The organism is Eggerthella sp. BIOML-A4, assembly GCF_009875575.1.
Lineage (GTDB): Bacteria > Actinomycetota > Coriobacteriia > Coriobacteriales > Eggerthellaceae > Eggerthella > Eggerthella lenta.
In genome coordinates this window covers 1-50590 of sequence record NZ_WWRX01000016.1, presented here as the reverse complement: position 1 = coordinate 50590, position 50590 = coordinate 1, and the positions used below count along the sequence as shown (strand labels likewise).

At 62.7% G+C, this 50590-nt stretch carries 35 protein-coding genes; 13 read left to right on the top strand and 22 right to left on the bottom strand.

The window, feature by feature from the left end; genetic code table 11:
- Positions 1 to 160: 160 nt before the first annotated feature.
- From GT613_RS13515 to GT613_RS13495, 5 genes are all read right to left on the bottom strand, one after another.
- Positions 161 to 2038: an MFS transporter gene (locus GT613_RS13515; RefSeq protein WP_009305769.1), complete on the bottom strand. Its 1878-nt coding sequence runs from the start codon at positions 2036 to 2038 to the stop codon at positions 161 to 163.
- Between the two features lie 219 nt (positions 2039 to 2257).
- On the bottom strand, positions 2258 to 6550 hold the full coding sequence (locus tag GT613_RS13510; protein ID WP_240132896.1) for an EAL domain-containing protein: 4293 nt from the start codon (positions 6548 to 6550) through the stop codon (positions 2258 to 2260).
- A gap of 170 nt (positions 6551 to 6720) precedes the next feature.
- Positions 6721 to 7629: a PfkB family carbohydrate kinase gene (locus tag GT613_RS13505; protein WP_009305766.1), complete on the bottom strand. Its 909-nt coding sequence runs from the start codon at positions 7627 to 7629 to the stop codon at positions 6721 to 6723.
- Positions 7630 to 7791: 162 nt separating this feature from the next.
- Complete coding sequence (locus GT613_RS13500) at positions 7792 to 9192, bottom strand: APC family permease (protein WP_009305765.1); 1401 nt, start codon at positions 9190 to 9192, stop codon at positions 7792 to 7794.
- A 211-nt stretch (positions 9193 to 9403) separates the two neighbouring features.
- The gene (locus tag GT613_RS13495; RefSeq protein WP_035577440.1) at positions 9404 to 10585 is read right to left on the bottom strand and encodes a pyridoxal phosphate-dependent aminotransferase; all 1182 of its coding nucleotides are present in this window, start codon (positions 10583 to 10585) and stop codon (positions 9404 to 9406) included.
- A gap of 200 nt (positions 10586 to 10785) precedes the next feature.
- Between GT613_RS13495 and GT613_RS13490 the strand changes: the two genes are divergently transcribed.
- Entirely contained in the window at positions 10786 to 11214 is a 429-nt protein-coding gene (locus GT613_RS13490) for a DUF2871 domain-containing protein (protein WP_009305763.1), read from the top strand.
- 213 nt (positions 11215 to 11427) lie between these two features.
- Here GT613_RS13490 and GT613_RS13485 read toward each other — a convergent pair whose 3' ends face one another.
- A complete protein-coding gene (locus tag GT613_RS13485; RefSeq protein WP_009305762.1) occupies positions 11428 to 12951 on the bottom strand; it encodes a helix-turn-helix transcriptional regulator in 1524 nt (507 codons plus the stop codon).
- A 241-nt stretch (positions 12952 to 13192) separates the two neighbouring features.
- On the opposite strand from GT613_RS13485, the gene GT613_RS13480 reads away from it, so the two are divergent.
- Positions 13193 to 14971 (top strand): FAD-dependent oxidoreductase, encoded by a 1779-nt coding sequence (locus GT613_RS13480; RefSeq protein WP_009305761.1) that lies wholly within the window; start codon positions 13193 to 13195, stop codon positions 14969 to 14971.
- 945 nt (positions 14972 to 15916) lie between these two features.
- Here the strand turns inward: GT613_RS13480 and GT613_RS13475 are convergent.
- Positions 15917 to 17683 (bottom strand): FAD-dependent oxidoreductase, encoded by a 1767-nt coding sequence (locus tag GT613_RS13475; RefSeq protein ID WP_009305760.1) that lies wholly within the window; start codon positions 17681 to 17683, stop codon positions 15917 to 15919.
- Positions 17684 to 17923: 240 nt separating this feature from the next.
- On the opposite strand from GT613_RS13475, the gene GT613_RS13470 reads away from it, so the two are divergent.
- A complete protein-coding gene (locus GT613_RS13470; protein ID WP_009305759.1) occupies positions 17924 to 19726 on the top strand; it encodes a LuxR C-terminal-related transcriptional regulator in 1803 nt (600 codons plus the stop codon).
- A 159-nt stretch (positions 19727 to 19885) separates the two neighbouring features.
- On the opposite strand, the gene GT613_RS13465 is transcribed toward GT613_RS13470, so the two are convergent.
- Positions 19886 to 20326 carry a universal stress protein gene (locus tag GT613_RS13465; protein ID WP_009305757.1) on the bottom strand — a complete coding sequence of 147 codons (441 nt, stop codon included), beginning with the start codon at positions 20324 to 20326 and terminating at the stop codon, positions 19886 to 19888.
- A gap of 71 nt (positions 20327 to 20397) precedes the next feature.
- Positions 20398 to 21111 carry a sulfite exporter TauE/SafE family protein gene (locus GT613_RS13460; protein ID WP_009305754.1) on the bottom strand — a complete coding sequence of 238 codons (714 nt, stop codon included), beginning with the start codon at positions 21109 to 21111 and terminating at the stop codon, positions 20398 to 20400.
- 92 nt (positions 21112 to 21203) lie between these two features.
- On the opposite strand from GT613_RS13460, the gene pxpB reads away from it, so the two are divergent.
- The 7 genes from pxpB (at position 21204) to GT613_RS13425 (ending at position 28607) form a co-directional block, all read left to right on the top strand.
- Positions 21204 to 21932, top strand: coding sequence for a 5-oxoprolinase subunit PxpB (pxpB, locus tag GT613_RS13455; RefSeq protein WP_009305753.1), 729 nt, complete (start codon positions 21204 to 21206; stop codon positions 21930 to 21932).
- Between the two features lies 1 nt (position 21933).
- Complete coding sequence (locus GT613_RS13450; RefSeq protein WP_009305751.1) at positions 21934 to 23103, top strand: biotin-dependent carboxyltransferase family protein; 1170 nt, start codon at positions 21934 to 21936, stop codon at positions 23101 to 23103.
- Positions 23104 to 23177: 74 nt separating this feature from the next.
- The gene (gene accB, locus GT613_RS13445; protein ID WP_009608973.1) at positions 23178 to 23651 is read left to right on the top strand and encodes an acetyl-CoA carboxylase biotin carboxyl carrier protein; all 474 of its coding nucleotides are present in this window, start codon (positions 23178 to 23180) and stop codon (positions 23649 to 23651) included.
- A 13-nt stretch (positions 23652 to 23664) separates the two neighbouring features.
- Positions 23665 to 25014 carry an acetyl-CoA carboxylase biotin carboxylase subunit gene (gene accC, locus GT613_RS13440; protein ID WP_009608966.1) on the top strand — a complete coding sequence of 450 codons (1350 nt, stop codon included), beginning with the start codon at positions 23665 to 23667 and terminating at the stop codon, positions 25012 to 25014.
- Positions 25015 to 25686: 672 nt separating this feature from the next.
- Positions 25687 to 26526, top strand: a complete 840-nt coding sequence (locus GT613_RS13435) for a putative hydro-lyase (RefSeq protein WP_009305744.1) — start codon at positions 25687 to 25689, stop codon at positions 26524 to 26526.
- Between the two features lie 214 nt (positions 26527 to 26740).
- On the top strand, positions 26741 to 27775 hold the full coding sequence (locus GT613_RS13430) for a YhcG family protein (protein ID WP_009305743.1): 1035 nt from the start codon (positions 26741 to 26743) through the stop codon (positions 27773 to 27775).
- Positions 27776 to 27842: 67 nt separating this feature from the next.
- A complete protein-coding gene (locus tag GT613_RS13425) occupies positions 27843 to 28607 on the top strand; it encodes a LamB/YcsF family protein (protein ID WP_009305741.1) in 765 nt (254 codons plus the stop codon).
- A gap of 96 nt (positions 28608 to 28703) precedes the next feature.
- Here the strand turns inward: GT613_RS13425 and GT613_RS13420 are convergent, their stop codons facing one another.
- From GT613_RS13420 to GT613_RS13405, 4 genes are all read right to left on the bottom strand, one after another.
- Positions 28704 to 29483, bottom strand: a complete 780-nt coding sequence (locus GT613_RS13420; protein ID WP_009305740.1) for a carboxymuconolactone decarboxylase family protein — start codon at positions 29481 to 29483, stop codon at positions 28704 to 28706.
- A 574-nt stretch (positions 29484 to 30057) separates the two neighbouring features.
- The gene (locus GT613_RS13415) at positions 30058 to 31308 is read right to left on the bottom strand and encodes an Nramp family divalent metal transporter (protein WP_009305739.1); all 1251 of its coding nucleotides are present in this window, start codon (positions 31306 to 31308) and stop codon (positions 30058 to 30060) included.
- Positions 31309 to 31480: 172 nt separating this feature from the next.
- Entirely contained in the window at positions 31481 to 33991 is a 2511-nt protein-coding gene (locus GT613_RS13410) for a transporter substrate-binding domain-containing protein (protein ID WP_009305738.1), read from the bottom strand.
- Between the two features lie 117 nt (positions 33992 to 34108).
- On the bottom strand, positions 34109 to 35575 hold the full coding sequence (locus GT613_RS13405; protein WP_009305737.1) for a helix-turn-helix transcriptional regulator: 1467 nt from the start codon (positions 35573 to 35575) through the stop codon (positions 34109 to 34111).
- Between the two features lie 328 nt (positions 35576 to 35903).
- On the opposite strand from GT613_RS13405, the gene GT613_RS13400 reads away from it, so the two are divergent.
- Positions 35904 to 37649: an FAD-dependent oxidoreductase gene (locus GT613_RS13400; protein ID WP_009305736.1), complete on the top strand. Its 1746-nt coding sequence runs from the start codon at positions 35904 to 35906 to the stop codon at positions 37647 to 37649.
- Positions 37650 to 37788: 139 nt separating this feature from the next.
- On the opposite strand, the gene GT613_RS13395 is transcribed toward GT613_RS13400, so the two are convergent.
- A complete protein-coding gene (locus GT613_RS13395; protein ID WP_021409887.1) occupies positions 37789 to 38643 on the bottom strand; it encodes a helix-turn-helix transcriptional regulator in 855 nt (284 codons plus the stop codon).
- A gap of 444 nt (positions 38644 to 39087) precedes the next feature.
- Between GT613_RS13395 and arcA the strand changes: the two genes are divergently transcribed.
- Positions 39088 to 40305 (top strand): arginine deiminase, encoded by a 1218-nt coding sequence (arcA, locus tag GT613_RS13390; protein ID WP_009305734.1) that lies wholly within the window; start codon positions 39088 to 39090, stop codon positions 40303 to 40305.
- A gap of 111 nt (positions 40306 to 40416) precedes the next feature.
- On the opposite strand, the gene GT613_RS13385 is transcribed toward arcA, so the two are convergent.
- Positions 40417 to 41109, bottom strand: a complete 693-nt coding sequence (locus GT613_RS13385) for a type 1 glutamine amidotransferase domain-containing protein (RefSeq protein ID WP_175282522.1) — start codon at positions 41107 to 41109, stop codon at positions 40417 to 40419.
- Between the two features lie 231 nt (positions 41110 to 41340).
- Here GT613_RS13385 and GT613_RS13380 point away from each other — a divergent pair, with 231 nt between their 5' ends.
- Positions 41341 to 41955 carry a helix-turn-helix domain-containing protein gene (locus tag GT613_RS13380; protein WP_226844630.1) on the top strand — a complete coding sequence of 205 codons (615 nt, stop codon included), beginning with the start codon at positions 41341 to 41343 and terminating at the stop codon, positions 41953 to 41955.
- 306 nt (positions 41956 to 42261) lie between these two features.
- Here GT613_RS13380 and GT613_RS13375 read toward each other — a convergent pair whose 3' ends face one another.
- The 7 genes from GT613_RS13375 to GT613_RS15570 form a co-directional block, all read right to left on the bottom strand.
- Entirely contained in the window at positions 42262 to 43749 is a 1488-nt protein-coding gene (locus tag GT613_RS13375; protein WP_009305731.1) for a glutamate decarboxylase, read from the bottom strand.
- 46 nt (positions 43750 to 43795) lie between these two features.
- Positions 43796 to 45958, bottom strand: coding sequence for an amino acid permease (locus tag GT613_RS13370; RefSeq protein WP_161172670.1), 2163 nt, complete (start codon positions 45956 to 45958; stop codon positions 43796 to 43798).
- A gap of 194 nt (positions 45959 to 46152) precedes the next feature.
- Positions 46153 to 46752 carry a TetR/AcrR family transcriptional regulator gene (locus GT613_RS13365; RefSeq protein ID WP_009305729.1) on the bottom strand — a complete coding sequence of 200 codons (600 nt, stop codon included), beginning with the start codon at positions 46750 to 46752 and terminating at the stop codon, positions 46153 to 46155.
- A 119-nt stretch (positions 46753 to 46871) separates the two neighbouring features.
- The gene (locus GT613_RS13360) at positions 46872 to 48167 is read right to left on the bottom strand and encodes an MFS transporter (protein ID WP_009305728.1); all 1296 of its coding nucleotides are present in this window, start codon (positions 48165 to 48167) and stop codon (positions 46872 to 46874) included.
- Between the two features lie 323 nt (positions 48168 to 48490).
- Positions 48491 to 49051, bottom strand: a complete 561-nt coding sequence (locus GT613_RS13355) for a hypothetical protein (protein ID WP_009305727.1) — start codon at positions 49049 to 49051, stop codon at positions 48491 to 48493.
- An 86-nt stretch (positions 49052 to 49137) separates the two neighbouring features.
- Positions 49138 to 49818, bottom strand: a complete 681-nt coding sequence (locus tag GT613_RS15575; RefSeq protein WP_240132895.1) for a hypothetical protein — start codon at positions 49816 to 49818, stop codon at positions 49138 to 49140.
- 83 nt (positions 49819 to 49901) lie between these two features.
- Positions 49902 to 50270: a hypothetical protein gene (locus GT613_RS15570; RefSeq protein WP_240132894.1), complete on the bottom strand. Its 369-nt coding sequence runs from the start codon at positions 50268 to 50270 to the stop codon at positions 49902 to 49904.
- Positions 50271 to 50590 lie beyond the last annotated feature (320 nt).

Sequence of the window (50590 nt, the reverse complement as noted above, 5' to 3'; positions counted from 1 at the left end):
GTGCGCGCGGGCCGACGCGCGCACCTCCGGCTCCCGTTCTACAGCAGATCGTCCTCGGCGTGGCAGAGATCGCACGCTAGGGATCTCAGCCAGCCGGCAGCCTGCAGCACGGCGGAGCCGGCCAGAGCCCTGCAGCACCCCGCGAAGCCGGACGTCTCCCCTACACTCCCTGCAGGCAGGTGTCCATCGCGTAGCGCAGCACGTCGGAGCGGTTGACGGTGCCCACGATCGCGCCGTCGCGCACCACTGGCACCTTCTTCAAACGGCGCGTGGCCAGCAGGTTGCACACCTCTTCCAGCGACGATCCGGCCTCGATTGCCACCAGCTTGTCGGTGGCAATCGCGCTCACCGGAAGCTCGATGAGCTCGCGCAGGCGCTCGTCGAACGTCTGGCTGTTGGCAGCTTCTACCAGCGAATACGATCCCGTGATCAGCGGATGCTTGTCGGCGAGGTAGCGCATCACATCGCCGTCGGACACGAAGCCCGCCGGATGCCCCTGCTCGTCCACCAGCGGCAACCCGCCGACCCTCAAATCCACGAACGCGCGCATCGCCTCGCGCACCGGCGTGGCGGCCGGCAGCGTGTAGGGGTCGGCCTCCATGATGGACGCCAGCACCGACTGCACCGGAGACTGCGCCGCGCGTTCCACGGCCTGCACGGCCGCACGCTTCCGCGCCGCGCGAGCATACGCCAGCGACAAAGCGAACCCAACGACGCCGATGGCCGCGGCCACCACCATCGCAAGCGCGAACCCGTCCGCGGTCGCCTGCGCCGCAGAAGCGCCCCCGGCCGCAGCGCCCGCTTGCCCCGACGACATGATGCCGATATACAACGATGGCCCGATGCATGCAGCGATCTGCACGAACGTGGTCATGAGCGCCACGCCGAACGGGTTCTGCTGAGGCGGCAGCGCCCGCAGGCCTGCCGTCTGCGAGGGCGAGAAGATGAAGCCCACCGCCACGTACATCACCAGCATGGCCGCGAACACCGCCGGCACGGACAGCTGCGGCGCAACCGCCACCAACGCGATGAAGCCGATGGCAATGCCGCCGAAGCCCAGAGGCAGCAAAGGCCATTCGCCTCGTTTGTCCATGATGCGGCCACCCAGCAGCGTGGCGCCCGCGTTCGCCAGCACGGGAACGAGGATCACCAGACCAGCGGCGAAGGCGGTCATGCCCGCCGCGCCTTCGAAGTACAGCGGCAACAGCACGCTCATCGAGAACATGCTCATCATCGCGATGGTCACCAGAATGAGCGCCGGCCAGAACGCGCGATTCTTCATCGGCGCCAAATCGATGAGCGGATGCGCGCATCGCAGCTGGCGCACCACGAACACTGCAACCATGGCCGCCGCCAGCACGAGGGCGGCAGCAGCCAGAACACCGTCGGTGGTCAGCTGCGTCAAACCGAACGACAACACGGTCAGCGCCACGGCGGAAAGGAGCACCGACAGCACGTCGAGATGCGCTTCGTGCGTTTCGAGGTTCTTCATGTAGAAGAAGCCGAGCACGGCCAGCACCGCCATCGCCACGATGGGCACGACGAAAATGCTGTGCCATCCGAACGCCGTCACCAGCGCGCCGCACACCACCGGGGCGAACGCGGGGCCGAACGTGATCATGCAGCCGCCGACGGACAGGTACGTGCCCAGCTTGTTCTTCGGCGTGACCACGAGGATGGTGTTCATCATAAGCGGGATGAAGATGCCCGTGCCCACCGCCTGCACGAGGCGCGCGACCAGCAGCAGCTCGAAGCTGGGAGCGACGAGCCCCATCGCGGAGCCGACGATGCTCAAGCCGGCCGCGCCGAAGAACAGCGTGCGCACATGGAAGCGCCGATAGAGAAACGCCATGCACGTGACCACGACGGTGGCCACGATCATATAGCCGGTGACCAGCCACTGAGCCGTCACGGAGTCGACGCCGTACTCCGCCATGATGGACACGAGCGCCATGTTGACGAGGTTCTCGTTGAACCCCGCAATGAACGCGCTGCCGTACAAGACGGACAGCAGCAGCACAAGAGGTTTCCCTTGCATAAAGGAATCGTCCTTTCGTCTTCGGTTGTCTTGATTGGCCCCATCGAACCTACCAGCGCAGAAGGCGCCTTTCGGGGAAACGAGACACGCCGGGCGCGCTGGAGCGCGCCGTGGCATCTTCGATTCTAGCGAATCTCAAGCATTCTCGTAAGTGTTGTTTTCATGATCGCGCAAGCAAGCGAGCCGAAGCGGCTGCAGACAAAGAGCCGGCAGCACCCGTCACTCGGCCAGCTCGCAGCGAACGCTCTTCATCCCAGACCAGTATCGCGAGCAGGAGCGCTTGCCGCCCATCTTGACCGAGAACAACGCCGAATCCGCTTTCTGATACAGGTCGTCGAACGAGAAGCCCTCCTGCGGAACCAGCACGTAACCGGCCGACGCTGAGAACAGGAACGTTCGACCGTCCTCAACGCGTTCGACCTCCATGGCACGCAGCGCAGAGGCGATCCTATCCTCCAGCGCTCCCTCGTCCACGTCCTCGCACCACACCAGGAACTCGTCCCCACCCATACGGCAGACGACGTCGCCAGGGAACGACTCCTTCAGAGCCTCGGCCACATGCACGATAACCTGATCGCCGTACGCGTGCCCGAACACGTCGTTGGCCAGCTTGAAGGAGTCCAGATCCAACATGATCAGCGCACACGAAGCATCGCCCAGCTCGCCCGCCTCGACCGCGCGTAGGCGCTCCTCTATCTTCGGGATGGCCGCCTGGCGGTTATGCAACCCGGTCAACGCATCGGTCTTCGCCATCTTGAGCAGCTGGAAGCTCTGTTCTCGCAGCTGCCGCAACGCCTCGGAGTTCGCTTTGTTCTGCAAGGATTCGTTTCTGCGATCGGTCATGTCAAGGTAGTATCCCACCGCGCGGACGGGTCGATCCCGCTCATCGCGCACCGTCTCGCACGCGACCTCTATCCACACAGGCGCCCCGTCCTCGAACGTGAACGGAATCTCGAACACCGAGCGCTGTCGATCGCGAGCAGTGCGCACGCCCCGAAACGAGTCCCTGAACGCCTGCTGGTAGTCGGGCGGCACGAAGCGGAACCGCATAGTCTCGGGGTCGAACCCGTCCACGACCAGCATGTCGTCCTCGAAGCGGCTCAGACCTGCGAATATACGCTCCATAAGCTCGCTGCGCGAGAGCACCAAGCGATTGCTGTTGATGTCCCAGTCCCAGCTTTGGACGCCGGCTTGATCCAGAACCCCCTCCAGCTTTCGCTTGGTGAGCCACAGCTCCTGTTGCTGGTTCTTCATGGTAGTCACATCGGTGACCAGGCACAACGCTATACGTTCAGAGGACTCGAGGCCCACGCGGCGTGCCTCGACGTGCATCCAGACGTTCTCGTGCCCGGGAAAGCGCGGTCGATCCACAATCGCCAAGCTCTCGCCTCGATCGATCTTGTCGACGATCTCGTCGACCAGGCGCCCGCCCCCGTCTCCGCTCGGAAGGTACAGCTGGCCGCGAATGATATCCTCGTACTGCTCGGGCGAGAGCCCGTACTTCTTCGACGCACCGCACGCCACCACGTTCACGCGGACGTCCTCTTTGTCGGACCATGACAGCAGCACGATGTCGCTCGAGGTGTGCTCGATCAGCATGCTCATCATGTCGCGCAGTTCCACGGTTTCCGTCACGTCCACTACGACGCCCTGCAGAAACGAGGTGTCATCGTATTCCAAGAAACGGCTCTGGTCGATCACCCAGCGCCAGCCGTCCTTGGCTCTCATGCGGTACTCCAACGGATCCGACCCCGCAGTGCCCTCCCTGAGCGCGGTCACGCCTTTGGCCACGCTGTCGCGGTCGTCGGGGTGCACCATGAGCATGTACTTGTCGTCGAACAGCTCCTTTATCTCTTCGCGCGTGTAGCCGAACATGTCCAGAAAGCGGTCGCTCATGTACAGGAAATCGCACCCGGGAGCGTCGAGGCAGCGATGATAGCCGCCGGGCATATCTTCATTCAGGAATGCAAGCTCTTCGTTTTGGCTGATCAACAATTTGTTTCGCTCGGCAAGCTGCTGTTGCACCGCCATGACTTCGGTGATGTCGGTGCAAGCGCTCACGATGGCAAGCCTGCCGTCTTCCGCTTCGACCACCCGGCCTTTGTCGAGCGTCCAGAACCACGTCCCGTCCTTGCGAGCCATGCGGTACGTGGTAGTGTACTCGAGCCCCACGTAATACTCGGGCCCGATGTCGAGCGCAACCGAGGCCAGATCGTCCGGATGTATGGTGTTTCCCACGCGCCAATCGATGCCCGCAGCCAGTTCCTCGTACGTGTCGTAACCCAGAAGCTCCACCATAGCAGCGTTGGCGAAGTACAGCGGGAACTCTGGCTCGCAGTATCCTCCGATCATGCCTCCGGGCGAAAGCTCGGCGGAAAGCGCCAGGGCGGTTCGCCGGTTCTCTTCCCCCAACGCTACGAGCAGCGGATCGCGCGGGGAAGCATCCGTGGCAGCCGATAACGCTCGACGAGAGGACTCCAGCTGACGCGCCTGCTGCCGCTCGCGAGTCACATCCCTCAGCGAACCCAGATACAGGTAGTGGCCTTCGTGCTCGCGCAGGAACAGCAGATGGACGAGCAGGTGAGCGGTCGACCCGTCCGGGCGCATACGACGCACTACGACGACCGCGCCATTCGGGACGTTCTCGCGAGCTTGCTCGAACGCTTCCATGACCTCGTCCCAATCCGACTCGAACGCTCGACGCGCGAACGTGGAACGCAGCTCGTGCAGGTCAACGGCGTTAACCCCGTTCAGCTGACAGTAATGCTCGTTGGCGCTCAGAAGCTCCACTTCGCCGTCGTACAGATCGTACAGCACCAAGGGACCCAGGATATCGTCGAGCATGGCATCGCTGAGCACCCTGCTCTCTATCAGGTCGCGAATACGGAACCTCTCGATGGAGTCCGCATGGATGCCGCGGAAATCAACCTTCGTCCGATTCGCAATCAAAGGCTCGAACTCCGCCTTCGGCATGGGCTTGTAGAAGAAGTACCCTTGCCCGTACAGGCACCCCATCTTCACCAGCAATTGCCGTTGGGATTCGGTTTCCACCCCCTCCGCGATCACGCGGATGTCCAGCAAGTTCGCCATACCGATGATGGCTTCCAGAATGCTACGGGCTTTGCGGCTTTGCGCGTCTATCGCGTCCAGCAGCTTCATGTCCAGTTTCAAGACGTCGACGTTCACGTCCTTCAGCATGCCAAGCGACGAATACCCGCTGCCAAAATCGTCCATATGAACGGAGATGCCCAGGTCATGGAAACCCTCGACGATGTCCACGATCAGCTCGCAATCCTCGACGTACGCGCTTTCGGTGATTTCGACGGCGAGCAGACGAGGGGGGATATCATACTTTTCGAGCAATCCCTCGAACGTGCCCAAAACATCGAGCGCATACAAGTCGCGGCGCGACACGTTCACGGAAATGGGCACGGGCGCCTGGCCGGCGTCCATCCACGCGCGCAGAGCGCGGAACACTTCCTCCCAAATATGCAGATCGAGCGCGGTTATCAGCCCATTTCGCTCCAGCATGGGGATAAACTGGATCGGCGGGATGAGCCCGCGCTCAGGGTGCATCCAGCGAACCAGAGCCTCGAGGCCCACGATCTTGCCCGTGTCGAGGTTGCATTTCGGCTGAGCGTAGAACGTGATCTCGCCCTTCTCCAAAGCCTGCTGCACTTCGAGCAAAAGCGAATGGTCGTCCTTGATCTCTCTGAGCATACCATCGTCGTACCATCGGAAACGCTGAGCGTAATTCCCCTTGACCGAGGCCAAAGCCAGCAACGCGCGATCGTACATGATGCCGACGGGCAGGGACCGATCGTCAATGCGGAACAGCCCGAACGCGGGAAGAAAGCCCATGCCTTTGCCGTGATGAAGCGCGCTTTGGGTAATGCGGGCTCGCAGAGTCTCGATCATGCCCTCGTCGCAAGGCAGCAGCATGCAGAAGTCGTCGCCGCTCAGATAGCCTGAAACGCCGCCGCTCTCGACTGCAGCCTCGCCGAGCAGCCTCCCCACCTCTTCCAGAAACAAATCTCCGGCCTCTTCGCCGTACCATTCGTTGAACAGCTTGAAATGTTCGATGTCAACGGCCATCAGGCAATACGAGCGCTCCGGATATGCTTGGATCGCAGTGGAGACCGCCGAGAAAAACGCTTCGCGCGTATACAGGCCCGTCAGGGCATCGAACGGCTTCGGATCGGCCGCGCCCAAATCAGGCCGATCGATGACACGGCTCAGGAAAATGTGGCACGCGCCCGAGCCAGGCCAGTCTATGTCGCTCACCTCTGTCTCTATCCAGCTCCGGATGCGCTGGTTGTAGACCCGGCCCTTGCTGGCATGGTCAAGCATCAGCGGGCAATCCGGGCAAGAGGCGGGCTCGCCGCGCAAGGCCTGATAGCAAAGCATGCCCGTTTTCAAATGGGGAAACGCAACCTCCATCTTCTTGTTGAAGTAGACGACGCGGCATTCGCTGTCTATCACGTAGGCAAGGGTTTCGACTTCACCGAACATCGCCTCCATGAGCATACCACTTTCATCCGGGAAGATCGCACGGGCAAGCACCGACGACAATTCCTAGCCGTTAGGGAAAAGTAACTTCAATTGTACGACAAGTTTACGTATAGATAACAGTTTCGTCAGAGAATATCTCAACGAACGACTGCGCCATCAGACAACGCGTCCTACAGCCGCGCACCCGTCCTCGCGAACGCCTCGTCGGTCAGCGTCGACCCTTCCACGCCGCACACCGCTCCGGCCACGCGGTTCGCCAACGCCAGCGCGTCTTCCCATGAGTGTCCAGCCGCGCGCGCCGCGGTCAGCGCGCCCAGATGCGCATCGCCCGCGCCGACGGTGTCCACCACATCCACAAGCCCGGCAGAAACCACCGCATGCCGCCCATCGACGAACAGATGCGCGCCGTCCTTGCCCGCCGTGATCACCACCGCGTTGCCGCACTTCTCGGCGATGGCGGCGCCCGCCTCTTCAACCGTGGCGCGCCCGGTATACGCAAGCGCCTCTTGGTCGTTCAGATGCCATACCGGATGCAACGCGTTGATGCGGGCCGTCTTCTGCGCGCCTACGCCGCAGACGCGCGGGCCGGGCGCATAATACAGCTCTATAGAGGGATGATCCTCGAAGAACGAGATGATGGCGTCGCCGCCCGGCCCTTCCACCTCGTAGCCGCTCGCGAACCCGCAACCGAAGCGCGCGGCCTCGACACGGTCGAACCATGCGCGCACGAAATGACGCTCGATGCCCGGCAGCGTGACCATCGTGCGCTCGCCGCCCGGCTCCACGAAGCACATGCAGCCGCCGCTGTCGCGATCATCGAACCGCGGCGCCTCGAGCCCGCGCTCGCGCAGCTCGCGTTCCACGAACCCGGCGAAGATGCCGCACCCCACCGGCGCAAACAGCTCGTACGGAGCACCCAGCTGCCGCAGCACGTTCGCCGCGTTGAACGCGCAACCGCCCACGACGGCGCGCGACTCCTCCACCACGATCCCCTCGCCCGATCGGGGCAGGCGCGCAACCTGGCACAGCATGTCCACCATGATGGCTCCGACGGCCAGCACGGCCTTTCCTTCGCCCATCGTCATCTCCTTCTCATTCGGCTTGCGCACCATCATCGCCCGAAAAACACGGAAATCGAAGCTGAGGCGTGTTTTTCGGGCGATGATGCGTTGCGGGGAACGAAAACGCGAACGGCCGCGGCAAATACGCCGCGGCCGTCCCTTCAATCAACGAATGCGTCCTTACACTTCCAGGTTCTTGAACGCCTCGGGCACTTCCTTGTATCCCTTGGATTTCACCGCGCCGATGATCAGGCCGATGACCAGCCAGGTGACGCCCACGGCATACGTGGCCCACTCGAAGCCGGTGAACACGTAGCCCAAAATGGCTATGCCGATGAACGGGCAGATGAGGTACATCAGGATGTCCTTGAACGACGCGCGCTTCTTCTCCTTCACGAAGAAGAACCAGAACACGGCGAAGTTCAGCAGGATGAACGACGACAGGGCGCCGAAGTTCACGAAGCCCGCCAGCGTGCCCATGTAGTCCTGCAGCGGAAGCGCCAGGCACAGCGTGATCGCGCCCAAGAAGATGGAGGCGAACCACGGCGTCTGGAACTTCGGATGCACCTTGCCGAACACGCGCGGGATCACGCCGTCGCGGCCCATGCTGTACAGCAGGCGCGAGGATGCCATCTGCGCGTTGATGATGTTGGCGATGCCCACCGCGACGATGTTGACCAGCAACATGATCTTGTAGAACACCGGCCCGCCCACCAGGTAGACGGAATCGAAGAAGCCCATGTCGGGATCGGTGGCCGCCCAATCGGGCTGCACGATGGCGGCGATGTAGGTCTGCGCCACGAACACGACGATGATGATGGACAGTGCGATGATGATGCCCTTGCCGATGTTCTTCTCGGGCTCGTGCGTTTCCTCGGCCAGCGTGGACATGCCGTCGAAGCCCAGGAACGAAAGCGCCGCGATGGAGATGCCCGCCGCCACGAAGTGCGCGTCCACCTGACCCGGTTGGTAGATCGGGTCGAGGACGAAGCCGCCCGCGCCGCCGCCGCCCAACACGAAGTTGGTGCCAAGAGCGATGAACGCGACCACGGCCACAATCTCGACGATGAAGATGACCCAGTCAACGCCGCGGCTCATCTGAATGCCGCGAATGTTGACGAACGTGTTGAACGCGATGAACGCCACAGCCCACAGCCATGCCGGGCTGCCCGGCACCAGCGCCACGCCCCAGTTCATCACCATGACGATGAGCAAGGAGGGAACCAGCACGTAGTCGAGCAGGATCAGCCAGCCCGCCATGAAGCCCACGTGCGGGTTGATGCCGCGCTGCACGTAGGAGTACACCGAACCCGCAATGGGGAACCGCTTGCTCATGCGCATGTAGCTCATAGCCGTGAACAGAATGGCCACGAAGCCGATGATGTACACCAGCGGCGTCATGCCGTGGCTGTTCTGCTGGATGGTGCCGAAAATGGACTGCGGCGCGATAATCACCATGAACAGGACGCCGTACAATACCACGTCCCATAGTCCCATACCTCTTCGCAGTTCCTGCTTGTAGCCGAACTGCTCGATGTTCTCTCCGGACGCCTTCGCCGGAGAACCGTCTTGCTGAGCCATCGTGTGTCCCCTTGTTCGAACCTATACCGTCTGCATCGCTATGCTGCTTTATCGCAGCAAAGCGATCTAGCGATATTATCGCGCGTCGAGGACGAGAGCGCCATCATTAGTTCGAGGAGGGCAACACTTTTTCCCGACCTTTCCGGTTCGGCAAAACAAAAAGCCGACAACGACGGCCGAAGCCGCGTCGCCGGCCCTTTACGGCAAGCCCTTAGCCTTCGTACGATTCTTTGAGAGCCTTGAACGCGGGCATGCTGCGCTCGATGACCTCGCGCGAGACGCAGTAGCTCACGCGCACCCAGCCGCCGACGCCGAAGCTGTCGGATGGAACCAGCAGCAGCTCATGAGCCTTCGCGCGATCGCTGAACGCCTGCGCGTCGTCCTCGAGCGCGCGCACCCACAGGTAGAACGCGCCCTGCGGTTCCACGAACTCGTATCCCAACTCGCCGAGGCCCGTCGTCAGCAGCTCGCGGTTGGCCGCGTAGGCCGCCACGTCGGAAGGCTCATCGATGCAGCGCGCGATAACGCGCTGGAACAGCACCGGTGCGCAGATGAAGCCCAGCGCGCGGCCCGCGCCGGCCACCGCCGTGGACACTTCGCGCGCGTCGTCCATCAGGTCGGACACGTACAGATACCCGATGCGCTCGCCCGGCAGCGACAGCGACTTCGAGTACGAGTAGCACACGATGGTGCGCGGCCACACGCACGGCACGTAGGGAACCTCGGCGCCGTACGTGATCTCGCGGTACGGCTCGTCGCTGATAACGTACAGCTTGCGGCCGAGCTCTTCTTCCTTGCGCGCAAGCAGCGCGGCGAACGCCTCCAGGTTCTCGCGCGAGCACACGGCGCCCACCGGGTTGTTCGGCGAGTTGAGGATGATGGCGGCCGTCTTCGGTCCGATGGCCTGCGCAAGCGCGTCGATATCCAGCTGGAAGTCGGGCACATGCGCCGGCACCTCCACGCACGCGCATCCCGCCGTGCCGATCCACACCTTGTACTCGGGAAAGAACGGGGCGATGATGATGACCTCGTCGCCAGGCTCGGTGACGGCCGAGATGGAGATGGCCAAGCCTGCGGCGGCACCTGCCGTGAGGTACACCTGCTCGGGCTGGGCGGGCACGTCGTAGCGACGGCGAATATGGTCAGCCACGGCCTGGCGCACGCGCGGATCGCCCGCTGCCGGCGTGTAGCCGTGCAAGGCGCTGGGCTCCTCGTCCATGAGCTCGAGCACCGCCTGCTTCACGGCATCGGGCGCGGGAACGCTAGGGTTGCCGATGCTGAAGTCGAACACGTTCTCGGCGCCGATTTCCGCCTTGCGCACCATGCCGTACGCGAACAACTCGCGAATCGCGCTCGGCTCGGCTCCCAAGCCGTACATTCTCTCGTTCACCATATGCACCACGTCCTCGTCTTGTCGCCCGGCTCCGCCGTTGATTTCGATGAGGAACAGGGTAGCACAACCGCTCGCGCTCGTGGATCGCCCGCAGGGAAACGGCAATTGATGACGATTTGGTGACATATCCCCTTCGGAAAAAGAAACCTCGGATAATGAACAACGTTCATATTTGACCATACGGACCAGGGAGGATCCTTATGAAGAAACTGATCAACACCGCACTCGTATACCTTATCGCCGGGGCGGCGGCAGGCGTATTCTTCCGCGAGTTCACGAACTTCGCGCAGTTCACCGGGCAGACCACACTGGGACTTATGCACCCGCACCTGCTGGTGCTCGGGTTCGCGGTATTCCTGATCGCCACGCTGTTCGCTTTGCAGGACGACTTCACCGGCGACAAGCTGTTCAAGCCATTCTACATCGTGTACAACGTTGGCCTGGTCGTCACCGTGTGCATGATGCTGGTGCGCGGCGTCGTGGAAGTCACCGGAGCACCGCTTGCGATGCCCGACGCCGCCATCTCGGGCATCGCCGGCATCGGCCACATCCTCATCGGCGTGGGCCTCGTGCTGCTCACCGTGATGTTCAAGCGCGTGGTGAACCGCAAGCTGGCAACGCGCGCCTAAGGGCGCGCCTCCGCGACCGCCCCCCGCGAAGCCCTCCGCCCAGATGTTGGAGGGCTTCGTCGTTTTGGCGCCAAGCAAGGACGCCGCGCTTTCGCAGGATCGCAGCCGACCGGCGCACGTTCCGGAAACCGGCAGCGCGCCGAAGCCGCACGCCCGATCCGCGGGCACGCGCGGGAAATGCCGCCCGGCAGCGCGTCGAAGCCGCGTCGCTTCTCAGCCGGCCTCTTCCAGCTTGCGCATAAGTTCGGCGCGGTTGTGGACATCGCACTTCTCGTAAATATGGCGCACATGGGTTTTCACCGTTGCCGGCGAGATGACGAACTTCTCCTGGATGTACTTCGAGCCGTGCCCCGTCACCCACAGAGCGAACACCTCCTTCTCGCGCGGCGATAGCTGATACGCTTTCGCCAGCGCTTCGATGCGCGCCCCAACGTCCGCGGCGACAGGAACAAGGCTCGCATCCGCCGGCTCAACCGCAGAGCCCGCAGCCCCCGAGCCAGACGAAACCGACTCGTCGGCATGCGAACGCCCGTCCCCACCGGAAAGTCGCTCCAACTCGGCCGGCGTCGGGCTCTCAAATGCGAACGTGGTATCGCGGTCGGCGAACGCGAAACCCGTCGACGCCACCAACACGAACACGGCCACAACCGCGAACAACGCCATATCGTCGATCAATGCAAACGCAGCCACCTCGCCAGCCACTATTCCCACATGCACGGCCAAACGGCCCACCGCGAACACCAGCAGCGCCGCAAAATGAGTCGTGCGCGCGATTTCGACCAAAAGCGCCCAGGTGAGCACCTCGAACAGCACCGAGCTGAGCGACGCCATGAAGAACACCATCGTCACGTTGTCGTGACCCACCAGCGCGATCAACACGAACGCCAACGCCCACACCGACATGGCGATACGGTACAGCACGCCAAGGTTGAGGCTCGTGCGTGACACCAGAGCGCCATACACGAAGAACACGAACGCCGCCAACGCGATGGTGCCCGCCATGAGCGCGGGATCCGAGAACACGCTCGGCGCAACCGAGCCGAAATACACCCGCAGCCCGCCATACGAGAACAACGCCGCGATCAGCCCTACCAGCACGCGCCACGACAGCGCCGTGCGCACGAGGTCGCGTATCTCGCTCCGCGCGCGGCGGCGCGCTTCGGCATCCGGCGCGCATTCGGCCCGCCAATCGCGCAAGCTCACCATCGCAGCAACCGCCGCGGCCAAGGGCAGCAGCGACACCGCAACCGGCGCCATCGTCGACCCAAGCAGCATGATCGCCCCGTACAGCAAGGCGGCGCCCAGAAACGTCATGGACGTGAACAGCACGGCGCGCCGGGCGTCGAGGTCACGATAGATTACACCCCAAGCCAAGACGATAGGCGTGCAAGCGAATCCCGTGGCAAACGCGCCTGCGCCCATCGCCGCAGGCAAAGCGGAGAACAAGGGGAGTGCGTACAGGCAGGTTCCGGCAAGCGCCGTCACGCCGCATGCCAGCAGCACGATTCGAACGCGCTTGGCCGCCCACCCCATCACCGAGCGCCAGCTCAACGCACATACCGCAAACATCACCATAGCGGTAGCCGACGACATAATGTGCACTATCGAGATTGCCCGTCCGTCCCCTCCCACTATATCCAGCGAATTGAACGACAAGAACACCCAGGCCCAGTAGAAGCTTAGACCGGCGTAGCGCGAAGTGAATTCGCGGCTTGTCGACGAGAACGCAGCCTTCACCGATCCTCCTCCCTCCGGACGATCGCTCGCCCCTCGCACGCCCCTGAAAACTTCCGTCATTGTACCGGACTTTTTCACCCGGAGCGCGAACGCACGCCAGCATCAACCCTTTGGGACGATATCAACCCACCTCCTTCGGAATCAACCCTTTGGGTCGGCGGCAAACCACGCGCTGCGACGTATCGTCATGCCAGCGTCACATGAGGGATGACGCGAGAACACTTCGAACAGGGAGGACGACATGACCATGTCACGCAATGAACGAGGGCTGTCCCGCCGCGCGTTTCTAGGCTTGGGCGCCACAGCCGCCATGGCCGCCGGAGCCGCAGGGCTGGCCGGCTGCTCGCCGCAAGCCAGCAGCGACGCGGCAAGCGCAGGCGCATCGGACGCCAGCGCCGCATCCGGCTCCACCGCCGCCGGCGGACCGAGCTTCTTGACCGCTCCGAGCCCCATTGCCGACAGCGACATCAAAGAGACCGTCGAAGCCGACATCGTCATCGTGGGCGCCGGACTCTCCGGCATCAGCGCGGCTCGCGCAGCCGTGGAAAGCGGCGCGAAGAACATCGTCGTCGTGGAGAAGGCCACCACGTGGCAGTACCGCTCGAACCAGGTGGGCTGCATCGGCGGCAAAATCCAAGAGGACCTGGGCATCCACATCGACAAGAACGCCGCAGTCGGCCAGATCATGAAAGAGTGCGGCTACCGCCCCAACCAGCGCATCCTGAACCTGTGGGCCGACAACTCCGGCGAGGCGTTCGATTGGTTCCTGGCCGCCAGCGAGGGTCAGTACGTGGTGGAGGCGGAATCCGACACCTACGACGGCAAGTCCATGAGCGTCCGCAAAATGCACTGGCCGCATCCCGCCGAGGCCAACATCGCCGACGATTTCTACCCCATCTTCGACGACTGCCAGATCTGCCTGCCCGACAACGGCCCCTACATCCAGAACATGGTGGACATTTGCGAAAAGGCCGGCGTGCAGTTCCTGTACTCCACGTTCGCCCGCCAGCTGGTGCGTCCGGACAACGCAGGACGCGTGGAAGGCGTCATCGTCGAAGACGAGAACGGCGATTACAAGAAGATCACCGCCAGCAAGGCCGTGCTTCTGGCTACGGGCGACTACGCCTCGAACGCCGAAATGATGAGCTACTACGTGCCGTGGTCCGACCGCTTCATGAGCATTTTCCCGAACGTCGACGCCAAGGGCGAGAAGACGAACACGGGCGACGGCCAGCAGATGGGCATGTGGATCGGCGCGAAGATGGAGGACGGTCCGCACGCTCCCATGACGCACCACCTGGGCGGACCTCTGGGCATGGATGCGTTCTTGCTGGTGGACATCAACGGCGAGCGCTTCATGAACGAGGACGTGGGAGGCCAGCCGTTCCAGAACCAGCTTTCGCGCCTGCCGAAGAAGACGGCCTGGCAGATCTTCGACAGCAAGTGGAAAGACCAGATCAAGTACATGGACACCGGCCACGGCAACGTGAACTGGTACGTGGAGTCGGGCGCCGACGTGCCCAACGGCTCGTACGGCAAAAACGCCTACATCTCCGACGAGGATAACGAAGACGGCAACACGCCGGGCTTCCTGAGCTACTTCGAGGGCGAGAAGGCCTTGGGCGTGACGGCGAACTCCATCGCCGAGCTGGCCAAGCTCATGGAAGTCGACGAAGCCGCGCTCACCGCCACCATCGAGCGCTATAACGAGCTGGCGGCCGCCGGCAACGACGAGGACTTCGGCAAGCGCGCCGACCGTCTGTTCCCCGTAGAGGAAGGTCCGTTCTACGCCTACCCGCTCACCGACACGGTGATCCTCGTGAACATGGGCGGCCTGCAAACCGACGTGGACTTCAACGTGATGGACACCGAGGACGAGGTCATCGAGGGCCTGTACGCTGTGGGCAACGCCCAAGGCGGCCGCTTCCTCGTCGACTACCCCCTGCCGGCTCCCGGCATCAGCCATGGCATGGCGCTGACGCACGGCATGCTGGTCGGCCGCATCCTGGCGCAGCTGTAAACCGAACAACCCCGTCCACACTCGCCGACCTCCCCTCCCCCTTGGCGAGCTGGAAAACGAGAACCGCCCGCCCGGCTCCAACCGATCGGGCGGTTCCCTCTTCTCGCAGGAAACGGGAACGGGGCATCAACCCCGCCCCTCTGTATCGCGATCCGGATCGCAGCCGACTGCGCACGATCCGGAAACCGGCGGCCGTCGAAGCCGCGTCCCCCGATCCGCGAGCGCGCGCGGGAGCCGCCGTCCGACAGCGCGCCGACCCGCCACCCCTAGCACGGAATCACGGTTATGAACGATTCTTGCATCGGACCGACACAGCCGACCAGGCCTTTCGCAGGCTTTCGAAAGATTTCCGCGTCGAAAAATCGTTCACAACCGTGATTCCATGCTGCGGAGCCTCCGACCCGCGGGCGCGTGGGTCGCGCCCCGCCCGGCAGCGCACATTCCCAATCCGTGGGCGCGAATCGGCTCCCATGACAATCCTGCGAGCGGTTTTCAGCAGGAAGGAGCACGCGAGATTTTCGCCACCTGGGGTTATGTATTCGGACGCACCGCCGCGCGCCCGCCGGACCGCGCGAAATTTGTCACAGGAGCCGTTTTTCGCCCACTTCCGCCAGAGCACCCCAGCCGGGGCCCCCCGCCGCCCCGCCCAACCGCCCCCGCTTACACACCGACCGGTAGATTTCGGTAGATTTTGGACGATTTTCGGTAGATCGCCGGTAGATTTCGGACGATTGTCGGACGATTGCCGGACGATTTCGGACCAGCGCGGCGCTACGTGTTGCCGCAGTAGCGCCGCGCAAGACCAAGGCCGCTCGGGGAGGGAGGCGAGCGGCCTTGGGCGGTACGGTACAGGAGGCCTCGCGCAGCGCAGCCGCGCGAGGGTGCCGGGCGGCAACGCCGCCCGGCACCCTGCGGCGCGCGCGATGCGCGCCGCAGGGCTTCGCGCTACTTGCCTTCTGCCGCCTTGCGACCGGCCAGGCGACCGAACGACATGGCCATCGAGTGGCTGGCGCCGGCCACCGTCACGGGATAGTCCACCAGGAAGCGGCCGCCCATGGTGTTCCCCGCCACGAACAGGCCGGGCACCGGGTTCTTCTCGGCATCGAGCGCGCGGCAGTCGACGTCGCAGTCGATGCCGCCGATCAGCACCAACATGCCCGAGTCGCCGAACGGCACCGCGTAGTACGGCGGGTTCTCGATGGGGAACAGGCGCGTGGACACCTTGGAGAAGTCCGCGTCCTTGCCCGCGTGCGCCAGCTCGTTGTAGCGCTCCACCGTCTCCACCAGCGCGTCAGCCGGGATGTTCACGGCCTTCGCCAACTCCTCGATGGAATCGGCCGGGATGATGGAGCCCTGCTCGATCTCGCCCTGGAAGTACGTGTCGGAGGCGTAGCCCGCAGCGAAGTGGTTGATGGCGTGCTCGTACTCGGCTTCCTGCTCGGGCGGGATGTAGTGCGTCACGCCGCCGAAGCACTGGGGCATCGCCGACAGCTGCTCTTTCCACTTGCTGTCGAAGATCTGGTACGACACGCCGCCCTTCTGACGCTTGATGGCGTTCTGCAGCTCCTGCGCTCCCACGTCCTCGTTGGCGAAGCGCTTGCCGTCCTGGTTCACCATGAGGAACGGGTCGATGCCGACGGAGTTCGTTCCCAGGCTGTGCGTCATCGGGGCATAGGGGCCGTCCTCCATGACCGCGCCGGCCCACATGGCCATCTTGTGGCCGTCGCCCGTGTTCACCGGCTTTCCGCTCTTGTCCATGGTGCTGAAGAAGCAGCCGTACTTTGTGGCCTGGGGCGCGTAGTACGTCAGCATCTCGGTGTCGCTGGACATGTCGCCGCACGACAGCACGACACCCTTCTTCGCGTTGACGCGCACGATGTTGCCGTCTTCGTCGGACGCGTACACGCCCACCACCTTGTCGCCTTCCTTGATGAGCTGCTCGCCCTTCAGGTTGAAACGCGCCTCGGCGCCGGCCTTCTGCGCGGCCTCCAGCGTGCCGTGCATGGCCCAGCCGTGATCGGGCAGCAGGTGCACCATGCCGGGGAAGCACGGGTAGTTCTCCTCGCGCCAATTGTAGTTCTCGTTCACCGGGAAGCGCTCAGGGAACACGTAGGGCTTCTCGGGGTCGGTGGGCACGTCGTGGTCGCTGGTCAGCAGCTCGTGCTCGGCAGTGCCGATGTACCAGTCCAAGTCCGGGCCGGAGTTCGCGATCCAATAGTTCAGCAGCTGCGCATTGGGGCGGTTGCCCATGACCTTCATCAGCTCGTTGACCACTTCCTGCGTCTCAGGCTGCTCGATGCCCAGCTGCTTGTGGATCTCGCTGCCGAACGTGCCGAACTCGCCCGAGCGGTAGCCCACGTCGGAACCTTTATCGAAGCCGAACGTCTTCGCGCCCGACTCCGCGGCTTCGCGCAGCGCGCACACGCCCGCCAGGCCGAGGCCCACCACGCACACATCGACGTCGACGGTTTCGGTTACCTTCGACTCGTCGACGGGCGCCGGCGGGTTCATGAACGACGGCACGAACTCGGTGGGGTTGCCGCCCGTCGCTGCGCCGCCCGAACCTGCCGCGCCGCCCTCGGCCGCGCCTGCGTCTGCGCCCGCATCGCTTTTCGCAGCCGGCGCGCATCCCGCGAGGCCGGCCGCCCCGGCCACCGCAGCTGTCGCGCCCAAGCCGAGAAACGTGCGACGGGTGAGTTTCTGCTCTCTCATAATGATCCCCTTCCCTCTTCCTTTGACGAAATGGACGACCGCCGAAAGGCCGCCAACCACGCCTCCAGCATACGAAGCGGCAGGCAAACGGGCATCACCCAGAGCCGCCAAGACCCGGTTTTCTGTCACCCGAAACGGCCAAAATGAGCAGCGCGGCGCTTCGCGACGGGTATCATGTAGGGCAGGGCGCGGCATCCGCACGGGAAGCGGATGGCTCGGGGCATGGAGGGGAGATCGAACATGGCTACGCGCGCAGCATGCTACGCAGGATATGCGTTTCTCCTGCTTGCCAATATCCTCAGCTACCATGCGACCACCGCGTTCGCCAGCGTGCCCTCATTCGACGACGGCACATACATGCCGGTGCTCGGCGCTACGCACGCAGCAGCGTTCGTAGCCGTCGCCCTGCGGTACCGCAACGTCGCGCACGAGCCCCTTGGCTCGAAGGCGGCCGGTTTCGCCGCCGTAGCGCTGTGCATAGGATTCGCGCTGGTGCCGGGATCATGCAGCGCAGGCGTGCAGCCCGGGTTCGTGGCGGGCACGGTGCTCATCGGCGTCGGCCAGGCGGTGCTCAGCTTGCTGTGGCTGTCGGCGCTGCCGATGTTTTCCTACCGCACCAGCTACCTGTTCCTGCTGGGCAGCCATGCGGCCGCCACCGCGCTGTGCGCGATCGTGCTGCAATACCCGCAGGAATGGTACATCCCCATCACCCTGGCATCGCTGCTGGCGGCATGCGCCTGCGCCACCCGGCTGCGCGTCGCACGGCCCATCGAGCGCACCTTCTCCAGCCAGATAGCCGACGTCGCGCCGCTTGTGGGCAAAGGCGTGCTCGCCGTAGGATTGTTCGCCCTGCTCAGCGGGTTCGTCACCAGCCTATCGGGGCAACCCGACATCGATCCCGATCTCATGCAGTACCTCGTGCTGGGGATTTCCGCCTGCGTGCTGGTCATCATGTCGGTGCCCGCGCTGCTGTTTCGCCAGCCGTTCAAGCTGGAAGGCAGCTACCGCGTGGCGCTGCCGCTTTCCGCGCTGGGCCTGCTGGTGCTGCCAGGGCTGACGGAAGCCGTCCCTCCCGCTATTGCCGGCACACTGGCCACCACGGGCTACATGATGTGCGGCATCGTGCTGGCCTGCACCATCGCCGAAGTGGGAAAGGCTGCGCGCATACCCGTCATGCCGCTGTACGCTGCAAGCGACACGGTTTCGCTGCTGTGCCTGCTGGCGGGAACGGAAGCGGGTGCGCTGACCCGCGTGTACCTTCCGGGGACGAACGCCGGGTTCGCCCTCATCGGGTTGGGAACGCTGTACCTGGTCATGCTGGGTGCTTCCTGGCTCCTTGGCCGCGAGCGCATCCCGCGCCGCAGCGATCCGCAGCCTTCACCGCCGCCCGAGCAAGACGCGCGACCGTCCGGCGGCGCCGCCTCGGAACCCGCCGACGCAACCCGGCTTGCCTCCGCGCCGATCCAGATCGTCGCCGCGCCCGAACCCGATCTCGTCGCCGCCGCCTACGGGCTGAGCGATCTGGAAACCACCGTCTTCAAACAGCTTCTAGAGGGTCGCACCATCGCGCGCATCGCGCAGGATCTCTACCTCTCGCCGAGCGCCGTGAAATACCATACGCAGAAGATCTACCGAGCCTTCGACGTGCATACCCGTGCGGAACTGGCGGCCTTCATGCGCCAGCCTCGCTTGGCCGACGTCGCGCCCGCGCACTCCACGGACGCATTGTCGCCCGAAAACCGCGCTTTTGCACCCGAAACCGAGGCTTTCGGGCGACAATGCGCCGTCGGAGACGACCAACCGGCATCAGCGCCCCTCGCGGTCACCCGCGCGAACCCGTGCGAGCGCTTAGCCCTCCAACACGGCCTGACCGACCGCGAGCGTCAAACGCTCGAGCTGCTGGCCCTCGGGGAAACGGTGGCCGCCATCGCGCGCGCTCTCGACGTCTCGGAGAACACCGTGAAGACGTATACGAAGCGCGTGTACCGAAAGCTCGACGTCCACTCCAAGCAGGACATCATCGACCTGTGCCGCGAGGGGTAGCCGACAGCGCACGATGCCCGTCGTCAAGCCCTACCCCCCCTCGGCGGGCTGAAACGAGAATCGCCCGACCGGCTCCAACCGATCGAGCGATTCGCTTCTTCTCGCAGAAAACGGAGCGAGCCATCGGCCCCGTTCACCTGTCTCATTCTGCCTCGTTCCCTACTGCTTCACCACCAGCACGTCGCAGCGGAGGTTGCGGATGAGGAACGTGGACACGCTGCCCACGAACACGTACTTGATGTTCGACAGCCCGCGCTCGCCGCACACCACGAGGTTCGGCTCGAACGGCTCGATCAGCTCGTGCTCCAGCGTGTCGGCGATGCGCCCCGCATGCACAGACACCTCCACGGAAGGAATGTCCGGGTTCTGGCGCGCCGCAGCCAACACGTCGGCCAGGTCGGCTTCGATGCGCTTTTTGCCCTCGGCGCACAGCGCTTCGAAATCGACGCCCGAAGCCTCGTAGGGAACCGAATCGATCACGTGGCCGAACATGAGCTTCGCGTGGTTGTCCGCAGCGAGCGTCACCGCGCGCTGCGCGACCGCTTCCTGCGTCGACGCGCCGTCGAGCGCGGCGAAGATACGAGCGTATTCCTGCGCCATGGTCGTTCCTTTCCCTCGATTGCATCTGGGGTCATTGTACCCCAAGCAGCACCTCCGCGCGCCGCCGAACGCTACGACGTAACCAGCAAGATGACGCCGACGCACAACAACAGCACGTACGTGAGCTTGAGGAACCTTTCCTGGCTGATCTTCTTCTGCAGCTTGCTGCCCAGAAACGTGGCCAGCACGGCCAACGGCACGCAGAACACGATGATCTGGACGACGTCGCCCGTGAAGTGCCCCTGCTGAAACGCGATGCCTGCGTAAATAAGGTTGAGCACGGTCCACACGGCGGAAAGCGTGATGCGGAACTGCTGCTGATCGCGCAGCTTCTGCACCGCGTAGATGACCAGCAGCGCGCCGCCCGACACGAACATGCCTTGGATCAGGCCGGCCAGAGCGAGAATGATCCACAGCGCCCATTCCGGCATGAACTTCTGCTGGGGCACCGCCAGGTTCTTGATACCGATGATCACAATGATCACGCCGTAGATCTTCAACAGGATATGCAGGGGCACCAGGGTATCCAGCCAAATGCCCAGCACCATGAACACGATCATCACGCCCAGGATCTTGCCAAGCTCGCGCCAATTCACGCTCTTGATGTTGAGCGCCGTCAGCAAGCCGCAGGCGAAAAAGCCCATCGCGTTGAGGATGGACACCGTAGATTCCAGGCCCAGCAGCGTCGTGCCCACCGGCATGGCGAAGATGTTCCCTGCGAATCCCGTGATGGCCTGGACCGTGTATGCGAAAAAGAACGCGGCCAGGAAAAGCGCTTTTTCCATATATGCTACAATCCTTATCTATGTGACCAGCCTACAAGTGTAGCACGGGGCGCACATCATAAGACGACGCACACGCCAGAGGACGGAATTGCATGGCGGGATTCACCATCACCATCGCAGGAGACTCGGCGCTCAACTTGGAATTCGCCCATGCGATATCCGCGGAGACGAGCGCCAAGATCCGCATGGCCGCAGACAACCTTACCGCAGATCCCATTCGGGGCATCACCGAGCTGGTGCCCACGTTCTGCTCGCTTATGGTGTATTACAACCCCCTGGTCATCACGTTCGACGAGCTGTCCACGAAGCTGCGCTCCAAGCTGCGCGACGTGGGCGAGGCCGACCTCAGCATCCGCAAGATCGTGCCCATCCCCGTGTGCTACGGGGGCGAGTTCGGCCCCGACCTGGCGAACGTGGCGCAACTGGCAGGCCTTTCCGAAGACGAAGTGATCGCCATCCACACCGAGCGCGACTACCTCATCGACATGCTGGGCTTCCTTCCCGGCTTCGCCTACCTGGGCGGCCTCGACGAGCGCCTGCACACGCCGCGCCTGGCCGTGCCGCGCACGCGCATCGAGCCGGGCAGCGTCGGGATAGGCGGCGCGCAGACGGGCATCTACCCGCTGGCCTCCCCCGGCGGCTGGCAGATCATCGGGCGCACGCCGCTCAAACCCTACGATCCCGATCGTGAGGAACCCATCCTGTACGCAGCGGGCGAGTACCTGCGCTTCGTGCCCATCACGCCCGACGAGTACACCGCCATCGAAGCGCAGCTGGCCGCGGGCACGTATTCGTACGGCATCTTCGTGGAAGGCGAGTAGCATGGGTCTGGTCGTCAAAAAACCCGGTGTGATCACCACCATCCAGGACGTGGGGCGCTTCGGCTATCAGGGCAGCGGCTTCTCCACGAACGGCGTGATGGATCATCGCGCGTTCGCCATCGCGAACCTCCTGGTGGAGAACGACCCCGGCGCACCCGTGCTGGAATTCGCGCTGGCGGGACCCACGGTGCGCTTCACCACGAACACCTGCTTCGCCATCACGGGCGGCGACTTCGCGCCGACGCTGGACGGCGAACCCGTGCCCATGTACGCGGCCGTCATGGTGCGGCGCGGCTCCATCCTGCGCTTCAAGGCGTCGCGCACCGGCTGCTACGGTTACTTGGCCATCGCGGGCAACAGCGTGCGCGTGCCCGAAGTGATGGGCAGTCGCTCGACGAACCTCAAGTGCGAGTTCGGCGGATGGAAGGGTCGCACGCTCATCGTCGGCGACTACCTGCCGTTTTCCACGAAGAGCGTGGACTTCCTGCCCAACCTAGGGTCGCACCGCATCGACGGCGACAACGAGTTCTACGGCTTCGACCGCGACGAAATCACCGTGCGCGTGGTGCCCGGGCCTCAGCAGGACATGTTCACCGACAAAGGCCTGGCCACGTTCTACGGGCAGGCGTACACCACCACCACGAAATGCGACCGCATGGGGTACCGCCTGGACGGACCGGAAATCGAGACGAAGCACGGGTCCGACATCATCTCCGACGGCGTGGCGTTCGGCGCCGTGCAGGTGCCGTCGCACGGACGGCCCATCATCATGCTGGCCGACCGGCAAACCACCGGCGGTTACGCGAAAATCGGCACCATCGCCAGCGTGGACATCCCGAAGCTGGTGCAACGCCCGCCGGGCGGCAAGATCCGCTTCGAGTCCATCGGCGTGCAGGAGGCCCAAGCGCTGCTGCGCGAAGAGGCGCACCTGTTCGAAATGCTGGCGTTGAAAGTGAGGCGGCCCAGCGCCGACGGCATATCGCCCCGGCGCACGGCGCGGCGCCTGACCCCCATCCTGGAGGAACAGGCACGCAAGTCGCAGGCCGACATGTTGTGGATCGACCGAGCCGATCGCTCCCAGCGCGTCGGCAACCGCAACGCCCTGGGAACCGTCCCGCCAAAGAAACAACCGCCCGACGCAACCGACACCACCGAACGCGCAACGACGTAGACGAAGAAGAAGTAGGTAGGGGTTCGCCGAAGCCGGCCGTCACAGAACCCCGTCACAAACGTAGGAGAACCGCCATGGATACGAAAGCCATCGAAGAACTCATCGCCATCATGGACAAGGCCGAGCTCACGGCCTTGCGCGTGGATGACGGCGAAACGAAAATCGAATTGGAGCGCAACCACGGCCCGCTCTCGTCTACCGCGCTGCCGCTCATGGCCGATCGCGTGAGCGCGCTGTTGGCCGGCAAGACCGAAAGCCACGAGGCAGCCGCCGTCGAGGACGCCGACGAAAGCTCCATCCTCGTGCGCAGCCCCATGGTGGGCATGTTCTACATCTCGCCCAGCCCCGACGAAGATCCCTTCGTGAAGGTGGGCCAGGAAGTGCTGTCCGGCCAGACGCTGGCCATCGTCGAGGCCATGAAGATGATGAACGAGATCACCACGCCCGCCCCCGGCATCGTCGTGGAGGTGCTGGCAGCCAACGGCACGCAGGTCGAATACGACCAGCCGCTGTTCCGCGTGGCCACCGCCGCCGGCGAAACGCACTAGGGCGGCGCGCGCCATGTTCGACAAGATACTCATCGCCAACCGCGGCGAGATCGCCGTCCGCATCATCCGCGCCTGCCGCGCCATGGACATCAAGACGGTGGCCGTGTACTCCACGGCCGACAAGCATTCGCTGCACGTGTACCTGGCCGACGAGAGCGTGTGCATCGGCCCGCCCGCCGCGCGCGACTCGTACCTGAACATCGCCGCCATCCTGTCCGCCGCGAAGGGCACCGGCGCGCAGGCCATCCATCCCGGCTACGGCTTCCTGTCGGAGAACTCGACGTTCGCGAAGCTGTGCCGCGAGAACGACATCGTGTTCATCGGCCCCGCGCCCGAGGTCCTGGACCGCATGGGCAACAAGAGCCAGGCCCGCAAGACCATGATGGAGGCGGGCGTGCCCGTGGTTCCCGGCACGAAGGAGCCCGTGCACCATCCGGAGGAAGCGCTGGCGATGGCACGCGAGATCGGCTGGCCCATCATGATCAAGGCGTCGTCGGGCGGTGGCGGCAAGGGCATGCGCATCAGCCACGACGAGCACGACTTCTCCGAGCAGTTCTCCATCGCCCAGCGCGAGAGCGTGGGCGCGTTCGGCGACAACACCATGTACCTGGAGCGCTGCGTGCTGAACCCGCGCCACGTGGAGGTGCAGATCATCGCCGATACGTACGGCACCGTGGTGGCCCTGGGCGAGCGCGATTGCTCGGTGCAGCGCAACCACCAGAAGATGATCGAGGAAAGCCCCTCGCCCGTGATGACGGGGCGCGTGCGCGACGAGATGCTGGAAGCCGCCGTGCGCGCGGCGCAGGCCGTGGGCTACACGTCGGCGGGCACCATCGAGTTTCTGCTGGACGATAAGCTGAACTACTACTTCATGGAGATGAACACGCGCATCCAGGTGGAACACCCCGTCACCGAGATGGTCACGGGCACCGATCTCGTGGAAGAGATGATCCGCGTGGCGGCGGGCGACCCGTTGACGTTCACGCAGGACGACATCACGTACCGCGGCCACGCCATCGAGTGCCGCGTGAACGCCGAGCAGCCCGAACGCGGGTTCCTGCCGTCGCCCGGCACCATCTCGCAGATGCACCTGCCCGGCGGCAACGGCGTGCGCGTGGACACGGCGGCGTACGACGGCTACGAGATCACGCCGTATTACGACTCCATGATCGCCAAGGTGATCGTGCATGGGCGCGACCGCACCGAGGCTATCGCGAAGATGCGCACCGCGCTTGAGGAGATGGTAGTGGTGGGCGTGAAGACGAACCTCGACTTCCAGTACGCCATCATGGAGAACGAGACGTTCGCCGCCGGCCTCGCCGACACCAGCTTCATCGAGCGGTTCATGAAGGGCGAAGTGTAGGGGTTTCTGGCGGGGTTCTGTCGGGCAACGTTCAGTCGCTCAAACAGTCCTGCTCGCACGAAACGCCCACTGGGCGTTTCGGCTCGTGCGGAACTCGCTTGGTGAACGCCGCCCGACAGAACCCCTTCGCACGTCTTACGTCGCCCTTCATGGACCGGCGGGGGGCTTGCGGGCGGCGAGGGCGGCATCGGACGTAGGCTCGAAAAGCCCTTTTTGTGCGGGTTGCGAGGTTCGCCGTTTTGAGAGAGAAAGGGATGGGCTACCTGGTTGTCATCCTGAGCGGAGGCCGAGCCCCGCAGGTTGTCATCCTGAGCGGAGCGCCGGCAGGCGCGGAGTCGAAGGATCCCGTGCGGCGCCAGCAAAAGACGCCGCCGTCCTCAACCCCTCGAACCTGCGATCGGCCACCCGGTTCGGGAACAGAAAAACATCGGCCCACCCCGCCTTGGCAGAGATCGCACGCTATGCACGATTTTTTCGGGTAACCAGCACGTCATCTCGGAGAAATCGCTGGTCGGCTTCTGCGATTCGCGCGCAAAATCGTGCATAGCGTGCGATCTCTGCCAAGGCACGGAACACGTGACTCGGAAACAACATGGCGGTCATAAAGACGCTGCTCGAAAGCGACTTCCGAAGTGCCATAATAAGAACAACACCGAGGAAAGGGGTTCTCTTATGATGGATGCTCAAGTTCCCGTCAAGCCCGAGGGCGTGGCTGACGACGTTTGGGCGCAGATGCTTTCCGCTTCTCCGGTTGAGGCGCGGCATCTCATTCGCTCGGGGGAGTTCACGGCGCCGACGAGCGGGCTGTGTCCCGGGTATGCGCAGGCGAACCTCATCGTGCTGCCGAAGGAGCAAGCCTACGACTTCCTGCTGTTCGCGCAGCGCAACCCCAAGCCGTGCCCGCTGCTGGAAGTGACCGAGGTGGGCGCGCGCGAGGCCACCATCTGCGCGAACGACTGCGACATTGCCACCGACTTCCCGCGCTACCGCATCTACGAGCACGGCAAGCTGGTGGCCGAGGTGGAGAACGTCGAGGACTACTGGCGCGACGACCTCGTGTCGTTCGTCATCGGCTGCTCGTTCTCGTTCGAGTCCGAGCTCATCGAGGCCGGCATCGAGATCCGCCACAACACCATGGGCTGCAACGTGCCCATGTACCTGACGGGCGTGCCGTGCACGCCGGCGGGCTCCATGAGCGGCAACATGGTGATGTCGATGCGCCCCATCCCCTACGACCAGGTGGTGAAGGCGGTGCAGATCTCCGGCGCCATCCCGAAGGTGCACGGCGCGCCCATCCATATCGGAAACCCGGATGCCATCGGCGTGCGAGACATCATGCATCCCGAGTTCGGCGACCCCGTGGAAATCCGCGACGGCGAAGTGCCCGTGTTTTGGGCCTGCGGCGTCACGCCCCAGTCCATCGTCATGAACAGCAAGCCGCCCTTCGCCATCACCCACGCCCCCGGCTGCATGCTGATCACCGACACCAAGAACATCAACCTGAAAGAATAGGCTCGTTCGAACAACGCACTTGAACCATGCTCGAACAAAACGGGGACTTCGAATGAGGTTCCCGTTTTGTTATACTGCACGAACGGAGAACCAGTGCAGGCGCCGATCCTCAGATGGACGGCCCATAGATGACAGCGTGCCCCCGCTGCCCGTACCACGCCTGCAAGATCCAGCAAGATCTTCTCATCCCCGGGAATCGAAGAGGAGACTTGCCATGCCTTACGAAGAAATCGCATCCTACGAGTCCGTTTTCAATGACATCAAACTTGTATTGGAGCAGGGGCGCCGACACGCGGTAGCGCACGTGAACCATGAAATGCTGGTTACCTACTGGAACATCGGCCGCGTCATCGTGGAGCACGAGCAGACAAACCCCAATCGTGCGGAGTACGGCGCAGCGACGCTCAAGCGACTATCTCGAGAACTGACGGAAGAGTACGGTAAGGGATTCTCGCGGTCTAATTTGCAAAACATGCGCCTACTCTACTTGGATTATCCAATTTGCCAGACACTGTCTGGCAAATTGAGCTGGTCCCACTATTGCGAGCTTTTGATCATTTCAGATCCCGATAAGAGGAGCTTCTACGAACGCGAAGCGATTGCCGGCGGATGGTCGGTGCGCGAACTCAAGCGGCAGATCTCAACGTCGCTGTACGAGCGTCTGCTTCTAGCGAACAGCTCTTCAAGCGTGCAAGGCAATCCCGCTCTCGCAACCAACAGAGCTCGCGCCTTGCAACCCGCCGAGATTATCAAGGATCCGTACGTATTCGAATTCCTAGGAATCCCTGACGACGCCCCTTTACCGGAGAGCGAACTGGAACGCGCACTCATAGCACATATGGAGAAGTTCCTCCTCGAACTAGGGCAAGGCTTCATGTTCGTCGGCACACAACAGCGCATCACGCTCAACAACACGCACTATTACGTGGACATGGTCTTCTACAACAAGCTTCTTCGTGCATATGTCCTGATCGAGCTGAAAACTTCCAAGTTGATGCCTGAGGCGGTCGGGCAAATCAACATGTACCTGAATTATTACGCTCGCGAGATGAACGACGAATTCGATAATCCTCCCATCGGCATCATCTTGTGTACCGACAAAGATGTCGTTACCGCCGAATATGCACTCGGCGGATTGCAGAATGCCATATTCGCTTCACGATACGTTTCCCACATCCCCGACAAAGAACAATTGGTGCAGCAAGTGGAAAACGTGCTGCTCAGCTGGGAGCAAACCGAAAACAAGTGAAGTATTCCCCGCGCGTACGGCGTTGCTTTACAATAGGCTGAAAACCACGCACGAAAGAAGGCTGCCTATGTACCGCATCGACTTGAACAGCGACCTGGGCGAGAGCTTCGGGCGCTACACGCTGGGGCTCGACGACCAGATCATCCCGCTTGTGTCCAGCGCGAACATCGCGTGCGGGCAGCATGCGGGCGATCCGGTGGTCATGCGCAAGACGGTGGGCATGGCGAAGGACGCCGGCATCGCCATCGGCGCGCATCCGGGCTATCCCGATCTGCAGGGCTTCGGGCGCCGCGACATGCACCTGTCGCCCGACGAGGCGTACTCGTACATGCTGTACCAGATCGGCGCGCTGCAGGCGTTCTGCTCGGCGCAGGGCGTGCAGCTCGCGCACGTGAAGCCGCACGGCCAGCTGTACAACCACGCCGCCATCGATTCCGAGTTGGCAGCTGCGCTGGCGCAGGCCGTCCGCGACGTGGACCCCAAGCTAGTGCTGGTGGGCCTGGCCAACAGCGCGCTTGTGGACGAAGGCCGCAAGCTGGGGCTGGTCACGGCCGAGGAGTTCTTCGCCGACCGCAACTACACCGACGAGGGCCGCCTGGTCAGCCGCAACGACCCCGCCGCGCTCATACGCGACGAAGAACACGCCATCGAGCGCGTCAAGAACGCCATCCGCGAAGGCGCCGTGCTGTCCGTCACGGGCAAGCTGGTGGACCTCCACCCCGACACGCTGTGCGTGCACGGAGATTCCCCCAGCGCGCTGGCCTTCGTCAGCCGCATCCGCCAGGAACTCGAGCAAGACGACATCGTCATCAAAGCGGTAGGAGCGGAATAAAGGGGCACGCTCGCGATTCGGCCCCGCACGAAAAAGACGTGCGGAGCCGAATCGATGAAGGGCCGCCTCGCCCAGAGAACGGCTCCGGATGAGCACTTACTCGCCGTTGGATTCCGCCACCTGCTCGGCAGCCTCGTCGATGCAGCGCAGGGCGTTCAGGCAGCGCGGGTAGCCGATGTAGGGCACGCACTGCGACACCACCTTGATGAGGAACGCGCGGTCGTTGCCCACACGCAGGTTCGCCCGCACATGGCTGACCACCTGAGGCTCGCATCCGCCCTGAGCGATGAGCAGGCAGAACGTGATCATTTCGCGCTGTGCGTCGCTCAACCCCGTGCGCGTGTAGTAATCGCCGAAGCAGTTCTCGGCCAACCAGCGGTTGATATGGCGCGTTTCCTCGGGACCCGACTGGTAGAAGTCGGCCATATCCTCGCCGAACAGGTCGACCTGCTTCTGCGCGCCCGCCTCCAAGCGCGTGTCCTCCGTCGTGGTGGCCTGGCTTTCAAGCGGCAGCGACACCAGGCGGTGCTCCAGCAGCTCGTTCACCGCATACAGAAACGGCAGCATGCGGCCCATGCCCACGTACGGAGTGGACTGGTACACCAGCTCCTTCATTTCCACCGACGTGACGCCCACGTTGAAGGCGCCCTTCGCCATGGCCTTGAACAGGTCGATGGCCTGCGCGCCGATGAGCGCGGCCAGGATGGCCATCATCCGCGTGCGGTCGTCCAGATCATCGCTGGCGGGCACCTCGCCGAAGGCGAAGTTGTCCATGCGCTCGACGAACTCGGGATCGGTGCACGCAAGCGGCGAATCGAACCCGGGGAACAAACGGTTGCGGTAAGCCTGCGCGCGCTCTCTGTTTTCAGTAGTCATATCCGTCTCCTTCTCACGTGCTTGTTGTCTCGAGGCCATAGTACCTTCTGAAACCGCTTCCGTGAAAAATGTCACAGAAAATGATACATTTGAAACTTCGGAAGACGACGGCGAAGCTCCGCGACGCTTTGCCGCGTCGGCCGGCCGGCGAAGCTCCGCGACGCTTTGCCGCGCCGGTCCGTCAGCGAAAACGACCCGTGTAGCAAAATCCGACCTCCTGCGGCAATAATCGATCGGTTTGGTAATCCTGGAAGAACCCGAACCGCCGTTTCGACGCCCGGCCGATATCGTCTTCGCACGTTTGCCCAGTTCGGAAAGTTAGCGCACGAAGAAAGCGGTAAAAGAGGATTACCAAACCGGTTTATTTTTACCCCGCGGAACCGATTTTCGGCTCATCGACCTTGCGGGAACGAAACGGCTCAGCGCCCAGCAGCATGCGCTGCTCCGCACCTCGCCCGCGCGCTCCGACAGCGCTCTTCGCGCTCGCCCCCACCCCACATCCCTCGAAAACACGCGTGCCCGCCGAAACCGGCGGGCACGCGAACGCACTCGATAGAAGCAGGACCAACCGCGGTTAGGCGCCGACCAGCGTCTGCAGCGACGCGAGGAAGCTGGACATGTTGCGCCAGCACATGAACAGCGTGATCACGATGATCACCACGCCTGCGCAGTTCGCGAAGATGTGGTTTCGCCACTTGCCCAGATCTTTGCCGTTCGCGCAGTACAGCACGAAGAACGCCATGATGGGCAGCAGGATGGCGTTCGCCGCCTGAGCCACAAGGATCAGTTCGGTGGGGCTCTTGCCCAGCGCCACAGCCATCACGCAGCCGCACACCAGCACGATGATCCAGATGAGCTTGAAGCGCAGATCCTTCGTCGTCTTCTTCCAGCCCAGCACGCCGTTCACGGCATAAGCGGCCGAGAACGAAGCGGTAATGGCGCTGGAGAAGCCGGCGCACAGCAGACCGAGGCCGATCATCCACGTGGCCCACGAGCCAAGAAGCGGCTGCAGCGCCAGCGCCATGTCCTTGCCATTCGTCACCACGGTGTCGGTGCCGTAGATGTTGGCGGCGGCGCAGATGAGGATGGCCATGGAGATGATGCCGCCCAGACCGATGCTCAGCACCGTGTCGAAGCGGGCGTCGGACACCTGCTCGGGATCCTTGAAACGCTCGGAGGCGCCGGAGGCGTGCAGGAACAGGTTGTACGGCACGATGGTGGTGCCGATGAGGCCCACCGCCGTGAGGATGCCCTTCGACCCCTCTTCGGGCAGCGTCGGCACGAACAGGCCCGTGGCGATGGCGCCCCAATCAGGGCTGGAGGCGATGGCCGTGACGAAGAACACCACGCCCATGAACACGACGATGGCCGTGAGGATAACCTCGACCACCTTGTACGAGCCAATCCACATGGCGACGAACGCCAGAATACCCAGAACGATGACGATAGGGATCATCGGCACGTCGGGAAGCACGGCCTGGATGCCCAGGATGCCGCCCGTGATGTTGCCCGTCTCGTACGCGATGTTGCCCACGAAGATGGCGATGAGAACAATCACGATCGCAATCCACATAAGCGCCTTGTTGGGAATACGATCGCGGATGTTTTCACCCAGACCCTTGCCCGAAACGATGCCGACGCGCGACGCCATCTCCTGGAAGATGATGGTGGCCACCGTGGCGAACAGCAGCGCCCACAGCATGGTGTAGCCGTAGCTCGCGCCTGAAACCGTGCAGGTGGTGACGGTGCCTGGCCCGATGAAGCCTGCGGCGACCAGTGCGCCGGGCCCGACGTTCTTGAATTTCTGAACGATAGAGCTGCTCATACCCTCTCCTTTCGAATCTCTCTCGGACGGACGATTTCCTCTCGTCCTCCCATGATCCCCATTGCGCGTTTCGTCCTCGTTGCGAACGCGCTTGCTTCCATTGCCGACACGCAGATGCGTCGAACAGATGGATGTACTTTAGCAGAATAAAGGCCGCGCGTATATGCCGAGGTTACGGAGCGGGCGCCGCTTTCGGCGACCGCAAAGCACCGTCGGCAAGGCCGCACCGGTTGCGGCCGTCGCGCTTGGCGGCGTACAGGGCTTCGTCGGCGCGGCCGTAGAGATCGTCGAACGTATCACCTGCATGCGCCAGCACAACGCCGACGCTGATCGTGACGCGGCAGTCCGTTCCCGGATACTCATGGCGCTCTACCGCTCGCCGCAGCCGGTCGCACTTCCCCAGCACGACGTCCGTCGAGCCGACGCGGTCGAGGTACACCATGAACTCGTCGCCGCCCAAACGCCCCACCACGTCGCCGATGCGGAAGTTCTCTCGCAGGATGCGGGCGATATCGGCCAGCACGAGATCGCCCACGAGATGACCGTGCGTATCGTTCACGTCTTTGAAGCAATCGACGTCCACGACCAGCAAGGCGCCCCGCTCGCCTCCCGCAAGCGCATCCAGCTGCTGCCCGATGCGCAGACGAGTGGTCTCGGAATTCAGCAAGCCCGTGAGGCTATCGCGTTCGGCGCGCGCCACGAGCTGGTCTTTCTCCCGCCGTTCTTCGTCGATGACCTCGATTTTGCCCACCGTATGCGCCACGCGCCCCGACGCGTCCTCCACCGGATCCACCGTCACGCGCAACCAATGCTCGATGCCGTCCGTATCGGGCATCCGCACTTCTTCGACGCGATGCTCTTTGCCGCCGAGGAGTTCGGCGAACGAACGCTTGCGCTCCTCGTCAAACACCGCCGGGGCGTCGCACTCGAAGGCGAACGGCTCGCTGAGCCCTTGTTGGCCTTTCCCAGGCATCGAGATGATCAGCCTTTTCGTGCGGCAATCGAACTCGAAGAAGCTGTCGTCGCACAGCGCGTACAACCGCAGGCGCTTCTTGAGGTCGAACGCGGTCTTCGCGTTGCTTCGCGCGCGCAACCCGAGAATTATCAGCACGAACAGAACCACGATCAAGCACGTTGCCGACGCCACCGCGAGCGCGATGGCCGGATTCGCATGCACGAGCTCGCCCAGATCAACCGGCCGCTCGCGCAATACGTTGCCGTTGATGACCGCCTGGCGCTCGACCTCGGTGAGCGACCCTACCGCGCGATCCACGATGCCCAGCAGCGTCGTGTCGTCCGAACGCACCACCCCCAGGCTCACGCGGCGCGGCTCGTACGTCTGGGGCGCAATGCGCACGTCGCGAAATTCCGGCGTGTTCAGGAAATACTGCGTCATGTACTCGTCCACGTACGTGTAATCCGCCTCGCCCTTGAACACCGCGCGCAAACAAGAGGCAATTGAGGGAAACTGTATCGCATCGCCCAAAAAACCGCCATCGTAGCTGCTAGAGGAGGAAATCGCCAGCCGCTTGCCCGAAATGGCGCCATCGGCAACGCTCTTGTTCGCCACGAGCACGTACGAAGCGCTCACATACGGCTGCGTCAGCGCGAGGTTTCGCTCGTTGGCCGTGGAATAGTCGCGATCGATGCCCGCGACCATGTCGATAGAGCCCGCCGCCTGCAAAGCGTCGAGAGCCTCCACCGTCTCGGCGGCAACGTATTCGAATCTCAGTCCCGTCTTCTGCGCCACGGTCTCAAGTATATCCACCGCAATGCCCTTGACCTGGCCGTCTTCTTGATATTGGTACGGCGGTTGATCGCTCAGCACGCCCACCCGCACCGGAGCAGCGCCTTCGACGAACGACTTCTCGACATCCGTTAGCAAGAACACGGGAGACGCAACGGAGAAATGCCTATCGCGCAAACGCGCCCTGAAAAGAGGATCCACCTGGTCGATGCGGTCGAGCGCGTCGTCGAGCTCGCCGGCCAATGCACGATTATCGAGCGCTACGGCGAAATACAAAGGATGAGTTGTCATATGAACGACAGTGCGCAACCCCGTAGTATCCGACATATCGGCTGCAAGCTCCACATCGACCCGACCGTTCAGCACGGCGTCGCGCGCCTCGCCGGCATCGGCGAATCCCACCGTTTCGTAAGGGATTTCGTTCTGCGCGCAGAACGCTTCGAGGTCGCTCGCGAGAGGAGAGCCTTCGATCACCGCCACACGCAGCGGGTGATCGGAAGTCGCCTCGTCAAGAGGGTCATCGGACACTTCGGCAGCGGTTCTGAGCACCACGTTCAAGGCAGCAAAGCTGTCGCGCGTGAAGGCGAGCGACTCTCGACCCTCTTGCGTCGCCATCAAGCCGACGGCAACATCGGCATCACCCGCACCCAACAAGTCTCGCAGGGTCTTATAGGCAGCCGGACCCGAGCCTTCCACCGGAACGAACTCGTACGACCATCCCGTATACTGCGCCAAACGTTCGAAATACTCGTAGGTGTACCCCACAAACGCCCCCGACTCGTCTGCCGGCGACATCGGCTCCTGCTGCACGTACGCGACGCGAATGACGCGAGCAGAATCGGAAGGCGCTTCGTCGGCGTACGCCCGTGCAGGATCGAAAACGGAAGGAAGAGCGCCGAAAACCAGCAGCAGAAGAAAGGTCGCGAGCGAAAACACGGCAAGAACGGCCCGCCAAGGGCCGCATTCAGATCGCGTTTCCTCTTCTTGCCCCAATCCCCCGCTCGCTTCCCCTCGTAAATGCTGTCATTATACTCCCCTTGACTCGATCCTGTCTCACATTCCCTCCTCACCCGAGCGTTCGATGAGGTCGATCACCTCGTCGCGCGAGTGCACGTCAAGCTTCTGGTAGATGGACTTGATGTGGTACTTCACCGTGTTCTCCGATACTACCAGCTTCTCGGAAATCGCGCGCGCGGTGCGCCCTTGCCCCAGATGCACGAGGATCTCCGACTCGCGCGGCGTAAGCCCGTGCGCCTCCGCCACATGCGCGCAGCGCGCCTCCAGCGCGTCGCCCTGCTGCTCGGCGGTGGGCGCCCCTTCCTCGGCCACGGCGTCGAAGCCGCACAGGGTCTTGTCTTTGAACAGAAACAGCGACACCATCGCCAGCAGATAGATGGCAACCAGCGCCACCGCCGTCAGCGCGATGTCGCCCTGCCCTAGCGTATGCGCATTCAACATGCCAACGAGGGCGCCGGCCATCTGCGCGGCGTTCGTGCACACAAGCGTGCACGAGAACAGCAACGCTGCCGGCAGTTTCGTGTCGTGCACCGTATGCGCCACCATGCACCACAGGATGATCCCGGCCACCAGCGTTCCCAACTGGGCGCACGCGTTCGCCAAGCCACCTGCGCCGTTCCAGATGAGCGGCAGCAGCAAAAAGCCCGCCGCCGACAGCGGAAGCGCCATACGGTACACCGACCCCAAACCAGGCTGGCTCTTCACCAGCAAGGCGGGCAACAACAGGGCAGCGATCACGGCAGCCTGCGTGATAAGCGCCGTGAACTGGAACGTCCCCAGCGGGATGGCCTCAGACATCGAAAGCTGCAGCATGAGACCGCTCATGAACGCCAGGATTGACGTGCCAAGCACCGGACGCCACAGCACCGACAACGCGCCCTTGAACACCGGCGCGGAGAACTCCTCGTCGATGGGCTCGCGCGCGGCGAGGCACTGGCGGCAGAACGCCACGGAAGCGAAGAACAGCAGCGCGCCCGCCGGCAGCATGAGCGCCGCCGGCAGCAGCGTGACAACGAAGTACACGATCAGGCTGAGCCCGCTGCTCAAGAGCACGAACAGGTACACGCGCCGCAAATCGAACGTACCCGAGAAACGCGCCCACAACAGGTTGATCAGCGCGTCGCCCGCACCGAAGCACAAACCGCCCGCCACCAGCCACGGGACCAGCTCGTTCAGCGGCACGAACTCTGCGAACCGAAAAGCCATGCGCGTGACGATGAACCCTGTCGCGGCAACGCCCGCGCACACGAGGACGACCGCCGTCGAGAACCCGCGCCCCGACCGGCGCGCCAACGCGATCATCGCCGCGTACACCACCATGCGCGCCGCGATCACCGCCACCAGGAACAGCGACTGCACGATGGCGCCCGACTCTCCCAACGAGGTGAGCACCGTCGGCGACTCGAACGACATGTAGCCGAACGTCAAATACAGCGCATACCCGCTCATGAACACGACGTCGCGCGCTCTCATGCCCGTGAACAGATCCTTCAAACAGCTCATCGGCCCCTACCCTCCGTCTGCTTCCTCGCCAGTATATCCCATCGAAAAGGATTCGTCCCCGGCTCATGGTTCGAGCCCCAGCACAGCCCCCGCCACGGCAAACGCGTACTCATACACCGTTCCATCAGGCATCCTATCCGATACCCTACCCGTATCAGGTGGGCTTCTCACCGGCCTAAACGCAAAAAACCACCCGCCCGCAGGTGTGGCGGGCAGGCTCGCGGGCGCGTATGGTTGGCAGCGCAGGGGAGGATTCCATACCGGAAATCCTCGCGATGAAGCGGGCAGCGGAAAACCAACCCGCTTCTCATCGAAAGGAGAGAGGGACATGAAAGAAACCAGACTGAGTCGTCGCGCATTCCTGGGCTTGGGAGCCACCGCAGCCGTTGCCGCTGGAGCCGCCGGCTTGGCCGGCTGCGCTCCGCAGCAGAGCGCCGGCACCGCATCCGCCGAGGGCGACGGCAGCCCGAACGGCGGCAGCGCGTCGAGCGTCTCCCCCACCAAATACACCCCCGACTTCCTCACGCCCCCGCCGGTTCCCACCGACGTCAAGGAGGAGAAGGACTGCGACGTGCTGGTCATCGGCATGGGCATCGCCGGCACCGCCGCGGCGAAGGAAGCCGCCGAAGCCGGCAAGAAGGTCATCGTGCTGGAAAAGCAGCCGGAAGACAGCTACTCGGTCATCTCCATGGCCGGCGACTTCGGCGTCGTGGGATCCCAAATCCAGAAGGACCTGGGCATCGAGTGGGCTCCGAAAGAGGACATCTTCAACGAGTTCGTCAAGGAGACGGGCGGTCGCTGCGACACCTGGATGATGAACTACTGGTACGACCACTCGGGCGAGGATTTCGACTGGTTCATCGAGGGCGCCGACTACGAAGTGCTGGAATCCACCGCGGCCAACCGCAAGACGGACAAGCCGAACTTCATCCGCCCGAAGTGCTTCCCGCCGCTGGAAACCTACAACTACAAGGAAGAAGTCTACCCCTACTTCCACGGCACCATTACCACGAACCCGAACATGCAGTGGGCGTGCGAAGCAGCGTTCAACGCAGCCGTGGCCGGCGGCGCCGAGCTGATCTACAATGCCGAGGGCGAGCAGCTGATCGTGGAGAACGACAAGGTTGTGGGCGCGTACGCGAAGACGCCCGACGGCTACCTGAAGGTGAACGCCAAGGCCGTGGTGCTGTGCTGCGGCGACTACGGCGCGAACCCCGAGATGCGCCACTACTACGCGCCGTGGACCGAGGAGTTCATGGGCGGCGTCGATGACGGCCGCGGCCAGCTCATGGGCATCTGGGCCGGCGGCTGGATGGAGCTGGGCCCCCACGCGCCGATGACCCACCACATGGGCGGATCGCTTGGCGTCGACAGCTTCCTGCAGCTGAACATGGAGGGCAAGCGCTTCATGAACGAGGACGTGCCCGGCCAGAACATCGCCGCCGAGCACACGCGCCAGCCCGTCGCGAAGGACCCCGAGCTGGCGAAGGCCGGCGTGAAGGCGTGGCAGATCTTCGACAGCAAGTGGCCCGAGCAGATCATCCACATGCCCGACGGCCACGGCTACACCACCTACTTCGTGCCGGATGACCAGGCCGCCGAGTACGAGACCGTGCTCTCGGGCTTCGGCTTGGGCTACACGACGCAGGCCATGGTGGACGAGCGCACCGACGTCATCGCGAACTCCCTGGAGGAGCTGGCCGAGAAGACCGGTCTGCCCCTGGAAACGATGAAGGCCGAGATCGAGCGCTACAATGAGCTGTGCCACAAGGGCATCGACGAGGACTTCGGCAAGATGTCCAAGCGCATGTTCCCGGTGGAGAACCCGCCGTACTACGCGTGCAAGTTCGGCAACGCGGGCATGCTGGTCATGTTCGGCGGTCTGGAGTGCGACCACGAGCTGCGCGTCACCAAGGACGGCACGAACGATCCCATCCCCGGCCTGTACGTGGCGGGCAACACGATGGGCCGCCGCCTGCTGGTGGATTACCCCGTCGTGGTGGCCGGCATCAGTCTGGGCAGCGCGCTCACCTTCGGCCGCCTGGCCGGCAAGAACGCCGCCGCGGCAGTGTAGGCAACCCCTACGCGAGGCGTTTCCCTCCCCCCTTCCAGACGCCTCGAGAAGAAGCGCCCTCCCCTTCCCGGGGGGGCGCTTCTGTGTCTGCAGTGTGTCAAATGACCCGTCCCCTTGACACAGTCACACGTCCATACTGCTATGACATCTTCCAGAAGTCCTGAACCAATGCTTGGCGGTTCGCTTGACCGGTTTTCTGAAGGATGTTGTGCACGTGCACTTTCACGGTGCTCAGTGCCAGATGCATAGACGACGCGATGTTCTGGTTGTCGTTGCCCAGCAGCACGTAGCGCAGCACCTCGCATTCGCGCTCGGACAGCTGGTGGCGCTTGCCGTACATCATGAGGTTGTCGTCTATGAGCTCTTCCTGTCGCCCTCCGCCGCGCATGGGCGGTCGGTCGAAGCGCAGCGACAAAACCCGGAACGCGTCGCGGCACGCGAAGAACGCGCAGCACAGCATCAGCGCGTTCTCGGCGAAGTTGCGCTCGGGAGCGTACGCGCGCGGCCCGATGAAGATAGGATCGGGCAGCAGGAACACCAACGCGTCCTCCACCACCACGGACAGCCCCAAAAACCACAGCGCCCCGTACAGACCCAAATGACGTCGAAGGCGGGCACGCTCGGCAGCGTCCTTCGACCTCAAGTACCATGCCCCGGCGAAAGCCAGCATCCAGAACAGGTACAACGCTCTCGGACTGTAGAACGCGAAACTGCGCAAGCCGCCTTCGGGCACGATCAGAAGCACCGCGACGCTGGCCGCAACGAACACGACCGCCGGAATCACTTTGAGCGCCTTGCGCGTCTCGCCCACGTAATCGCACACCAGCAACCAAAACGACGTGAGGAACCCGCAACCGGCCAACACCATCAGCAGCGACATGATCAGCGCATACGCAGGCCCAACTCCGGCATCGGCACCGGTGAAGAAATCTCGTTGAAACACCCATGCCACATCGAAGAAATAGAACAGGAAACCAAAGGAGGCGTACAGCATCGTTCGCTTCCTTGAAACAAGGTAAGCAGACAAACACGTGGCCGATGTCAGAATGGATCCTAACAGCACGAAAAGCGTGTAATGGAAGAGCACGAAACCCACGGAGCGGCACCTCTCTCAAACGCGAAGCGACTGCCTAAACCTTCCTCCCATGATACACGAAACAACCGCTCTGGGAATCGGGCGTGAAGCCCTCTGCTTTCGGCCTGCGAACGCTGCATTTTGCGATCAAGCCTGCGATCAGCAGTTTAGTAGAGGTTTATCGACCCGCTTCCCGACGGTAAACCTTCTTTGTTTGCCGGTAAACCTCGTTTACATCTTTTCTTCACTATCGGGTTGGAGCATGGTGGTGCCAACGCGCCGAACGGCATAAAGGACCGCACGGCGACTTGGCGAAGATCGGTTCCCTGCGGAACCGACGTAAAGGAAGAAGGAGGGTTGCACATGTCAGGAGTGAACGTCAAGAGCGAGATCAAGCCCTTGAAGAAAGTCCTGCTGCACCGCCCGGGAAAAGAGCTTCTGAACCTGACGCCGAACACGCTCGAAGAGCTGCTGTTCGACGACATCCCGTTCTTGAAGGTCGCCCAGGAGGAGCATGACGCGTTCGCGCAGGCTCTGCGCGACAACGGCGTCGAAGTGTTTTACCTGGAAGACCTCATGGCTGAGGTTCTCGAGGCCAACCCCGAGCTGCGCGAGCAGTTCCTCAAGCAGTGGATCGAAGAGGCCGGCATCCGCACGGACCGCTACCAGAAGATCATCTTCGACTACATGCAGGAGAACTATCCCGACGCCAAGGACTTCGTGCTGAAGACGATGGAGGGCATCAACCTCACCGAGCTGCACACCGACAAGTCCAACTCGCTGGTGGACCTGGTTTCCGAGTCTTCCAAGATGGTCATCAAGCCCATGCCGAACCTGTACTTCACCCGCGACCCGTTCGCGATGATCGGCAACGGCGTGTCCATCAACCGCATGTACTCCGAGACCCGCAACCGCGAGACCATCTACGGCGAGTACATCTTCGCGCATCATCCCATGCTGAAGGGCACCCCCGAGTACTACAGCCGCTACAACACGTTCCACATCGAGGGCGGCGACATCCTCAACATCAACGACAAGGTGCTGGCCATCGGCATTTCCCAGCGCACCGAGCCCGATGCCATCGATGCCATCGCGAAGAACATCTTCAACGATCCGACGAGCCCCATCGAGACCATCCTGGCGTTCAACATCCCGAACTCCCGCGCCTTCATGCACCTCGACACCGTGTTCACGCAGATCGACACGGACAAGTTCACCATCCATCCCGGCATCATGGGCCCGCTGACCGTCTTCGAGATCACCGCTGCGGGCGAGGGAATCAAGGTCAAGGAAGTGAACGGCACGCTGGAGAGCATCCTGGAGACCTACGTCGGTCATCCCGTCGAGCTCATCCCCTGTGGCGGCGGCGACCGCATCGCGGCCGAGCGCGAGCAGTGGAACGACGGCTCGAACACGCTGTGCATCGCCCCGGGCAAGATCGTGGTGTACGAGCGCAACGACGTCACGAACAAGGTGCTGCGCGACAAGGGCCTCGACCTCATCATCGTCCCGTCCGCCGAGCTGTCCCGCGGCCGTGGCGGCCCGCGCTGCATGAGCATGCCCATCGAGCGCGAGGACTAAGCTTTTCCATCGCCAACAGCGGTTGCGCGCGATTCGCTCCGCGCAACCGCCTCCTTTCCCCAGGCGCCCCCTGTGCTGAATCCGGTCCCAAATGGCGAACGAGAACCGGGTTCAGCACAGGGGGCGTTCTAAGTTTTTCAGCAGCAGGCGGGCAACGGCGCGGGGCGATTCGGGATTCTGGCCGGTGATGATCCTTCCGTCCTGAATGGCGTGCTCGGCGAACGGGCGTTTCTTGCGAAACACGGCTCCATGCGCTTTCGCCACCTGCTCGTTCCAGAATGGGATAACAGCGCTTTTACCGCTGAGGCGCTCCTCCATCGCGGTAAAACCCGTGATGCTCTTTCCCTCGATCAGGTATCTGGAACCTTCCTTCACGTACAGCAGCCCGGCGATGCCATGGCACACCGTGGCGAGGTAGCCACCGTTGCCGTACACCTCCAAGCAGAGCCGTTCAAGACCCTCGCTGCTGGGAAAATCCCACATCACGCCATGACCGCCCGTGTAATACAGGGCGACGTATTCGCCAGGATCCACGTCGTCGGGATGCATCGAATGCGCAAGGGCTCTCTCCTGGAAGTCACGCGTGCGGTACAGCGCGAACGCAGCGCGATCGACGTACGCAGGCTTCATGCTGCGCGGGTCGAGCGGCACGTAGCCGCCCTTGGGGCTGACGAAATCCACCGCATACCCGCGCTGAATCGCCTCGTCCATGAACTCCGCAGCCTCCCCCAACCATAGCCCCGTGGCGACATTCCTCTCCCCGTACGCAGCAGTGTTGGTCAGGACAATCAGAATCTTCTTCACAGCGCGCTCCTCATCGACACCGTCACTGCGTCCGAGCATACGACGGGCGCTGCTCGAAGATCGCGTTCGCTGTCATCCGTAAGTACCGCGTCGCCAAACGGCATCCAGGATGCCATGATGCATCGCCCCTGTTCAAATAGCATGTAAAGAACTTTTGACAGAGTATGCCGGAGATGGAACGCCCTGCGTCAAGGCCATTTGATGGTACACTTTGCCGCGTCATGGCAACCTATGATCAACGAAGGGAAACGCATGGAGCTCGGCAGTCAGATCAAACGTCATCGGACGGAACGAGGGCTCTCGCAAGACGACCTCGCCGCGAAGATCTACGTTTCGCGCCAGACCGTCTCAAGCTGGGAGAACGACAAAACCTACCCTGACGTGGAAAGCCTGCTGCTGCTCAGCGTCCTCTTCGACGTTACAGTCGACGAACTGATCAAAGGAGACGTGGAAGCCATGAAGGAAGCAATCTCGAACGACTACAAGAAGATGATGGCCTTGACCTGGGCAGGTTTCGGCATCGTTATTCTGGGAGTCGCGGCCGCCATCGCAGGCATCAGCTGGTGGGGCTGGGACGCCGTGCCGTCCGGCATTATCGGCCTGTTGATATGGGGCTTCGGAATGGTGCTACTCGCTCGCGTGGAGCGCATCAAGAAAGAGCACGATCTGGTAACCTATCACGAGATTCTCGCATACTCGAAGGGCGAGCCCGTCGATCGCAGCAATCCGCGCAGCCAGCGTGCCCGTCGGCATCCCGTGCTCAGGGGCGTGATCCTCACACTAGTTTCCGCCATCGTCGGTGCCCTCGCCGGATACTTTGTCTACAAGTTCGGCATCTTCGGATAGCGAGCGCGCAAACGATTTGCACAAGCCATCGACATGCTTTGTCGATGGCTTTTATATATGACTATTTTAATAATGGACAAAAAGCGCCACTTTTCTTTATGTTTCTATGAGAATATATGAAGCGACAACTCTTTCACCAGGCGTTTTCTAAAACACGATGTGCGGCCTATCCGATTTCCCGGCAAAACCTACGGAAAAGTGCCCACTTTTGTCCATGACTTTATCAATCATATTTACAGGCGCCTGCACTATACAGGTAAGGGGCCCGAAGTTCAGGCCCCTTACCTGCTTTTCTACCACCAGCCGTTACTGGTTGCTCTTCGCCTTCGTCTGCACCTTTTCGCCCTTGTCGACGGCGGAGCGGCCGCCATGGTTGAAACCGGTCTGGATGACGCCCTGGGTGTTGCCGGTGACGAACTTCGCCTTGTTCAGCGTGTCCATCTCCTTCTTCATGTCCTCCACCAGCTTGATGCACAGCTGCATGGAGAAGTCGGCGCGCGCCACGACGCGCTGGACGGTGGTGTCCTGCATGTCGGCGGGCATCGGGTACGCCGGCACCAGCCAGCCGCTCATGCGCAGACGGTCGGACAGGTCGTACAGCGACCACTCCACGTCGGCGTCGTCCTTCAAGCCCCAGCACACGATGGGAATGTGCGACGCGTCCTCGTAGATCTCGAAGATGCCCATCTCCTTGAGCTCGGCGGCCAGGTAGCGCGCCACGTCGAGCGTGCGCTCCTGGATCTCCTTGAAGCCCTCGAAGCCGTTGCGCATCAGCACGTAGTACTGACCCACGATCTGCGACGCGGAGCGCGAGAAATTGATGGCCATGGTGGCTTCCTCGCCGCCCAGGTAGCTCACCCAGAAGATCAGGTCCTCGGGCAGCGCCTCCTTGCTGCGCCACACCACCCAGCCGATGCCGGGGTACACGAGACCGTACTTGTGGCCGGAGCAGTTGATGGACCACACGTTCTTCAGCTGGAAGTCCCACACCAGGTCGGGCTCCACGAACGGGGCGAACATGCCGCCCGACGCGCCGTCTACGTGAATGCGGATGGGCAGCTTCGGATGCTCCTGGTTGTACGCCTCCACCAGCTCGTCGAGCTTCTGCACGTCGTCGAACTTGCCGGTGTACGTGATGCCGAGGATGGCCGTGATGCCGATGGTGTGGTCGTCCACGTAGTCCATGACCGTGTCCATGTTCAGCGACAGGTGATCCTTCTCAAGCGGCACAAGGCGCATCTCGATGTCCCAATAGCGGCAGAACTTCTCCCAGCATACCTGGTAGCCCGCGGAAATCACCAGGTTCGGACGCTGCTCGGTGTAGATGTCGATGCCCGCGTCCTTCGCCAGCTTCTTCCAGCGGAACAGCATGCCCAAACCGCCCAGCATGCACGCCTCGGACGAGCCGACGGTGGACGTGCCCATGGGCTCCTCGTCAGGGTTCGCGTGCCACAGGTCACCGATCATGGCGACGCAGCGGTTCTCGAGGTCGGCCGTCATGGGGTACTCGTCCTTGTCGATGGCGTTCTTCTCCATCGTCTCGGCCATGATCTTCGTGGCCATGGGCTCCATGTACGTCTGGCAGAACGTGGTGAGGTTCTGCGTGGCGTTGCCCTCGATGGACAGATACTCCTTGATCATCTCGTACGTGATACGCGGCTCGACCGGCTGGGCGTTCATCTTGAGACGCGGCATGGCCACGTCGGACGCCTCGGAGCCGAAGATGGGCGTCGAGTACTTGGTGCCCTCGTCCATGCTGTCGAGGATCTTGCTGGTAGATGTCTGTTCCTTCATGAAAACCTCCTGTTTCGAAGTTTGATACCTGGTTGTTCGCTGCGCGCTAGCGGGCCGGCTTGTCGGTGTCGATGCCCGTCTCGCGCTGCGGATCGGGCGTATCGGGGTCGGCCTGGGGAACGCCCTGCCCGACCACGCCCTCCGTCACGCTGGAGCGCAAGCTGGGGTCGCCTTCCGCCGTGCGGTCGATCAGATCGTCGCGCACGTCGGCGGCATCGGCCGCAGGCCGTTCGGCACCGGAGCTGGAAGCCGCATGCCGCGAGGCGGAATCCTCGTCCGAGACGTCGCACGGAACCGGCATGGGGTTCTGCGGCGTGGGCACGCCGCAGGCCGGAGGCTGGGACATCTCGTGCGCACGGCCTTCGTCCACGGTAGGCGTGCACAGCGGGTCGGGGGCACCGTGCGGATCCTTCGCGTCCACAGGAATGGGTCCCGGCGGGCGGCTGGTCACGCCGACCACCACGCTGGAAATGCCCTGTGCCACGCGCTCGCTCAGACCGCCGCCAGCAACCGCGCCGCTTGCTCCGGCCGATCGCGGCGTGCCCGAAGCGTCACGCGGGCCGCCCATCGCGTCGCGCGCCTTCGTGCGCTTGTTGATGGGGCCCGAGGTGCCCGCATCGGTGCGGACATGAGCGCCCTGTTCGGGAGCCGCGGGACGCGCGGGCATGGCAGCGCCCGAAGGCGCGGCAACCGTCGCCCCTACCGGCACGACAGGCTTCGGCTCCCAACGATGACGCAACGCGTATATGATGAAGGGGATAGCCACCGATATCGCGAACGCCACGCCCAGCGTCGCCTGGTACACCGCGTTCGACTGCGCGTCCAGGTTCGACGACGGGAAGAACGAGATGATCAACGTCGCCACGGTCATGATGAGGCCGACGCCCGCCACGATGGCCTTGAACGGCGTGCCGCCGGGCAGCTGGAACGAGCGCTGCAGGTTCTTCTTCTTGAAGATCAGATAGAAGTACCCGAGGAAGAACAGCACGTATCCCACCAGGTAGATGACCACGGTCAGACCGATGGCCGTCAGGTAGCCCACCGACGAGCTGGATCCGCCGGACAGCGCGATGGATCCGCACAGCACCGCGTCCCACACCGTGACGATGACGGCTTGGATGACCACCGTCTTCACCGACACGCCGTGCTTGTTAACCTTCTTGAACGACGGGGGCAGGATGCCGTCGTGCGCCGTATCAAGCAGCGCGCGCGACGGGCCCACGATCCACGCCGAGATCTCGGCAAGCACGCCCAGCGCCAGCAACAGCGCCACCACGAACACGATCCAGCTCATAGACGGGCCGATGTGCTGCACGAAGATGGCGCGGAACGCCTCGGTCACGCCGAACGACAGGTTGCCGTCCAGAACCGACGCCGGAAGCGTCGTGGCCACGGCCAAGCCGCCCAGCGCGTCCAGCGCGATGGTGAGGATTGCCAGCACGATCATGGCAAGCGGGTAGTTGCGGTTCGGGTTCTTCAGCTCGTTCACATGCGAAGCGGAAGCCTCCACGCCCATGTACGCTAGGATGAACGACGCGAAGATGACCAGCGTGTCCACCTTGCCGAAGTCGGGCACGAACGTGGCCGCGTCCATCTTGATCTGCGAGACGCCGCCCGTGGCGAAGTAGATCACCAAGCCCACCAGCAGCACTAGCACGGGCACGATGATGCCGCCCACGAAGCCCACCTTCGAGATGCGCGCCGTGTACTTCGTGCCGCCCAGCTGCGTGAGCGTGAGCAGCCACACGATGGCCGCCACGCCGAAGAACATCACCAGCGGGTTGTTGTACAGCGCGTCCCACCTGAACACGTAGGCCAGCGCCGCCAGGATGAAGAACGCCATGGTGACGAACCCAACTGTGATCTGGAACCACTGGAAGAACAGCGCGGCGAAACCCCACCGTCTGCCCAGCGTATTGCCCACCCAGGCGAAAATGCCGCCCGATTCCCATCCTTTCACCGTGGCCATTTCCGCAGCGCACAGCGCCACGGGCAAGAACCACAGGATGCCGCCGATGATCAGGAAGAACACCAGCTGGAATCCCGACGACGCAAACGACGGGTACTCGTATACCGTCATCACCATGGAAGCCGTGATGGCGAAGAATCCGAAGAACGTCAACGTGCGTTTGAACGACGGCCGGCTCACCGAGCCCACCGGGCCCGCGTCAGCCGAAGACGCCTCCGGTGCGCGACGAGTATCGCTCATGCTGCCTCAACCCCTTTCCTCACCTAGGACGCGATGTCGCGCCGCTCGCGAACACAGCGGCGCGACATCGCAATCGATGCGTTTCTTGCATCCGTTCTACCATTCAGGCTGGAAAGAAGAACGGCGACGGGAGGGCGTTCACCCTCCCGTCGCCGAAACGTGAGTTGCTGGATTACTGAGGCGCGCTACAAGCGTTAAGCTTCAGATGCCTTGATGTAGACTTCGACGGCATCGCGCAGGATATCGGACGCGAACTTGCGCACGTCGTACCCCTCGGAAATGGCGGCCACTGCCGCGCCGTCTACCACGGTGCCCACCATACGTGGCGGCATATCGATCTTTGCGCGTGCAAGGATGCGCTCGATGGCGGCATCGAGCGAAACGCGGCCCTTCTGGTAAGCCTCGGTGACCACGTCCGATTCGGCCGCGGCAATCAGCTGCCCGTAGTGAGCCGAAGGCACCACCGATTCATCGGGCAAGCAGGCGCGAATGAGTAGGTCGATTACATGACGACGACACTCTTCAGGCTCAAGGCCTTCGGCAGCCGATGCCGCTTTCTCTGCACGCTCGGCCCACAGCTGAATATTGTAGCGACCGGCCTCGTGCAGCAACTGCGTCACCGAGTCGAAGTAATATCCGACCGATGACGAGGCCGCACCGGCCCACTTCGCCACCTTGCGATACGTCACGGCTTTCGGCCCCTGCTCGCGCAACAACGCCGCCGCGGCCAGCACGAGCGACGTGCGCGTGATCTGAGCTTTCAAAGACTTCGGCGTCTGCGATGTTTCAGCCATTCGTCCTCCATTGTACGGGCGGCGCGAGCACGCCGTCTCATGAGCGAACGCCGTCCGGACCAGCAGGTCTGGACGGCGCCCGTTTGTATCAGCACTATCGTCGTGCAGACCGCAGGGCCTTACACTTCGGACAGATCCTTACCCGTATGTTCGTGCGATAGTATCATCGCCACCAGCGCGACACAAGACACGCCGACCATGTACCAGGCAGGCGCGAGACCGGAGCCGGTAGCGGCGATCAGAGCAGTCGAGATGAACGAGGCGGAACCGCCGAACAGGGCGTTCGCCAAGTTGAACGACAGGGCGAAGCCGGTGTAGCGCACCGCCGTCGGGAACGTCTCGGTCAGATAGCTGGACAGCGTACCGTCGTTGATGGTAAGCGCCAGGCACAGCACCAGCTCGACGGCCAGCACCGTGAAGAATTGCGCAGTGTTCAACAGCATGAACGCCGGCACCGTCAGCACGATGAACGACACACAGGCGATGATGAGCATCTTCTTGCGCCCGAACTTATCGGACAGATGCCCCATGCCGAAGATGAACGCCACGTACGCGACCAGGCAGATAGTGGTGATCAGCGACGATTCGTTCGCCGGCATCATGACCACCGTCTCCAGGTAGACCGGCAAGTACGTGAGAACCACGTAGAAGCCCACCGCGTTCAGCATGGCGGCACCGAAGGAGATGATGAGCTCCTTCGTGTGATGACGGAACAGGTCGCGGATAGGATGATTCGAGTCGTCGGTCTTGGAGATAGCAGCCTGCATCTCCTGATACGTCGGCGAATCCTCCAGCTTGGTACGAATGTAGTGAGCGACGAGACCCAGCGGTCCTGCCAACAGGAACGGGATGCGCCAGCCCCACTCGTTCACGGCTGCGTCAGGCAGGATCGTGTACATGACCGTGGCGAACGTAGAGCCCACCAACAGGCCCACGGCCGTCGAAGCAGGCACGAGCGAGCAGTACACGCCGCGCTTGTCCGAGGGAGCGTACTCAGCCAGGAACGTAGCAGCGCCGGCATACTCGCCGGAAGCCGAGAAACCCTGGATCATGCGGAGCAGCAGCAGCAAGATGGGGGCGGCGAGGCCGATGGCCAGGTAGCCCGGCAGCAAGCCGATGCAGAAGGTAGCGCCGGTCATCAGGAAGATGGACGTGGACAGGGCCCACTTGCGGCCCTTCTTGTCGCCCATGCTGCCCCAGAAGATGGCGCCGATGGGGCGCAGCAGGAACGAAAGCGCGAACACCGCGAACGTCTGCATGAGCGCAAGCGCCGGGTCGTCGCCAGGGAAGAACACGTTGGCGATGACCACTGCGAAGTACGAATAGGTTGCGTAGTCGAACCATTCGATGAAGTTCCCAAGGAACGATGAAACGGCTACTTTTCTGATAGTGGAACGTTGGTCGTTAGATCCCATGGTAATCCCCTAAGAAATTAGCAGCTTCGTTAGAAGTACACGCAAGCTGTCGGCGTATCTGGTGCTCCAAAAGAAGCCCCTTTCGATAGTCGGAAAACGCCTTAACCTGAGGTTATCATACCGCAAAAACGGCAATACGAGGTAAACCTGTAACCTTTTATATGCGTTTGAACCGTCGAGAGCCCTGCCCCGAAAAGGCGTGGAGCCCGTTTTGCAGCAAACGGGCTCCACCTAAAATGCCTCGTGAAACGCATAATTTTGGACGTGCTGCGTTCTCGCTGACAGGCCGTAGGGCAACCCGAAGGTTCAACCGCAAAAGACGATCAGTACTCGTCGAGCATATCCACCTGGGCCTTGCTGGCGCGCATGATGAAGCTGTGCTTGGCCTTCTGACCGCCCTGCGCCAGCTTGCGCAGGATGAAGCGCTTGAGGCGCGGGTAGTCGCTCATGCCGTACCAGGCGAACGCGGTGCCGCCCGTGTAGGCCTCCACGATGCTGTGGACGGGCAGGCCGGCGTCGCGCTTCGCGTCGAGGGCCAGGTACTCCTGGATCTCGGCCGCGCACACGTCGCGGATGACCTCGGCGCTGATCTCCAGGTCGCGCGCCAGCTGCCTGAGCTGGTAGGCCACCTCCGCGTCGTCGGCGTGCGGGAAGTACGTCACGTCGTAGGTCACCGCGGACAGCCCGGACGCCTTGGCGAAGCCCAGCAGGCCGTCAAGCGACATCATCTGGACGTGGTCCTCCGTGCGCTCGGCGATGTCGAGCTCGGCCGGGAAGCCCTGGACGCCGCTCTTCTCGAACACGGCGAGCAGCTCCTCCTCGTTCAACGGCGCTTCGAACTCGATTTCAGTGGCAACATGGGTCAGGTTGCTCGTGATCTTCATGAATCACACCCCTTCCTTTCCGGTTATGGATTACCGCTTCTCAGCGGAAAGGCGTGCGCCCGAGAACCAGGCGCACGCCGCCAAACCTACTGCAGGTGCTCCTTGACTTCTTCCTCTTCCAAGCGAGCGGCAAGATTCTCGCAAATCTCCTCTTCTTTTCTCATCTTGCGAGCGGAAAGCATGCCCTTGATAGAGGGGATAGCGCCGCCGCCGATGATGAGAATGCCACCGAGAATCGTGTTAACCGTCAGGGCCTCGCCGAACACGACCAGACCCACGAAGATGGCCACGGGAACTTCCCAGTACGCAATGGTGCCGTAGTCAGCAGCCGGCAGGTTGCGGCCAGCCACCAGCAAGAAGCCCAGAGCCACAGGACCGCAGATGACCCACAAAAGCAGGGCACCGATCCAGTTGAATGCGGTGAAGTGGATGTTGAGAGCCCAGTTCTCCATGCCGGGGTTTGCACCGAGCGAGTTCAGGACGACGGTGATAACACCAGCGCCCAGGACGGCGAAGATGAAGTTCCACACACCACGAGCCGTGGTGTCGGCGTCCTTACGGTAGCCGTTGAAGAACATCGAAGCGCCGTAGAAGAAGCCGGAAGCCAGGCCGAAGGCGTCGCCGAGACCCTTCTGCGGGAACTCAGGCGTAGACGGAACCAGGTTGAAGTCTACGAAGAAGCCAGACTCGTTGAAACCCATCAGGTTGTTGCCGAACAACATGCCGATGAACACCGCAACCAGGCATACCCACTGTAAAGCAGACATGGGTTCCTTGCGGAAGATGCGCGCGAGCACTACGCAAACGACAGGACCGATGTAGATGAACAGAACAGCGTTCGAGATGGTGGTCAAGACGTCACGTAGCACGCCAGCGACATGCCGATCATCAAGCCGCCCAACGCGATGGCCGGCGTCAGCTTGAGTTTCTTGAACGTCTCTACCTTGCCCGTAGCGAACATGATGACGACGAAGAACAGCACGCCCATGCTCATGCGGCCCACGGCCATCAAAGCACCGATGGAGTCGCCAGCGTTCAGACCCAGCGCCCCGTCGAACATGTCCGTACGAGTTGCCCAGCGGCTGAACAGGGGCACCAAGCCCATGCCCGTCGCCGAGATCAGCATGGCAATGGTGCCAAGACCGATCTTCATCTCGTAGCCGGTCGAGCCGTCATCGGCTGTCGCGGTCTTGATTTCCTTGTTAGCGTTGTCTGCCATTGGTCCTCCTTAAACCAGTAGCAAAAAAGAGTATGCCCCACCTAACCCCCTGTCAGAGGGGTTTTCTTGTCATGCAAGATCGAATGCGAAACGATTGGAGTCTTACCTTTGATCCTACATGACCGATCTGTTTGTGCGTGATAATTGGATTATGAAAAGGAAAAGGGGATCCGGAATGCCTTGCAAACCGAATCCCCTTTCTTTTTACGAAGTGACGATGCCTGTCTGTGACAAGTAGGTCAAGCTACGCGACTAGTCGTTCCACATCTCCGGGCGAACCAGGGTCGGGTCGGCGACGCGGTTCGGGAAGTAGTCGAGGC

Excerpts from the sequence above, each read along its gene's own strand:
- GT613_RS13380 (WP_226844630.1), top strand. The coding sequence starts at position 41,341 with ATGATCAACGAAGGGAAACGCATGGAGCTCGGCAGTCAGATCAAACGT.
- GT613_RS13360 (WP_009305728.1), bottom strand. The coding sequence starts at position 48,167 with ATGGGATCTAACGACCAACGTTCCACTATCAGAAAAGTAGCCGTTTCA.
- GT613_RS13400 (WP_009305736.1), top strand. The coding sequence starts at position 35,904 with ATGAAAGAAACCAGACTGAGTCGTCGCGCATTCCTGGGCTTGGGAGCC.
- accB (WP_009608973.1), top strand. The coding sequence starts at position 23,178 with ATGGATACGAAAGCCATCGAAGAACTCATCGCCATCATGGACAAGGCC.
- GT613_RS13500 (WP_009305765.1), bottom strand. The coding sequence starts at position 9,192 with ATGGCTCAGCAAGACGGTTCTCCGGCGAAGGCGTCCGGAGAGAACATC.
- GT613_RS13465 (WP_009305757.1), bottom strand. The coding sequence starts at position 20,326 with ATGGCGCAGGAATACGCTCGTATCTTCGCCGCGCTCGACGGCGCGTCG.
- GT613_RS13490 (WP_009305763.1), top strand. The coding sequence starts at position 10,786 with ATGAAGAAACTGATCAACACCGCACTCGTATACCTTATCGCCGGGGCG.
- GT613_RS13355 (WP_009305727.1), bottom strand. The coding sequence starts at position 49,051 with ATGAAGATCACGAGCAACCTGACCCATGTTGCCACTGAAATCGAGTTC.
- GT613_RS13405 (WP_009305737.1), bottom strand. The coding sequence starts at position 35,575 with ATGAGCTGTTTGAAGGATCTGTTCACGGGCATGAGAGCGCGCGACGTC.
- GT613_RS13375 (WP_009305731.1), bottom strand. The coding sequence starts at position 43,749 with ATGAAGGAACAGACATCTACCAGCAAGATCCTCGACAGCATGGACGAG.
- GT613_RS13415 (WP_009305739.1), bottom strand. The coding sequence starts at position 31,308 with ATGAGCAGCTCTATCGTTCAGAAATTCAAGAACGTCGGGCCCGGCGCA.
- GT613_RS13470 (WP_009305759.1), top strand. The coding sequence starts at position 17,924 with ATGGCTACGCGCGCAGCATGCTACGCAGGATATGCGTTTCTCCTGCTT.
- arcA (WP_009305734.1), top strand. The coding sequence starts at position 39,088 with ATGTCAGGAGTGAACGTCAAGAGCGAGATCAAGCCCTTGAAGAAAGTC.
- GT613_RS13370 (WP_161172670.1), bottom strand. The coding sequence starts at position 45,958 with ATGAGCGATACTCGTCGCGCACCGGAGGCGTCTTCGGCTGACGCGGGC.
- GT613_RS15575 (WP_240132895.1), bottom strand. The coding sequence starts at position 49,818 with ATGTCTGCTTTACAGTGGGTATGCCTGGTTGCGGTGTTCATCGGCATG.
- GT613_RS13425 (WP_009305741.1), top strand. The coding sequence starts at position 27,843 with ATGTACCGCATCGACTTGAACAGCGACCTGGGCGAGAGCTTCGGGCGC.
- pxpB (WP_009305753.1), top strand. The coding sequence starts at position 21,204 with ATGGCGGGATTCACCATCACCATCGCAGGAGACTCGGCGCTCAACTTG.
- GT613_RS13430 (WP_009305743.1), top strand. The coding sequence starts at position 26,741 with ATGCCTTACGAAGAAATCGCATCCTACGAGTCCGTTTTCAATGACATC.
- GT613_RS13435 (WP_009305744.1), top strand. The coding sequence starts at position 25,687 with ATGATGGATGCTCAAGTTCCCGTCAAGCCCGAGGGCGTGGCTGACGAC.
- GT613_RS13515 (WP_009305769.1), bottom strand. The coding sequence starts at position 2,038 with ATGCAAGGGAAACCTCTTGTGCTGCTGCTGTCCGTCTTGTACGGCAGC.
- GT613_RS13495 (WP_035577440.1), bottom strand. The coding sequence starts at position 10,585 with ATGGTGAACGAGAGAATGTACGGCTTGGGAGCCGAGCCGAGCGCGATT.
- GT613_RS13480 (WP_009305761.1), top strand. The coding sequence starts at position 13,193 with ATGACCATGTCACGCAATGAACGAGGGCTGTCCCGCCGCGCGTTTCTA.
- GT613_RS13505 (WP_009305766.1), bottom strand. The coding sequence starts at position 7,629 with ATGGGCGAAGGAAAGGCCGTGCTGGCCGTCGGAGCCATCATGGTGGAC.
- GT613_RS13450 (WP_009305751.1), top strand. The coding sequence starts at position 21,934 with ATGGGTCTGGTCGTCAAAAAACCCGGTGTGATCACCACCATCCAGGAC.
- GT613_RS13475 (WP_009305760.1), bottom strand. The coding sequence starts at position 17,683 with ATGAGAGAGCAGAAACTCACCCGTCGCACGTTTCTCGGCTTGGGCGCG.
- GT613_RS15570 (WP_240132894.1), bottom strand. The coding sequence starts at position 50,270 with ATGGCAGACAACGCTAACAAGGAAATCAAGACCGCGACAGCCGATGAC.
- accC (WP_009608966.1), top strand. The coding sequence starts at position 23,665 with ATGTTCGACAAGATACTCATCGCCAACCGCGGCGAGATCGCCGTCCGC.
- GT613_RS13420 (WP_009305740.1), bottom strand. The coding sequence starts at position 29,483 with ATGACTACTGAAAACAGAGAGCGCGCGCAGGCTTACCGCAACCGTTTG.
- GT613_RS13395 (WP_021409887.1), bottom strand. The coding sequence starts at position 38,643 with ATGCTGTACGCCTCCTTTGGTTTCCTGTTCTATTTCTTCGATGTGGCA.
- GT613_RS13510 (WP_240132896.1), bottom strand. The coding sequence starts at position 6,550 with ATGTTCGGTGAAGTCGAAACCCTTGCCTACGTGATAGACAGCGAATGC.
- GT613_RS13365 (WP_009305729.1), bottom strand. The coding sequence starts at position 46,752 with ATGGCTGAAACATCGCAGACGCCGAAGTCTTTGAAAGCTCAGATCACG.
- GT613_RS13460 (WP_009305754.1), bottom strand. The coding sequence starts at position 21,111 with ATGGAAAAAGCGCTTTTCCTGGCCGCGTTCTTTTTCGCATACACGGTC.